Genomic DNA, 44,934 nt, shown 5'->3' with positions numbered 1-44,934 from the left:
GCTCGACCGCGCGGGCTCAAACGGGCATGTTTATGCAGGTTCATCCGGGGCTCCTGGGGGCTGGGTTGGCTTCGCAACCCCCATCTTCCAGAGATGCCCCGGATGAACAACCTACCGAGAGATCACACCTAGCCGTCATTCCAGCGCAAGCTGGAATCCATTGCCCCAGGGATGACCCTCCTTCCGTATGTCGGAAGGCAAAGGCAAAGTGGGTCCCCGCTTTCGCTGGGACGACGGTGAGTGCGTCGACGTCAGGGACGGTAGGCGGGAGAGGGTTCCTGCACCTTGCCTGGAGCCTTTGCGATGATCCGCGGGCGTAGCCATGCGGCGAAGTCGGCTTCGCCGAGACTGCCTTCCGATAGGCCCAGATACAGCGGATAGAGCTCGTGGTCTTCCGCCGACAACGTGGCGCCATTGAGCCCGAGGAAGACTTCGCAGGCCACGGCCGCCATGCGTTTGTTGCCGTCCACGAAGGGATGGTTGCGCGCCAGGCCGAAGGCCGTGGCGGCCGCCAGATCGGCCAGATCCGGCGCGGGTTGCCCGTCGGTATGCAGCTGCCTGGGACGCGCGAGCGCCGATTCCAGCAAGCCCTCGTCGCGGATGCCGGTCGCGCCGCCATGCTCGGCCAATTGCCGGTCATGGATGGCCAAGGCCAAGGCCCGGCTGATCCAGACGATCATCCGGGCTGCTTCATTGGGCCAGCTTGTGAAGCAAGGTGCGGCGGCTGCGCATCACCTGCTCGGCCACCTCCATCTGCTCGGCGAGGGTGGGGTCGTAGACCGTCAGGCGGATGCCGTCCGGGGTTTCGAGCGCGTGGAGTTCATCGCCTTTTTCCAGGCGGAGGCGTGCCAGGAGATCCTTGGGCAGGATGACGCCGGCAGAGTTGCCGACCGTGGTGATCTTGAGCTTCATGGTCGCCTCCTTGGCGTTATAACCATGGTTATATTGAGGCGTATGGGGCTGGGAGGCAAGCCGCACGTCTTTCTCGCCATGTGAGACCTGAAGGTGTACAAATGTACACCATGAGCCCCGTCGACCTGCCTCCCCAACGTGCCGCCGTCCTGGCCTTCCTGCGCCGGGAGCTGGCGGCCGGACGCGCGCCCCGTCTGGCGGCCATTGCCGGGGCCTTCGGCTTCGCTTCGCGCAATGCCGCGCAGCAGCATGTGCAGGCGCTGGTCGCCGACGGACTGCTGGAGCAGTCGCCCGGCCAGAAGCGTGGCCTGCGCCTGCCGGGCGGCATGGCGGACCTGCTGCCGCTGCCCGTATTGGGGCGGGTGGCCGCGGGCCAGCCGATCGGGGCCGATATCGGCCTGGACGAGCAGCTGTGGCTGGACCGCCGGCTGTTCTCGCCGCAGCCGGATTACCTGCTGAAGGTGCAGGGCGATTCGATGATCGACGACGGCATCGTCGATGGGGACCTGGTCGGCGTGCACCGCACGCCGGAGGCGCGCGACGGACAGACCGTCGTGGCCCGCATCGATGGCGAGCTGACCATCAAGCGCCTGCAGCGCGAACGTCGCCGCATCCGCCTGCTGCCGCGCAATCCCGCGCACGCGCCCATCGAGGTGCAATCGGGGCAGGACTTCGCCATCGAAGGCGTGTACTGCGGCCTGGTGCGCCGGGGTTGAGATGGGTGCCGTCGTCGCCCTCGATACGCTGCTGGCCGCGCGCACGCTATGGCACGCGGGCCGCAGTGCGGCGATCGCCGCCGATGGCGAACCCACCGGGCATACCGCGCTGGACGCGCTGCTGCCGCAAGGCGGCTGGCCCCGCCGCGCCTTGACCGAACTGCTGCTGCCCGCCGACGGCGTGGGCGAACTGGCGCTGCTGTTGCCGACGCTGGCGCGTCTGACCCAGGCCGGCAGCGCCGTGGCGGTGATCGCGCCGCCGTACATTCCGTATGCGCCGGCCTGGCAGGCCGCCGGCGTGGATCTGGCGCTGCTGGAAATCGTGGAAGCCGCGCCACGCGATGCATTGTGGGCCTTCGAACAATGCCTGCGCAGTGGCGCCTGTGCGGCCGTGCTGGGCTGGCCAGCGCACGCCGACGGGCCGGCGCTGCGCCGGCTGCAGGTGGCGGCCGACAGTGGCGAATGCCTGGGCTTCGCGCTGCGCGATCGTCGCCATGCGGCCAATCCCTCTGCGGCCGCGCTGCGTGTGGAAGCCACCCGCGATGCGCAGGGCGGTACGCAATGGCGGGTGCGCAAATGCCGCGGTGGTCCGGCGCCTGCGCAACCCTTCGCGCTGGTCGCGCATTGAGGCCTATCGATGCTCTGGGCCTGTGTACTGCTGCCGCAGCTGGCGCTGGATGCCGTCCTCCGGCGTCTGCCTGATCCCGACGCACCGCTGGCGCTGGTCGGCGGCACCGCGCAGTTGCGCACCCTGCAGGCAGTGAATGCGTCGGCCGCGCAGGCGGGCCTGCGGGCGGGCATGCGCCTGACCGCCGCGCACGCGCTGCTGCCGGAGTTCGCGATGGTCGAATACGACCCCTCGGCCGAAGCGCGCTGGCAGCGCTTCCTCGCCGCCTGGGCGTACCGCCACAGTTCGCTGGTCAGCGCGCAGTGGCCGGGCTGCCTGGTGCTGGAGGTGCGCGCCAGCTTCCGCCTGCTGGGGCCCTGGCCGCGTATCGAGGCGCGGTTACGCGAGGAACTCGGTCTGCTGGGTTTCCAGCATCGTCTCGCGCTGGCGCCCACGCCGCGCGCGGCGCATGTGTTCGCCGGCCTGCGCGATGGCCTGGCGGTGATGCAGCCGGCAGCGATGATGGAGATGCTGGACCGCGTACCGGTGCGCCGTGCGCGCCTGCCGGACGACGCCGGCGAACGCCTGCACCGCATGGGCATCCGCGACCTGCGCACGCTGCGCGGCCTGCCGCGCGACAGCCTGCGGCGCCGCTTCGGCCTGCCGGTGCTGGAGCACCTGGACCGGTTGTACGGCCAGGCCGACGATCCGCTGGCGTACTACACGCCGCCGGACCACTTCGATGCACGCATCGAACTCGGCTACGAGGTCGAGAGCCACATGGCGCTGCTGTTCCCGCTGCGCCGGCTGATCGGCGACCTGTGCACCTACCTGTCCATCCGCGACGGCGGCGTGCAGCGCTTCGTGCTGCGCCTTGAACACGAAAAAGGCCACACCGATGTCGAGATAGGGCTGCTGGCCGCCGAGCGCGAGCCGGCCATGCTGTTCGAACTGACCCGCAACCGTCTGGAGCGCGTGCAGATCGCGCAACCGGTGGTGGGCGTGCGTCTGCTCGCGCGCGAACTGCCGCCGTTCGTGCCGGCCGCGCGCGATCTGTTCGATACGCGACCGCAACAGCAACTGCCGTGGCCGCAATTGCGCGAACGCCTGCGCGCGCGCCTGGGCGACGAAGCGGTACATCGCGTGGCCCCGGCCGGCGATCCACGCCCGGAACGCGCATGGCGACGTGTGCAGGGCGATGGCGGGCGCATCGAACAGGCGCCCCTGCGTCCGCCCCGCCCGACCTGGCTGCTGCCGCAACCGGTGCCGCTGCGCGATCCGCATCCGCGCATCGTGTCCGGGCCGGAGCGGCTGGAAAGCGGCTGGTGGGATGGTGAGGACGCGCGCCGCGATTACTACGTGCTCGAGACTTCGCAAGGCCAACGCGCCTGGGCCTTCACGCCGCCGGGCGAGCAGGGCGGCTGGATGCTGCATGGGTGGTTCGCGTGAGCTGGGACGATGCGGTGGACGGCGTCGACCGCGACACGCCCGGCGGTCGCCCGCCCCGCGCTTGGGAGGTGGCGCAGCGGTTGCGCCGGCATGCCGCGGCCAACGACGACGGCCCACAGGAAGATGCCTGGCCGGCCTATGCGGAACTGCATTGCCTGTCGGATTTCTCGTTCCTGCGCGGCGCGGCCAGTGCGGAGGAATTGTTCGAGCGCGCACGCGATCTCGGTTATGAAGCGCTCGCGATCACCGACGAATGCTCGCTGGCCGGCATCGTGCGCGGTTGGGAGGCGTCGCGCGCGACGGAGGTGCCCCTCGTCGTCGGCAGCGAGTTCACCCTGGCGTGTGGACTGAAGTGCGTGCTGCTGGTGGAAACCACGGCCGGCTACACGCGGCTGTGCGAACTGATCACCACCGCCCGGCGCGCCGTCGACAAGAAGGGCTACCGGCTCATGCGGCAGGACGTGGAGCGCCTCTTGTCCGACGTCGATCCTGCCGTCTGCGGCCTGTTCGCGCTCTGGCTGCCGGCACGCGAGATCGACGAAACGCAGGGGCGATGGCTGCAGTCGGTGTTCGGCGATCGCGCGCACATGGCGGTCGAACTGCACCGTGAGCAGGACGATGCCGCTCGACTCGCGCGCCTGCTCGAGTCCGCCGCGCGCCTTGCCATGGTGCCGGTGGCGGCCGGCGACGTGCACATGGACGTGCGGCGCCGTCGCGCGCTGCAGGACACGATGACGGCGATCCGCCATGCCACACCGCTGGCCGAATGCGGCGAGCACCTCTTCCGCAACGGCGAACGCCACCTGCGCACGCGACGGGCGCTGGGCAACATCTATCCGCGTGCCCTGATCGATGCCACGGTGGTGCTGGCGCAGCGTTGCAGGTTCGACCTCAAGCGCGACATCCACTACCGCTATCCGGCCGAACTGGTGCCGGCGGGCCACACGCCCACCACATGGCTGCGCGAACTCACGGAACGCGGCATGCGCGAGCGCTGGCCGGAGGGCGTGCCGGATTCAGTAGTGGATCAGATCGACGGCGAACTCGCGCTGATCGAAGAGCTCCAGTACGAGGCGTTCTTCCTCACGGTGTGGGACATCGTGCGGTTTGCCAGGGAACAGAACATCCTCTGCCAGGGACGTGGTTCGTCGGCGAATTCCGCGGTCTGCTTCGCACTGGGCATCACTGTGGTCAATCCTGCCGAAAGCCGCCTGCTGATGGCCCGATTCCTGTCGAAGGATCGCGGCGAACCGCCGGACATCGACGTCGACTTCGAGCATGAACGCCGCGAGGAAGTGCTGCAGTACGTCTACAACAAATACGGACGTCGCCGCGCCGCGCTCGCGGCCACGGTGATCCGCTACCGCGGCAAGAGCGCCGTGCGCGACGTGGCCAAGGCGTTCGGCTTGCCCCCGGACCAGATCGCGCTGCTGGCCGACTGCTACGGCTGGGGCAACGGCGAGGCGCCCATGGAACAGCGCCTGCGCGAGGCGGGCTTCGACCCGGAGAATCCGCTGATCCGGCGCGTGCTGGCGGTGACCGACCAGCTGCGCGACCACCCGCGTCACCTGTCGCAGCACGTGGGAGGCTTCGTGATCGGCGATGCGCCGCTGTCCACGGTAGTGCCGGTCGAGAACGCGTCGATGGACGAGCGCACCATCATCCAGTGGGACAAGGACGACCTGGAGACGATGGGGTTGCTCAAGGTCGACTGCCTGGCGCTGGGCATGCTGACCTGCATCAGGAAGGCGGTAGACCTGATAGACAAGCACCGGGGATTCCGTCTGGATCTTGCGCGCCTGCCGAACGATGACGAGGCGACCTTCCAGATGATCCAGGCCGCCGACACCGTCGGCGTGTTCCAGATCGAATCGCGCGCGCAGATGAGCATGCTGCCGCGGTTGAAGCCGAAGGAGTACTACGACCTGGTGGTGGAAGTGGCCATCGTGCGCCCCGGCCCGATCCAGGGTGGCATGGTGCATCCCTACCTGCGCCGCCGGCAGGGCAAGGATCCGGTGACGTATCCGTCGGAAGGGGTGAAGGAGATCCTCGGGAAAACGCTCGGCATCCCGTTGTTCCAGGAACAGGTGATGGAACTGGTGATACATGCCGGCTATACGCCTTCGCAGGCCGATGGGCTTCGCCGCTCGATGGCAGCCTGGAAGCGCGGCGGTGACATGGAGCCGCATCGCCTGCGCATCCGCGAACTGATGCTGAAGAAACACTACTCCCCGGAGTTCATCGACCAGATCTTCGAGCAGATCAAGGGCTTCGGTTCCTATGGCTTCCCGCAGAGCCATGCGGCCTCGTTCGCCAAGCTGGTCTACATCAGCTGCTGGCTGAAACGGCATGAGCCGGCCGCCTTCGCCTGCGCGCTGCTCAATGCGCAGCCGATGGGCTTCTACTCGCCCAGCCAGATCGTGCAGGACGCGCGACGCGGGCAGGGCGGGCGTGTGTCCATCGATGTCCTGCCCGTCGATGTCGCCGTCAGCGACTGGGACAATACGCTGGAAGGCGGGCATGTGCGCCGCGGGGTCGACGACGGCGGACAACCCTCGTTGCGGCTCGGCTTCCGGCAGGTGGGCGGACTGTCGGAGGATGCCGGCAAGGCGATCATGGCCGCGCGCGCGCAACGCCCCTTCGCCGATGTCCGTGATCTCTGCCAGCGTGCCAGGCTCGACGAGAAGGCGCGCACCGCCCTGGCCGAAGCGGGCGCGTTGCAGTCGCTGGCCAGACACCGCCATGCCGCGCGCTGGGCGGTCGCCGGCATCGAGCGGCAGCGCCCGCTGCTGCCCGGCAGCCCGGACGAGGAGGCGATCGTCCTGCCTGCGCCGACGGTGGGGGAGGACGTGACCTCGGATTACCGCATGACCGGGCTGACGCTGGGCGCGCATCCGCTGTCGTTGCTGCGCGAACGCCTGCGGCGGCAACGGGTGGTCGACTCACGACAACTGCGCGGGTTGCCGCATGGGCGGGGCGCATTCGCGGCCGGCATCGTCACCCAGCGGCAACGGCCGGCGACGGCGAAGGGCACCATCTTCGTCACCCTGGAGGACGAGCACGGCATGGTCAACGTGGTGGTGTGGTCGCACGTGGCGCTGCGCGACCGCAAGGCCCTGCTGGGCGCGCGCCTGATGGCGGTACGCGGCCGTTGGGAACAGGTGGACGGCGTCTCCCACCTGATCGCACGCCGGCTGGAGGATTTCAGTCACCTGCTGGGCGAGATCCAGCCCGGCTCCCGTGACTTCCACTGACCAGCCATGCGTGCACTGACGGCCTACACCGACGACCTGTTCGCTCCGGCGATGCACCAGCTGGTGGATGATGCGCAGGGCGGCATCCGCTACTGGCCCGATGTCATCGATCCTGCAACGGCGCAGCGCTGGTTCGACCTGCTGCACGCAGGCGCAGCCTGGACGCACCTGCAGCGTCCGATGTACGACCGCATCGTCGACGTGCCCAGGCTGCTGGCGAACTATGCCGTGGACGCATTGCCGGACGATCTGCCGCTGGCGCAGTTGCTGGCCTGCGTGAGGGCGAGGGCGCCTGCGCCCTACACGCGCATCGGCATGAACCTCTACCGCGACGGCCACGACAGCGTCGCCATGCACGGCGACAAGCTGCATACCGTGGCGGCCGGCCATCCGATCACCCTGGTGTCGCTGGGCGCGCCGCGACGGATGCTGATCCGTGCCCGCGAAAGCCGCCGCGAGACCCTGGCAGTGGATCTGGCGCCGGGCAGCGTGCTGTCGATGAGCCATGCCTCGCAGAGTACGCATGAACACGGCATCCCGAAGACCCGTCGTGCGCAGGGGCCGCGGATCAGTGTGGTGTTCCGGGTGAGGCCGGCCTGAGGGGAGGCCTGTAGGAGCGACGTGAGTCGCGACCGCGGAGGATCGTGGTCAGGAACGTGTCTCAAGCACGCTCAAATTCAGCGTCACGGCTCATCAGGCGCGCGGTCGCGACTTACGTCGCTCCTACAGAAAGCCAAAAAAACGCCGCGAGGGCATCGCGGCGTGAGGGGAAGGACTGCATGAAAAGGAGGAGGGCGGTCAGCCCATCAGCTTGAACAGCGACAGCGACTGCATCTGCATGAAGACCGTCTGCGCGGCCTGCAGCGCGGTGTTCTCCATCTGGTAGCGGCCGATGGCCTCGGCCCAGTCCAGGTCGCGCAGGGTGGACAGCGTGCCCTGCAGGGTGACGTTGTTGGCTTCGCGCAGCGCCGCCGCATCGTCGATGGCCGACAGCTGTGCGCCGCCGCTGGCGCGCGCGTCGATCATTTTGCTCTGTGCGGTGGCGACGTCGCGCATCGCGGCCTGCAGGTCGTTCTGCATGGCGGCGCGCTGCGCATCGGTGGGGGGGTTGGTGTCCAGCGTGGTGATCAATCCCTGCACGGTGGCGAAGATGTCGCGCGAGCCGGCCGGGCCGAGGGTGAAGCTGTCGCCGTTGGCCGGCTGTCCTTCGATCCGCATCTGCACGCCGGCGAAGGCGATGCTCTCGCCCTTGGCGTAGGTGCCGGTGGTGACGACGGTACCTCCGGCGTCGGTCACCTGGTAGGTGTCGCCCGCGCCGAAGCTCAGGGTGTAGGTGCCTCCGTCCCAGGCCGTGGAATCGGTCACGCCGAAGCCCATCAGCAGGCCGGTACCGGTATTGCCCGCGGCCGGCTGGCCGTCGATGCGGCCGTCACCGGTGCGCAGGCGCAGGAACACCTCGCTGCCCGGCAGCGTGTCGGCGACGAACATGTCCGGCGCCACTTCCACCTGCCGCTGGGTCTGGTCGCCGCTGTAGATCACGCTGCCGCCGGCGATCGCGAACGGCGCGCTGCCGTCGCTGGTGCCGCCGAACAGGTAGCGTCCGGCGCCGTCGGTGCTGTTGGCCAGGTCCAGCAGGCCGGCGTAGATCGCCTTCAGTTCGGTGCTGATCGCCTTGCGGCTGTCTTCGCCCATCGCGGCGTTGTTGGCCTGGATGACCAGTTCGTTGACGCGCGCCATCGCATCGCCGACCTGGGTCAACGCGTTCTCCTGCAGGCCCAATCGGTTCTGCACGGCGCTGGCGTTCATGCCGAAGCGTTCCAGTTCGGCCACGGCGCGGTCCAGTCCGACGGCAGTACCGGCGGCGACGGGATCGTCCTTCGCGGTGACCAGGCGCTGGCCGCTGGCCAGCTGTTGCTGCGTGTGCGCCAGCTTCGCCTGCTTGGCCAGCATCGTCGTGATCGACTGCTGGTACATCATGCCGGTGGAGATGCGGTAGTTCATCGGCGGGTCGCGGCCAGGAGGGATTGGAAGAGCGTGTCGGCGGTGGCGATGATCTGCGATGCCGCCTGGTAGGCCTGCTGCAGGCGCATCAGGTCGGCGGCTTCCTCGTCCAGGTTGACGCCGGACACCGCATCGCGCGCGGCCTGCGCCTGGTCGTGGATCACCTGCTGGGCCTGCGCGGAGTAGTCGGCCTGGCGCGCCGCAGAACCGACCTGGGTGGTCAGGCCGCCGATGGCGCCGTTGAGCGTCAGCGTGCCGCCATTGAGCACGCGCGCATCGTCGAGGTTGGACAGTAGCTTGGCGTTGCCGTTGTCGCTGGAATTCGCGCCGGTCGGGCCCACGCTGAAGGTGTCGCCGGCGGCGGGCGCGCCATCCAGCACCACGCTCCAGCCGTTGTAGGCGATGGTCTGGCCCGGCGTGTAGGCGAACGGACCGGTGCCGTTGATCGTGTACTGGGTGGCGTCGATGAATTCGATGTCGGCCGGCGCCAGCAGACCGGCGTTGGCAGCGTCGGTGACCTTGAGGCCGCTGAGCTTGCCGCTGCCGGTATTGGCCAGGTCGGTCGTCGCCTTCACCGGCGTGGCCGCCGCGATGCGGCCGGGATCGGTGATCGCCACGCCCAGGTTGCCGGCGGCGCCGGCGGTGGGCTGCAGCAGGAAGCGGTCATTGGCCGCCGGCGTGCCGGAGGCGAGCACCACCTCGATGCCGTTCACCACCAGCGGATCGGCGGCGGTGCCGGTGCCTGTCATCGGGATGCTGGCGCCGGTGTCGGGGTGGGTGGCTACCCAGGCCGCGCCGTCGAAGCGCAGCAGCACGTTCTGCGCGTTCAGGCCGCCTACGCTGCCCACGGACGTCGTCAGGCTGGCGTTGCCGGTGTTGTTGGCATTGGAGGAAAGGCGGGGCGCGGGCAGGGTGAAGAAGTCCGCACCCATCTGGCCGTACTGGTCCATGCCTGCGCGGTGGCCTTCGTTGAAGGTCTGCGCCAGCGACGTGGCGATGCGGCCGAGTTCGGCCATCGCCGGGTCCAGCACCGTGGTGCGGAACTCCACCAGACCGCCGATCTGGCCGCCCAGCGCGCGCTTGTCGAGCGTCACGCGCTGACCGTTGGTTTCCAGCGCCACCTGCAGCCGTTCCGGACGGTACGGGTCGGGCACGGTCACCAGCGTGCTGGCGGTGGCACCGACCACCAGAGGCTGGCCGCCGGCCCTGAACACGTTGACCAGGCCGCCGTCCTGGGTGGCCGCATTGCCGCCGGTGAAGGCGACCAGTTCGCTGATCAGTTGGTCGCGCCGGTCCAGCAGGTCGCCGGATGGGCTGCTGCTGCCACCGATCTGTCCGTTGAGCTGGGCGATCTCCTTGGCCAGCCGGTTCACCTCGTCGGTCGCCGCCGTCAGGCCCGCGTTCACCTCGATATCCAGGCCGTCCAGATGCTGGTCGATCTGGCGGAAACGGGTGACCAGCGCGTTCGCCTGCGCGAGCACGCTTTCGCGATCGGCCGAGCCCGCCGCATTGGACGACAGCGCGTTGACCGAATCGAAGAAGCTGGACCACGGCGCGCTGATGCCGGTGGCCTTCTCGGAGAACAGCTGGTCCAGGCGCGAAGACAGCGTGGACAGCTGCTGCAGCCGTGCCAGCTCGCCGCCGCTGTCGAGCAGGCGCGAGGTCGCCAGCGAATCGGCCATCCGGCGCACGTCGACGATCTGCACGCCGTTGCCCTGGTAGCCGTAGCCGAAATAGGTGGCGTCGCGGGCTTCGAACTCCACGCGCTGGCGCGAATAGCCCGGCGTGTTGATGTTGGCGACGTTGTGGCCGACGGTCGACAGCGCCCGCTGGAAAGCGATCAGGGCGCTGCTGCCGGTAGCGAGAAGGTTCGACATGCGTTATCCCCTGGTCAGCGCCGCAGCGCGTTGCCGATCGCGTTGCCCACGGCATTGCCGACCGGCCCGGCCACCGTGGTGCCGATGGCCGACAGCACCTTGCCCAGGGTGGGTCCGTTGGCGATGGAGGCGATCTTGTTGGCGTAGGTCGGGTCGGTGGCGTAGCCGGCGCGTTGCAGGCCGCGCGCGCAGCCGGCGATGTCCTTGCCGGCCGCCAGCGCCTGTTGGTAGCGCGGGTTGCTCTTCAGCAGCCGCACGTAGTCGGCGAAGCTCTCGGCGGGAGAAGCGTAGGCCCGGAAATCCGCGGTCTCGGTGCGCTTCACGCCGTCGACGTATTCGTGGGTGGCCGTGCGGGCGCGCTCGCCCTTCCAGCCGGTGGCCTTGATGCCGAACAGGTTGTGCGCGCTGCCGCCTTCGCCGGTCTTGATCTGGCGCTTGCCCCAGCCGGTCTCCAGCGCCGCCTGCGCGACCAGCGCGCGCGGATCGACGCCGAGTTCCTTCGCGGCCTTCTGCGCGTGGCCCCAGATCTCGGCGACGAAGCGTTCGGGCGTGTTGCGGGCGTACTTGGTCGGATCGGCCGAGGCGACCTGTTCGACCTCGTCGCACGCCGCGTCGGGGCGCACGGTGATGGTGTCCAGCGTGATCGTGTCCGGCACACCGGACGACGCATGCGTGCTGCTGCCGATGCCGCGGCCGGCGATCGCGTCGAGCATGGAATCGGCATCGGTGCCCGGCAGCAGCCGCTTGTACGCCGACAGCGCGGTGGTGGCGGGCACCGCGGGCGTGGCCGCGTCAGTGGCGCCCAGCTGGCGCGCGATCATCGGGGCCAGGCCCAGGCCGCGGCCCTGCGACATCGCCGTGGCGATCTGCTGGTCGTACATGTCGCGGAAGATCTGGTTCTCGCCCGGGAACAGGGAGTCGCCGAAGCCCGCTTCGCGCATGCACTTGATCATCATCTGCGCGAACTGGCCCTCGAGCTTGCGCGCGACCTCGTGGATGCGCGCGTTGTCCGGCTTGCCGCCGGCGTCGGCCAGCGGCAGCGAGGGGTTCAGCGTTCCGATGGGCATGCTGGCCATGTCAGATCACCTCGAGCTCCGCGCGCAAGGCGCCGGCCTGCTTCAGGGCTTCCAGGATCGCGATCAGGTCGCCGGGCGCAGCGCCGACTTCGTTCACCGCGCGGACGATCTCGTCCAGCGAGGTGCCGCCCTCGAACTTGAACATGCGGTTGCCTTCCTGGCTGACCGACACGCTGGACTGCGGCGTCACCACCGTCTGGCCGCCACGCGAGAATTCGTTCGGCTGGCTGACGTTGGCCGATTCGGTGATCGTCACCGTCAGCGAGCCGTGCGTGACCGCGGCCGGCATCACCTGCACCTGCGCGCCGATCACGACCGTGCCGGTGCGGGCGTTGACGATGACCTTGGCCGGCGCACTGCCGGGCGTCAATTCCAGGTTTTCCACCTGGGCGAGGAAATTCACGCGGCGCGACACGTCGGCCGGCGCGCGCACGGCGACGGTCACAGCGTCGACGGCGTAGGCGCTGCCGCTGCCGAAGCTCTGGTCCAGCGCCGCGACCATGCGCGAGACGGTGGTGAAGTCGGCGCGGTGCAGGTTCAGCGTGATGGTGCCTTCGCCGCTGTCCAGCGCATTCGGGATCGCGCGCTCGACGGTCGCGCCGTTGGGAATGCGGCCCACGCTGGGCACGTTGACCGACACGCGCGAGCCGTCCTTGCCCTGCGCGCCGAAACCGCCCACCACCAGGTTGCCCTGGGCGATGGCGTAGACCTCACCGTCTGCGCCGCGCAGCGGCGCCATCAGCAGGCTGCCGCCGCGCAGCGAGGTGGCGTTGCCGATAGAGGACACGGTGATGTCGATCGGCTGGCCCGGCTTGGCGAAGGCGGGCAGGTCGGCGTGGATGGCCACGGCGGCGACGTTCTTCAGCTGCGGATTGACGTTGGCCGGAACGTTGACGCCCAGCTCGCCCAGCATGTTCTTCAGGCTCTGCACCGTGAAGGGCGCCTGGCTGGTGCGGTCGCCGGTGCCGTCCAGGCCCACGACCAGGCCGTAGCCGACCAGCGGGTTGCTGCGCACGCCGCCGACCTGGGCCAGGTCCTTGATGCGCTCGGCGCGTGCGGCCGGCGCCAGGCAGATCAGTACCAGGCCGATCCAGGCCAGCAGGCCCAGCAGCGTGTAGGTGTCGATGCGGCGCGGCTTCTTCGCCGGCGCATCGCTGGAACGTTCGGGGTTCTGCGGGTGCATGGCGGCGCTCAGTTCGGGAAGATCGGCGAGTTGAAGAAGCGGCCCAGCCAGCCCATCGAGTTGGACTGCGCGATCGCGCCACGGCCGCCGTAGGCGATGCGCGCGTCGGCGACCTTGCCGGAGGAGATCGTGTTGTCCGGGTTGATGTCGGCCGGGCGGACGATGCCCTGGATCTGCACCAGTTCGTCGCCCTGGTTCAGGCGCATGTTCTTCTGCCCCTGCACGACCAGGTTGCCGTTGGGCAGGCGCTGGATCACGGTGACCGTCACGCTGCCCTGCAGCCGGTTGCTTTGTGCACTATTGCCCGCGCCGCTGAAACCGCGGTCGCCGTTGACTGATGCGCTGAGGATGTCGCGTCCGTTCAAGGTGACCGGCGCACCGGCGATGTTCGGCGCGGCCAGGCTGACTTCGCTCTTCTTGTCCACCGAGGTGGTGGCCGAGGTCTGCGCGGCCGTGTTCTCCACCAGGTTGATCGTCAGCAGGTCGCCCACGTCGCGCGCACGGCGGTCGGCGTACAGGTTCAGGCCCGGGCCGCCGCGGTAGATGGAACCGGCGGTGGGGGGGGGCTGCACGGCGACCCCCGGCTGGATGGGGTGCATCGGCGCGGACGGGCGCACGTCGCCGTAGTAGCGCGCGCAGCCCGGCAGCAGGAGCAGGGCACAGGCGAGGGAAGTGGCGGACGTGGTGCGCTTCATGGCGAATCCCGGGATGCGTGGATCAGACGTTGTTGTTGAGGTAGCCCAACATCGAGTCGGTGGTGGAGATGGCCTTGGCGTTCATTTCGTAGGCGCGCTGGGTTTCGATCATGCTGACCAGCTCCTCCACCACGTTGACGTTGGAGCCTTCCAGCGAGCCCTGCACCAGGCTGCCCAGGCCGTTGAGACCGGGCGTGCCGTTCTGCGCCGGGCCGGAGGCGGTGGTCTCGACGTAGAGGTTCTCGCCCTTGGCCTGCAGGCCGGACGGATTGACGAAGTCGGTCAGCGGCAGCGAACCGATTTCCAGCGCCTGTGCCTGGCCGGCCATGGTCACGCTGACGGTGCCGTCGTTGCCGATGGTCATCGACTGCGCGCCCTCGGGCACCTGGATGCCGGGCTGCACGGGATAACCGCTGTTGGTGACCAGCTCGCCCTGTGCGTTGATCTGGAACGAGCCGTCGCGCGGGTAGGCCGGCGAGCCGTCGGGCAGCAGCACTTCGAAGAAGCCGCGGCCGTTCACCATCACGTCCAGCGAGCGTCCGGTCTGCTGCGGGTTGCCCTGCTGGAAGTCCTTGGAGGTCGACACAACGCGCACGCCGGTGCCGAGCTGCAGGCCGGACGGCAACTGGGTCTGGGAGGAGGTGGAGCCACCGGGCTGGCGGACCTGTTGGTACAGCAGGTCTTCGAAGCTGGCGCGGTCGCGCTTGAACCCGGTGGTGTTGGTGTTGGCCAGGTTGTTGGAGACCACGGACATGCGCGTCTGTTGCGCGTCCAGTCCGGTCTTGGCGACCCAGAGGGCCTGGTTCATGGCGTGGTTCCTCGCGGAGTGGAAAGTTGGAATCGCGCGATGCGGTTCCTCGCCTCCTCTCAGGCAAGTCCTGTGCCGGAATGGGTGTCGTGGTTTTGGCGCTGGGATCCACGCCGACGTGGGACGGGGGTAACAGCCGCGACGGAGGCGTGGCGGAAAACCGGCGGTGCTTGGTTTTAGCCCCTCTCCCATCGGGAGAGGGGTTGGGGTGAGGGGTAACGAAGCCACCGCCTGTGCGGACAATGGACCTATCCAAAGGCACGCTGCGACTCTTGACTTTCTGGGCCTGACGGGGTGATTCCCTGACTCGCCAGCATGGTGCCGCTGGCCGCGGGGGCGTCCCTTTCTTTGCTCGTGCAAAGAAAGGGACCAAAGAAACACGCCCCAGGCGGCACGCCCTCCGCGCTGCGCGCGCAGGGTCCGCGAGCGGTCCGGGAATTTCCGTAAGGCACATCCATGTGCCATACGGAAACGCCGTCATCCATGACGGCGCCCTGCGGGTTTTACCCGGCCCACTCGCCGTGCCTAGATGGGGCCCCGGAAGAGCAAGGGCAAAGGCGGCAAGATGGCTTCTGCTCTTGGGCCCCTGAGGTTCGGCAGTCACGGCGGGTAAAACCCCGCAGGGGCGGCGCACAGGACGTGCGCCGTTTTCGGCCGGGGCAGGATGCCCCGGCCGAAAATCCCCACCGGGACTGCGCACCCGCCGCGCAGCGGCGGGCGGACCGCCGGGGGGTGTTTCTTTTGCCTACTTTTCTTTGCACAAGCAAAGAAAAGTAGGGCCTCCGTGGCGAGCGGCGCCATGCTTGAACCTTGTGAACGGATTCGACGAGAAAACGTCTTGCGCTCAAAGATCATGAGCGCATCGCGCCCATGATGGGTGTTGATGTTTTCGGAGTAGCCAGGACATACGGGCTTCGTTGCCCCTCACCCCAACCCCTCTCCCGCGGGGAGAGGGGCTTCCAAAGCAGGGGCCTCAAGCATCAGCCGCCGAGGCGCAGCAGCTGGTTGGAGGATTGCGCCATCTCGTCGCCGCTGCGGATCACCTTCACCTGCATCTCGAACTGCCGCTGCAACTGGATCATCTGCACCAGTGCGCCGGCCGCGTCCACGTTGCTGCCTTCCAGCACACCGACCGTCAGACTGTTGCCGGTGGCGGGCGCCAGGGCCGGAGCCTGCGGATCGGAGGGGCGCATCAGGCCGTCGCCGCCGCGTGCCAGCTGGGACTGTGCCGCTTCCACGATGCGCATGCGGCCGACCACGGCCATCGTCTGCGGGCCTTCGCCCTGCGGGATGATCGACACCGTGCCGTCGGCGCCGACATCGATGGACTGCGCCGGCGGCACCGCGATCGGATTGCCGTTGTCGTCCAGCACCGCACGGCCACCGGCGGTGACCAGCTGGCCGTTCGGGGTGACGCTCAGCTCGCCGTTGCGTGTGTAGGCCGTGCCACCGTCCGCGGCCTGTACGGCCAGCCAGCGGTTCGGCTGCAGCGAGATGTCCAGCGAACGCCCGGTGACCATCTGCGAACCGGTACGGCCGTCGAAGCCGGGATCGATCAGCACCGCGTCCACGCGCGAGGGAAAGCCCTGGCCCTGGATCTTGAAGGCTTCCGTGCCGGCCAGTGCGGCCTTGAATCCCTTGGTGTCCACATTGGCCAAGTTGTGCGACACGGTGCCCTGCGCTTGCAGCGAAGCGCGGGCGCCGGTCATGGCGACGTAGAGAGCTTTGTCCATGGGGAAGGGCCAGAAGTGAGTAGAGAGGAGTGAGAAGTGAGGAGAAGCGGAGGAGTGCGTTCAGCGAGTGCAGGAGGTTCCACTCACTCCTCACTCCTCTCCGCTCACTCCTCGCCTCACCTGATGTTGATCACGGCCTGGGTGATCTGGTCCTGCGTGGACAGGGCCTGCGAATTCGCCTGGAAGTTGCGCTGCGCCACGATCATGTTGACCAACTGCTCGGTCAGGTCGACCGTCGAGGCTTCCAGCGCGCCGGAAGCCACCTGGCCGAAGTCCGACGTGCCCGGCGCGCCGATGCGCGGTTCGCCGGAGGCATAGCTGTGCGTCCAGGTGTTGTTGCCCTGCGACACCAGTCCCTGCGGATTGCTGAAGTTGGCCAGCGCGACCTGCCCCAGCGCCTGGTCTTCACCGTTGGAATAGCGCGCGTAGACCACGCCGGTCTCGGACACACTGAACTCGTTGAGCTTGCCGGTGGCGTAGCCGTCCTGGTTCTGGATGCGCTTGGCGAACTGTTCGCCGTACTGGGTGGTGCCGCTGATGTCGAGGGTCATGTTCAGTACGCCCGCGCCGGTGCTGGGCGTGAACGGCGACAGGGTCACCAGGCCGTTGGCCGGCGCGGTCAGGGTGCCGTTGTTGTCGAACTGCACCGTGGTCGGCGCGCCCATCGACGTCCCGTCCACGTACGTGTGCATCTGCCATTCGTTCGGGTTGGGCGTCTTCACGTAGTAGACCGTCTGCTGGTGGGCCACGCCCAGCGAGTCGTACACGGTGACTGAGGTGGTTTCGTTGTAGCTGGCGCTGTCGGTGGGGGAGAACGGCGCGATGGTCGGCTGGGCGGCGTTGCCCGGCAGGGTGACGCCCAGCTCGACGCGCGTGGTGGGCGAGGGCGGGCTGTCGGTGGTCAGCAGGCGCAGGTCGGTCAGGTTGCCGGTGTCGAAGCCGATGCCGTCGGCGCGCGGCGGGAACACCTGCAGGCGGTAGCCCTCCGGCGTGGTGACGTAGCCGTTGGGATCGCGCTGGAAGTTGCCGGCACGGGTGTAGACGTTGGTGCCGTTGTTGCTGACGGTGAAGAAGCCTTCCTTGTCCTCCGCCATGTCCAGGTAGCGCCCGGTCTGGTTGATGTCGCCCTGGGAGAACTGCTGGGCCACATTGGTCAGGCGCACGCCGGCGCCGATGCCGTTGCGCAGCAGGCCGTAACCCGTGGACGAGAACACCTCGGCGAATTCCGCGCGCGACTCCTTGAAGCCGGTGGTGTTGACGTTGGCGATGTTGTGCGAAGTGACGTTGAGGTCGGCATTAGCCGCCCTCATGCCGGACAGCGAGCTGTTGAATGCCATGGAAGACTCCTTGCGTTATGCGGTGGGAGCGGAGGTCAGGATGCCGACTTGCCGATGCGCAGCACGTAGTCGAGCGGTGCGGTGCCCAGGCCGGGCAGGTTGAGGTACAGGCCATCGGAGCCGATGGTCACGCTGTCGACCGTGGCGTCGACGTAGGTATTGAGCGCGGTGGCGGTACCGTCGCTGGCGGTATGGGTGGCCTTGATCGAGTACCTGCCTTCGGGCGCGCGCTCGCCGTTGGCCTTCACGCCGTCCCAGGCGAACGCGGTCTCGCCCTTGGCGTCGGCTTCGACTTCGATCGTGTCCACCACCACGCCGCTGGCGTCGGTGATCTCGAAAGTGACCTTGCCGGCCCCGGGCGACATCACTAGGCCCGTGGCATTGCCGGAGGCGGGCAGGGCAAGGGATTCGGAAGGCACCACCACCGAGTGTCCGACCAGCGAGGCGCCCTTCAGCACCTGGTCGCCGGTGAGCGAGGCGGTGAACCCGTTGACCGTGGTGTTGAGGTCGCTGATGCCCTGCACGGTGGAGAACTGCGCCAGCTGGGCGACGAACTCGCTGTTGGACAGCGGCTTCAGCGGGTCCTGGTTGGCCAGCTGCTCGGTCATCAGCCGCATGAAGTCGGCCTGCCCCAGCGTGTCGGCCTTCTTGGCCGTGGTCGCCGCGCCGGTGGTGCCGGTATTGAGGGCGGCGAAGGGATCGCCGTTGACGGTGGTCATGTGCGTGTTCGCTCGGTGGCAGGCCGTCAGCGGCCCATGGTCAGGGTGGCCAGGGCCAGTTCCTTGGCGGTGTTCAGCACTTCCACGCCGGCCTGGTAGCCGCGCGAAGCGGAGATCAGGTTGACCATCTGCGCGACCGGATCGACATCCGGTGCGTAGACGTAACCGTCGCCATCGGCCATCGGGTGACCCGGTTCGTAGCGCTTGATCGGCGGCGCTTCGCTCTGGGTGATTTCCTTCACCTGCACCGAGGTCAGCGAACCGTCCGCATTGAACGGACGCGCCTGGAAGATCGGTTCGATCGGCTTGTAGACCGCCTCGGGCGAGGAGGCAATAGAGTCGGCGTTGGACAGGTTGCTGGCGATGGTGTTCAGGCGCACGGACTGCGCCTGCAGCGCGGAGCCGGCGACGTCGAAGATGGGCAGGTTGCTCATGGCGCGGCCCCTTACTGGCCGGTGATGGCGGTGAGCATGGTGCGCACCTTGGATTCGATGAAGCTCAGCGAAGCGCGGTATTCCAGCGCGGCACGGCCGTAGGCGGCGCGCTCGGTGTCGGCATCGACGGTGTTGCCGTCCAGGCTGGGCTGCACGCCGGCGCGCTCGAACAGGCGAGGGCTGGCGTCGAGCAGGGTGAGGTGCTGCTCGTGGGTGGTCTGCAGGGGCGCGGCCCTGGCGGCGGCCTGCTCCAGGGCGGCCTGGAAATCGAGGTCCTTGGCCTTGAAGTTTGGCGTGTCGGCGTTGGACAGGTTGCTGGCGATCAGCTGCATGCGCTGCTCGCGCAGCGGCAGCGCCGCGGCATGGACACCCAGGTAGTTGGAGATGGGATTGGACATGGCACCGCTCCGGCAGACCGTTGCCGGGGATGCTGCAAGGCGTGTGCCAGAACCGGGCGAGCATCCACCCAGGCAGGGATGGGGATACCCGTGCCGTCATCCCGGCGGAACGCCGGGATCCATCTTGATCCTGCCCTTTACCCCTTCTCTCTTCTAGGGGAAGAGCACATGGGTCCCAGCATTCGCTGGGACGACGATCAGGCTGCCATTTGCGCCGCGGCCACCTGGTTCAGCCGGAACAGCACATGCTCGGCCAGCTCGTGCGGGCTGTACTTGGCCACGAAGGCATTGGCACCGACGCGCTCGACCATGGCGTTGTTGAACACGCCCGACAGCGAGGTGTGCAGCAGCACGTACAGGCCGGCCAGGCCCGGATGGCGCCGGATTTCCGTCGTCAGGGTGTAGCCGTCCATGGCGGGCATCTCGATGTCGGAGATGACCATGGCGTAGCGCTCGGCCGGGGTCTCGCCGGCGGCGGGCACCTGCAAGAGGTGGTCCAGGGCCTGGCGGCCGTCGGAGAGCAGGGTGGCGGTGACGCCCAGCTGCTCCAGCACGCTGCGGATCTGCGAGCGCGCCACGCGGGAATCGTCCACCACCAGCACCTGCATCGGCGGCGCGTCGGCCGGCAGGGCCATTTCCGGCGCAAGGGTGGCGTCCATGCGCGACTGGCAGATGTCGGCCAGCACGCTTTCCACGTCGATCACCTGGATCAGTTCGCCCTGGAAGCGCGTCACGGCGGGCAGGTAGCTGTTTTCCGCGCCCAGCTCCGGCGGCGGGTGGATGTCCTCCACCGCGATGTTGACGATGCGCTCCACGCCGCTGACCAGGAAGCCCTGCACGGAGCGGTTGAACTCGGTGACCACCAGGTAGTTGGGGGCGTTCTCGGGGTTCGGGTCGCGCTCGGGGTGGCGGATGCTCAGGCCCAGGTCCAGCACCGGCACCGAGCGTCCGCGCACGTCTGCCACGCCGACGAATTCGCTGGGCAGCCCGGGCAGCTGGAACAGGCCGGGCCGGCGCAGGACTTCCTGCACCTTGAAGACGTTGACGCCAAAAAGCTGACGCCCGCCCAGGCGGAACAGCAGCAGGGCGAGGCGGTTGTGGCCGGCCAGGCGGGTGCGCTGGTCGATGCGGTTGAGCAGGTCCTGGGTCATGTCCAGCATATCGGCCGGCTGGATGAGGCCTTGAGGCGTGGCACCACCGCAGAAGTGGTTTCGTGACCGGTCCTAGGAATGGAGAGCTGGTGCCGCTGGCCGCGGGGGCGTCCCTTGACTAGCCATTCGGCTGTTGAGAAGCACTTCTTTGCTCGTGCAAAGAAAGGAACCAAAGAAACACGCCCCACGCGGCACGCCCTGCGCTTCGCTCCGGGTCCGCGAGCGGGCCGGGAATTTCCGTAAGGCACATCCCTGTGCCATACGGAAACGCCGTCATCCATGACGGCGCCCTTCGGGTTTTACCCGGCCCACTCGCCGTGCCTAATGGGGACCGTGAAGAGCCAGGTCAAAGGCGTGCACGCCGAATCTGTCCGTGTCGGCTTTCGGGGCCCCTTTAGGTCCGGCAGTCACGGCGGGTAAAACCCGCAGGGCGGCGCACATGGATGTGCGCCGTTTTCGGCCAGGGCAGGATGCCCTGTCCGAAAATTCCCGTCGTGAATGCGAACCCGCCGCGTGCGGCGGGCGGACCGCCGGGGGGTGTTTCTTTTGCCTACTTTTCTTTGCACAAGCAAAGAAAAGTAGGGCCGCCGCGGCGAGCGGCACCAAGCGTGGCCAGCAACGAGCTAGCGCCGAAAGCCATGACGGACAGGCTCCGTTTCTGGCACACCGCTTGCAGCTCCTCCGCCGATGAACCGACGGAGCCCGCCCATGCTGCTGCGCCTCACCACCGCCCTGATCGGCGGCCTGACCGCATGCGCCGTCATGGCCGCGGACTTCCAGCCGGTCGACACCATCAAGGCCGCGGCCCTCGGTGCGCTGCCAGTGGGCGCCGACGCTGAAGCGACGCTCGATCCCGCCCTGCGCCTGCCGCGTTGCAGTGCGGCACTGGTCGCGCGCGTGCAGGGCAGCAACAGCGTGGAGGTCGGCTGTCCCGATGGCTGGCGCCTGTTCGTGCCGGTGCGCGTGCGTCGCAGCCAGACGGTGCTGGTGCTGAGCCGTGGCATCGCACCGGGCGAAACGATCGCCGCCGACGCCTTCGTTCCGGAAACCCGTGATGCCTCGCGCATCGTCGGCGCGGCCGTGGCCGATCCCGCACAGGCCGTGGGCCGTGTTGCGCGCCGCACGTTGTCGGCCGGTGCCGTGCTGTCGGCGACCGACCTGGTGGCCCAGCGCCTGATCCGCCGGGGCGACAACGTCGCGCTGGTATCCCGTCGCGGCGGGGTGGAGGTGCGCGTGGTCGGCAAGGCGCTGGGTGATGCCGGCGAGAGCGAACGGGTGACCGTGGAAAACCTCTCGTCCCGCCGCGTGGTGCAGGGCGTGGTGGGGCCGGGGGGTGATGTCTGGGTCAGCCGATGAAAAAAAGTTGCAATCGCCCCTCAAGTTGTCCCCCGGGGGGCCGATACCGACGCTGGGTCGAAGAACCGGCGACAATCCGGCCTTCTGCGGAAATGTGGAATCCGTCACTAAAGTTGGCGTGGCCACGGCCGATAACCTCGATGAACCCTGTTACAGGTGAACCAACATGAGCCAGAAAATCGAAGGCACTCCCCCTGCCGCCGTACGCACCACGGGCCCCGTAGGCGGCCGTGTCGCGCCGGCGGGTGCCGAACGTTCGCGGCCGGTGGAAGCCAGCGCCGGCGGCGACAGCCTGCGCCTGACCGGTGAGGCCACCAGCCTGCAGGCGATGCAGCGCGAACTGTCCACCGCGCCGGCCATCGACCACGCCCGCGTGCAGGCCGTGCGCGAAGCGCTGCAGGCCGGTACCTACAAGATCAACGCCGAAGCCATCGCCGACGGCATGCTCGGCCTGGAAGGCCAGCTCGCCGGTTGACCACGATGACGCACGCCCCCCTCCAGCGACTGTCCGCGGCCCTGGAAGAGGAGCGTCGCGCCATCGTGGAGCACGACGTGGAAGGCCTGGTGCGTTGCACCCAGGAAAAGCTGGACGCGTTGCGCGCGCTGGAAGCGGCCGCCGCGGGCTACGGCTTCCCCGACGAACTGCAGGGGCGCCTGACCGAACTGGCTGAAATGAACCATGCCAACGGCATCCTGCTGGCGCGCCGCCGACGGGAAGTGAACTGGGCGCTGCGCCACCTCGGCCGCACCGAAAGCAGTGGCGCCTACGACGCGCAGGGACAGACGTCCACGTTGTCCGCGCCGCGCCCGCTCGCGGTCGCCTGAGCCCGGTGCCCGATCCACAAACTGCGACATCGCGCCTTGCCGCTGCCACGGGGGCGCCGGATACTGGCGCCCCGTCGCCGCCGTCCGATGCGTCCGTGGCCACTGCTCCCTCCCCGAACCTGCCCTCCAGCGCCTGCGCCGCGGACGATATCCCGACCTTCGCCGACCTCAAGGCGTTGGCCGAACTGATGGATGACGGGTATCTGCTGTGCCGTGGCGATGCGCGCCCCCTGCATGCGAACGCCGCCGCGCTGGCGTTGGTGAACGACGAACACGATGCGCTGGCTGCGCTTGCCCGGCTGCTGCCGGCGGATGCGATCGCCACGGCGCGCGCCGATGGCCGCTGGAACGGGGACCTGAGCCTGGACGACGGCCTGGTGCTGCAGGTGCGCGTCTATTTCCACGACAATCCCGGCGGCGGACACTGCCTGGTGGTCTTCCACGACGTCAGCGAAGCGCATGCGCGCCAGCAGGAGCTGCAGCGCCGCCACGCGCAGCTGCGGCAGACCCTGGTGCGCCTGGCCGGTGCGCAGGAACAGCTGGTGCAGTCGGAGAAGATGGCCTCCATCGGCCAGCTCGCGGCCGGCGTCGCGCACGAGATCAACAACCCCATCGGCTACGTGCACTCCAACCTGGGCTCGCTGCAGGAATACCTGCACAGCCTGTTCTCGCTGATCGAGGTCTACGAGCGCGCGCTGCGCCTGCCGGACCCGAAGGCGATGCTGCCCGAGATCGAGGAGATGCGCGCGCGCTACGACATCGACTTCATCACCGGCGATCTGCCGCAGCTGATGGCGGAGTCGCGCGAGGGCATCGAGCGGGTCACCGCGATCGTGCGCAACCTCAAGGACTTCTCCTACTCCGGCCGCGACGACAGCTGGAAATCCGCCGACCTGCATGCCGGCCTGGATTCCACCATCAACATCGTCTGGAACGAGCTGAAGTACAAGGTCACGCTGGAACGGCACTACGGCAAGCTACCGCTGGTGCAGTGCCGGCCGTCGGAATTGAATCAGGTGTTCATGAACATCCTGCTCAACGCCAGCCATGCCATCGACGAGCGCGGCACCATCACCGTCAGCACGGGCGTGGAAGGCGACGAGGTCTGGGTCGAGATCCAGGACAGCGGTCACGGCATCCCCGAGGAGATCCTGCAGCGCATCTTCGATCCGTTCTTCACCACCAAGCCGGTAGGCAGCGGCACCGGGTTGGGGCTGTCGATCTCCTACGGCATCGTGAAGAAGCACAACGGCCGCATCGAGGCGCGCAACATCCCCGGCGCGGGGGCCTGCTTCCGCATCATGCTGCCGATCCGCCAGCCGAGTGCCGACGCCGCGTGAGCCGTCAACACGCATCCCTGTAGGAGCGACGTAAGTCGCGACCGGAAGAACGCGGTGGCGGTGAGCGTCGAGCAGGCGATCAACCGCCGGTGGATGGTATCGCCGAATGGATTGTTTGATTTCCGCGGTCGCGACTTACGTCGCTCCTACAGGGGCGGTGCGTCGAAGAACGCCAGCTTCTTTGCCTTGGGCAACCGCTTGAGTTGTGCTTCCGCCCGTGACGCCGCGCTCCGGTCCGGATAGGCGCGACTCGCCACGACGCGTACCGGCGGATTCGCCCGCGTGTACTTCGCGCCGGTACCCGCAAGATGCGCGGCATAGCGTGCCTCCAGGCGATTGGTGATGCCGGCGTAGTACGCGCCGTTGCGGCACTCCAGCAGGTACACGCACCACGGCGCCGCCTCAGGCTTGAGCGCGGTGGTGGGGCTGGTTCTCATAGGCGGTGAAGGCCTGGCGGATGTGCTCGCGCAGGTCGTCGTCGTTCCACGGCTTGGTGAGGAAGCGGTAGATTTCGCCGCGATTGATGGCCTCGGTCACGGTGGCCAGGTCGGTGTAGCCCGACAGCACCAGGCGCACGGTGTCCGGGTACAGCATGCGCACGCGGCCGAGGAACTCGGTGCCGCTCATGTCCGACATGCGCTGGTCGGACAGGATGACCTGCACGTCGTTGGTGGCCAGCAGTTCGAACGCGTCGGTGACGTTGCTGGCGGCCAGGATGCGGTAGCCGTCGCGGCGGAACAGGCGCACCAGCGAGCGCAGGATGTTCTCTTCATCGTCGAGCAGCAGCAGGGTGCGGTCGGGCTTGGTGGCCGCGAACGCGTCCGCACGCAGGTAGCGGCGGCGCAACACGGCGCCCGCGTCCTCGGCGTTCATCGGCTCGCCGAACAGGTGGCCCTGGAACATGTCGCACTGGTTGCGGCGCAGGAAGCCCAGCTGCGTGTCGGTTTCCACGCCATGCGCGATGACCTTCATGCCCAGCTGGTGCCCCATGGCGATGATGGCGCAGGTGATGGCCACCTCGCGGTTGCCCGAGGGCACGCCCTTCACGAAGTTGCGATCGATCTTGATCTTGTCCACCGAGAAGCGGACCAGCGAATCCAGGTTGGAATCGCCCATGCCGAAGTCGTCCAGGGTCAGCCGGACGCCCTCGCGGTGCAGCTGGGCAAGAGTGCGGTGAACCAGGTTCATGTCCTTGGCCAGCGCGTTCTGGCGCACCTCCAGCACCACCATCTGCGGCGGTATGCCGGCTTCCTGCATCGCCTCCAGCACTTCGGCCACGAAGCTGGGCCGCAGCAGCTGAAGCGTCGAGACATTGACCGCGATCTCGAAGTCGTCGAAACCCCAGTCCCGCCAGATGCGCGCCTGCTTGAAGGCGTTGCGCAGCACCCAGTCGCCGATCTGCACGATCACGCCCAGCTTCTCGGCCACATGCATGAAGCGCTCGGGCACCAGCAGGCCCAGAGCGGGCGAGTACCAGCGCAGCAGCGTCTCCATGCCGACCACGCGGCCGTCATGCGCGTTGATCTGCGGCTGGTAGAACAGGCGCAGTTCGTTGTGCTGGATTGCGTTGACGATCTGCCGGGCGATGATGCTGTCGCTGCGCGCGGTGATCGCGGCGCCGCGGCGGTACAGGCGCACCAGGTTCATGCCCTCGTGCTTGGCCTGTTCCATCGCGCTTTCCGCGCACTGCAGCAGGCCCGATGCCGTATCCGCGTGTTCCGGGCACAGGGCGATGCCCAGCGTGCCGGTCAGGAACAGCGTGTAGGGCAGCACCGTCATCGGCAGTTCGATCTGCTCGCGCAGCGCGTCGCCGAAACGTTCGGGCGGCAGGGTGCCGGGCAGGCGCGGCACGGCCACGATGAATTCGTCGCTGCCATGCCGCCAGGCGCGCGCCTCGGGGCCCAGCGCCTGCCGCAGGCGGTCGCTGAGGATGGCCAGCGCCTCGTCGCCGACTTCCACACCCATGTTCTCGTTGATCGAGCGGAAGTGGTCGATGTCCAGGTACAGCAGCATCAGCGGCGTCCCGCCCGCGTTGGCGGCGTCGACCATCCGCTGCAGGTCGGGTTCGCCGGCACCCAGGCGGGGCAGGCGGGGCAGGTGGGCGTGCTCGGTGTTCAAGCGGGATCGGGTGACGTCGCGGGTTTCGGCCCATAGGGTAGGCGAAGTCGCCAGTGGCTGCCCCCCTCGTCGTCGAGCCGCCCCCCGGCGGCGCTGGCCAGCGCCCGCCACAACGCGGCGTCGGGCAGGTCGCCGGGGATGTGGCGGGCGCTCAGCACGAAGGCGGCGTCATCGTCCGTCAGCGTCACCTGCGCGCCGCCGTCCGCGCGCGTGGCCGCCTGCCGGAGGAGGGCTTGGCCGATGCGGAACGCCACCAGGGCGAGGTCCGCCTGCGGTGCGCGGGGCAGCGGCGGCAGCGAGACCGAAAGCGTGCCCGGGGCGAAGTGGCGCTCGACCTCGGCGCGCAGCGCCGCGTCCAGGCCGATGGCGTCCAGCTGGGGCGGGTGCAGGTGGGCGTGCAGGTCGCGCAGGATCGCCACCGTCTCATCGCTGGTACGGATGATCTCGTGCAGGTCCTCCGCACGCAGGTCGGCGTCGTCTTCCGACTGCACCAGGTGCGCGCCCATCCGGATGGCCGACAGGGCCTGTCCCACCTGGTTGTGCAGGGCGCGTCCCACCCGCGCGCGCTCCTCCTCCTGCAGGCGGAACAGCTGGAGCAGCAGCGCGGAAGGAGACGGCATGGGCGTCGGCCGGTGCGGAGGGCGATCGCCGCAGTATGCCAGCCGCGCCTCGCGGCGGACCACGCTGCGGGCGGCACAAACGCCAAGGGGCGGTCGCAACGCGATCGCCCCTTGGCGGTGTGTCAGCCACCGATCGACGGCGAGATCAGAACAGTTCCACCGTGCCGGCGCCCATGTTCTGCTGCGCCACCGGTTTGTGGGGCGGCCGCTCCCATTCCGTGCGCTGGTCGCGCAGGCGGTTGCCGATCAGGCGCAGGGCGCTGAGCAGTTCATTGTCGGTGGCACCGCCCGAGCGGTGCAGCAGTTCCTGCAGGGCGACGGCTTCCTTGTTGATGGTGGCCAGGCGGTCCAGATGCGTCACCGCGCTACCCAGCGACTGGGTGGCGATGTCCTCGAACTGCAGCGAGCGGACGGCATCGGCCACGCTGGCGTCGATGGCATGGCCGCACATCGACACTTCACGCATGCCGTCGCCCAGCGAAGCATTGATGGCCGCCACCTGGCTGAGCATGCCGGCGGCTTCGGCGCGAGCCTCGCGGGAGCGGTCCAGATCGCGCGAGGCCATGTTGGAAACGGTGTCGCGGACCTTGGCGATCGATTCCTTCGAACTGTGCGCCAGCTTGCGGATCTGCTCGTTGAAGGCGGTGGAACGCTCGGACAGGTTGCGCACCTCGTCGGCGACCACCGCGAAGCCGCGACCGGCCTCGCCGGCACGGGCCGCTTCGATGGCGGCGTTCAGCGCCAGCAGATTGGTCTGGTCGGCGATCGACTTCACGTCCTCCAGCAACGAGAAGATGCCGTCCAAGTGCTGGGCCATGTCGTCGATGTGGTGCACGGTGGTGCCGCTCTGGCCGGCCACCTGCTCCAGCGCTTCCACCAGTTGCTCCATGCGTTGGCTGGCGTTCTGGGCGAAGCGCGCCACGTCCACGCCGGCGCGGTCGCCGTCGCCGTTGCGGTCGATGATGCGGGCGATGGCCGCGCTCTGTTCGCGCGACTTGCGGTTCATCGCGTCGAAGCTGCCCCCCAGGCTGCCGACGGCCTCGCGGATCAGTTCCCGGGCGCGATCGATCTCGTGGCGCGAGCCCTCGATCTCGTTGTTGACGAAGCGGCGCAGCTCGCTCAACAGCGCATCCTGTTCGCGCACGACGCTGGCATGCTCCGGCGAGATCTGGTGCGAATTGACGACCGACAGCCAGGCGAAGATCAGCCAGGCCAGGGTCAGCGATGTCAGCAAGGCCCACTGCAGGGCATTGGGCCAGTCGAGACCGACCGACAGCGGGAACAGCAGGGTCAGGATGAGGGGTGCCGCCAGACGAACCAGGATGCGCGAGTACATGGGTGCTCTCTGATGAAGCTCACTGTGGAGTATCGGCCGTGCGGAACGGCTCTTTAGGCGGGAATTCGCGTGGTTTTGCGATGGCGTGCGATCTGTGACCGGTGTTGCTGCCCGTGTAGGAGCGACGTGAGTCGCGACCGCGACAGGGAAACAACGGCTGGCGTTGCTGGAGCGGTGCGGCTGACCGTCACCGCGTCCTGCTTGTGTCTCGGGGCACGACGGTGGCAGGCGTGCGGTCGCGACTCACGTCGCTCCTACAGCAGGCCCGCAGTGGGGATTCCGGCGGCTCAGGCGATCGCCGCCGCCAGGTCCAGCAGCCGCTGGGCGATGCGTTCCAGCGGCACGGTTTCCTTGGCCGCGCCCAGCCGCATGGCCGCGCCGGGCATGCCCCAGACCACGCTGGTGGCTTCGTCCTGCACCAGGGTGGGCGCACCGGCCTGGCTCATCTCCAGCAGGCCGCGGGCGCCGTCGTCGCCCATGCCGGTCAGGATGGCGCCGACCGCGTTGCCGCCCGCGCTCTGGGCGACGGACCGGAACAACACGTCCACGGCCGGCTTGTGGCGGTTCACCGCCGGGCCGTCGTCGATGCGGCAGCGCCAGCGGGCGCCGTCGCGGATCACCCGCATGTGCTGGCCGCCGGGCGGGAGATAGGCGTGGCCGGGCAGGATGGCTTCGCCATCGGTCGCCTCGCGCACGGCCATGGCCGAATGGCGGTCCAGGCGTTCGGCGAAGGCGCGGCTGAAGCCGGCCGGGATGTGCTGGGTCAGGACGATGGCGGGCGCGTCGGCCGGCATCTGCTCCAGCACCACGCGCAGGGCCTCGGTGCCGCCCGCGGAGGCGCCGATGGCGATCAGGCGGTCGGTGGTGCGGAAGCGCAGCGCCGGCGGCGCCGGCAGCGTCGTATCCAGTCCGGTGCGCGGTGCGCTTGGCCGGGCCAGCGGGCGCACGCGCGCCTTGGCCGCGGTCTTGACCTTGGCGATGATCTCGTCGGCGTAGGCCTGCAGGCCGCTGGCGACGTCCAGCTTGGGCTTGGAGACGAAGTCCACCGCGCCCAGCGCCAGCGCCTGCAGCGTGGTGTCGGCGCCGCGCTCGGTCAGCGAGGAGATCATCACCACCGGCATCGGACGCAGGCGCATGACGTTTTCCAGGAAGGCCAGCCCGTCCATGCGCGGCATTTCCACGTCCAGCGTCATCACGTCCGGGTTCAGGCGCTTGATCTTGTCGCGCGCCAGCAGCGGGTCGGCGGCGGAACCGACGACCTCGATGCCGGGGTCGCGCGACAGGATTTCGGTCAGGATCTGGCGCACCACCGCCGAGTCGTCGACGATCAGCACGCGGCAAGGGGTCATGCTCATCAGAACAGCTCCACGCCCCCGGTGACCGGGGCCTTGGACAGGCGGGCCCGGGCAGCGGACTCGGCGGCCAGCACTTCGGCATCATGCGCATGCGGCAGGCGCGGGACGACGGCGCGCCCCGTCTGCGGGAAATACCAGACCTTGCGCGGATGGATGCCGCGCAGGTCCTCGGCCATCACCGGGATACGCTCGGCATCCAGATAGCGGCGCACGAATTCGGCATTGCGCGTGCCTACCGGATTGCTGGTGAACCCCTTCAGTACGTTGGCGCCGCCGAACACCTTGGCTTCCAGCCGGTTGCGTGCCGCACCGCGCTTGAGCAGGTCGTTGATCAGCAGTTCCATCGCGTAACTGCCGTAGCGCGCCGGCGCACCGTCGCCCACGTTGCCGTCGGGGAGCAGGAAGTGGTTCATCCCGCCCAGCTTGAGCAACGGGTCGCGGATGCACGCGGCCACGCAGGAACCCAGCACGGTGACCAGCGCGGTGTCGTTGTCGACCACCAGGTACTGGGTGGGCAGCAGCTTGGCCGCTTCGGTCTTGAAGCGGGCATCGTGGTACCGCATCACGCGGCCATCGGCGAAGGCGGCAGCGGCGGCACTCATGCGGCCGTCCCGGCACGCTGGTACAGCGTGCGCCCGCAGGGCTGGATGATGTCCGCTGCGTGCAGGTAGTTCTCCGAGTGCCCGGTGTACAGCATGCCGTCGTCGGCCAGGTGCGGGACCAAGCGCGTCAGGATGGCCCGCTGCGTGGGCTTGTCGAAGTAGATCATCACGTTGCGGCAGAACATCGCCACGAACGGGCCGGGTACCTCGTAGCGCGGCGCCAGCAGGTTCAGCGGCCGGAACTCGATCAGTTGGCGCAATGCCGGATGCACGCGGCACTTGCCCTCATTGGGGCCGCTGCCGCGTTGGAAATAGCGGCGCTTCACCGCATCGTCCAGGCCGGCGATGCGTTCGATCGGATAGACGCCACGTTCGCCGGTCGCCAGCACCTGTGTGTCCACGTCGGTGGCCAGGATGCGTATCGGGGGCGTCAGCGTGCCGTAAGCCTCGCAGGCGGTGATGGCGATGGAATACGGTTCCTCGCCGGGGGAGGCGGCACACGACCAGATCTTGAGCGGGCCGTCGTTGCGGCGTTTGGCCAGTTCTTCCTGCAGGCGCTCGAAATGGTGAGGCTCGCGGAAGAACGACGTGAGGTTGGTGGTCAGCGCATTGGTGAAGGCCTGCCACTCGTCGCCACCGTCGCGCTCCAACCGGTCCAGGTAGTCCTTGAAGCTGCGCAGTCCGAGCGCGCGCAGGCGCCTGGACAGGCGGCCGTAGACCATGTCGCGCTTGCCGTCCGCCAGCGCGATGCCGGCGCGTTGCCGGATCAGGTCGGCGACGCGGCGGAAGTCGCGATCGTCGAACTCGAAGTCGCGCGTGCCCGGTGCGGGGACGTCGTCACGGCCGGCAGAAGGGGTCCGTCGGATCGTGGCGGCGGTCGGAACCGGAGAGCGGGTGCTGACGGACATGGATGTCTCGAACGGACGGGATGCTGGCGGGCTTCCGTCACCGGCGCCCCGTCGACGAGACGGAACACCGGTGACAGGTCAGGCAATGCAAACGGCGTGCCTCAGAACTCCTGCCAGTCGTCGCCTTCGGCCAGCGCGGGCTCCAGGGCGGCCGGGGCGGCGGGGCGTGCCGCCGGCTTCGCCGGAACAGAGGCGGCGGGGGCGGGACGGGCGGGCTGCCTGGCGGCCGCCACGGGCGCGGCGTGCGCATGCAGCTTGAACACCGAGACCGATTCGCTGAGGACCTGGGCCTGCTCCTCCATGGAACGTGCGGCGGCCGAGGCTTCTTCCACCAGCGCGGCGTTCTGCTGGGTGGTCTCGTCCATCTGGGTGATGGTCTGGTTGACCTGCTCGATGCCGGCCGATTGCTCCTGCGAGGCGGCACTGATCTCGGCCATGATGTCGGTCACGCGCTGCACGCTGGCGACGATCTCGCCCATCGTGGCGCCCGCCTGGTTCACGAGCTTGGAGCCATCGGCGACCTTGTCGACGGAGGTCTCGATCAGGCCCTTGATCTCCTTGGCCGCGTTGGCCGAGCGCTGGGCGAGGGTACGCACCTCAGACGCCACCACCGCGAAGCCGCGGCCCTGTTCGCCGGCACGCGCGGCTTCCACCGCGGCGTTGAGCGCCAGGATGTTGGTCTGGAAGGCGATGCCGTCGATGACCGAGATGATGTCGGCGATCTTCTTGGACGACTGCTCGATGTCGCGCATCGTCGTGACGACCTTGCCGACGACCTCACCGCCCTGCGAAGCGACGCCCGCAGCGCCTTGAGCCAGCTGGTTGGCCTGGCGGGCCGATTCGGCGTTCTGCCGTACGGTGGAGGTCAGTTCCTCCATGGACGCGGCGGTCTCTTCCAGGTTGGCGGCCTGCTGCTCGGTACGGCGCGACAGGTCGCTGTTGCCGGACGCGATCTCGCCGGCGGCGGTGTTGATGGAGGTGGAGGCGTCCTGGATGCGGCCGACGATGTCGGTCAGCTGGGCCACCGTCGCATTGGCGTCGTCGCGCATGCGGGCGAACACGCCGTGGAAGTCGCCTTCCATGCGCGCGGTCAGGTCGCCGCGGGCGATGGCCTGCAGCAGTTCCGAGACTTCTGCCAGATTGCCGTCGGTCGTTTCCATCAACTGGTTCAGACCGTCGATCATGTCGCGGAAATCGTACTGGTACTTGTCCACATCGCCGCGCTGGCTGAAGTCGCCCGACGAGGCCGCCATCGCCAGGCGCTTGATCTCGCCGTTGATGGCCGACAGGTTGGCCTTGGTGGCGTCCATCGTCTCGGTCAGGTTGGCCTTCTCGCCCGGCAGCTTGGGCATGTCCAGGCTCAGGTCGCCGACCGAGTAGCGCTGCATGATCTTCAGTGCATCACCGATGGCCTGCAGGTGCGAGGCGACCAGGGCATTGGTGTCACGCACCATGCGGCCGTACTCGCCGGGGAACGCGCTGTCGTCCATGCGGTAGCTGATCTGGCCTTCGTCGTGGCGCGCGGCCATCTCGCTCTGCGCGGCGATGACCGACTGCACCTGGGTCTGCATGCGCTGCATCGCGGTGAGCAGCTGGCCCACTTCGTCCTGGCGGCTGGTGTCGATCTTGCCGTCCAGCTTGCCCGCGGACACGTCGTTGGCCACACGCACGGCTTCGCCGACGGCATTGGCGATGGCACGGGCGAAGAACCAGGCGAGCGCTAGGCCGCCGACGATGCCGGCCAGCAGCATGATCACCATCAGCGTGCTGGACGCCTTGAACGTGCTGCGTGCACCGCTACTGGCTGCGTTGGCCTGGCGGTCCACCACGGTGATCAGCGCGGTGACCGCGTCGGTCGCCTTGCGGTGCTGGTCCCGGGTGGTGCCGATGAAGGCGTCAACGGCGTCGTCGGGCAGGCCGAGGTCCAGCATCTCCTGCACGTCGGCATAAGACTGCTTGGTAGCTTTCCATTCCTTGACGAGCGTGTCGTAGGCCTTGCGCTCTTCCGCATCGACGATCAGGCTCTGGTAGTCCTTGATCGCCTGGTCGATGCGCTTCTCCGAGTCCGCTGCCAGGTTCTTCGCCTCGGCCTTGACGCTGTCGCTCGCCCGGACGTGCTGCCGGTAGGAGGTGCTGCGAAGCTCGGTGATCATGCTGCGCAGTTCGCCGGCCGCCTTCACCGATGGCAGCACGTTGCCCGTGACCTGCATCGTCGAGTCGTTGAGCGAGTTCAGGCCGACGAAGGCGGCGATGCCCTGGACCAGCATCAGGGCCAGCACGACGCCGAAGGCCAGCATCATCTTCGTCGTCAGTTTGAAGTTCTTGATCCGCTGCATGGGAGTGTTCTTCCTTTACCGGGGCGCGCGCCGCGCCGCTCTCGGGTGTGTCCGGGGCCTGGCAGGGCGCCTGTGCGCCCTGCCGGTGGAGCGCCTCAGCGGATCGTGGCCAGCTTCAGGTTGGAGGGCGAATTCACCACGATTTCGGCGCGCGAGCTGTCGCGCTGGATGGTGCCGATCACGCACACATCCTTGCCTTCCAGCTCTTCCGGCGCCGGCTTGAACTTGGCGCGGGCATCGCCCGGAATGCGTGCGGTGAAGGTGTGGCGCGGGAAGCTGCCGCCCATGTACAGGAAGGTCGGCGTGCCCTCGGCGTTCTCGGCGAAACGGGCCTTGCCCACCTTGCCGCAGACGGTGCCGGCCTTGCCGGTGAAGCGGGTGGCCATGTCCGCCGGGATCGCGTTGTCGACCTGCGACTGGCTGTTGGCCGGCGAGGCGGGCATCAGCAGGGCGGCGCCGACGACGGCGATGGACAGGGTCAGGGCGGATGCGATTTTCATTCCAGTGGCTCCGGGTTTGCAGGGAGGGGTAAAGGCTCACTGCCTGAAATCGGCTTCACCTAACAAAACTTGAGGGGATGTCGCCGCCCCGTCGCGTGTATGCGTCCGAATGGGCGGTCGGTCACACTTCGCCGCCCCGCGCGCCGTTTCAGGCCACGTGCACAGGCGCGGGGCCGGCCTCGACCGCGGCGGTATAGCGGTGCTCGGCCAACCAGTGCTCGAGCGGGGCAGGCAGTAGCGGCGGCGAGAACAGGTAGCCCTGCAGCACGGGGAAGCGCTGTTCGGTCAGGAATCGGTGCTGCGACTCGGTTTCCACGCCTTCGGCGACGACTTTCATGCCCAGGCTCTCGCCGATGCGCAGTACCGAGGAGGTCAGCGTGCGCGCGATGGCGCTGGTGTCGATGTCGCGCACGAAGCTCTGGTCCAGCTTCAGCTCGCTGATCGGAAGCCGATGCAGGTGGCTGAGGCTGGAGTAGCCGGTGCCGAAGTCGTCCAACGACAGGCGCACGCCCAGCACGTAGATGGCTTCGATGTTCTCCAGCACGTCCGGATCCGGGTCCAGCATCACGCTCTCGGTGATTTCCAGCGTCAGGTCGTCCGGCGACAGGCCGTGTTCGTCGAGCAGGCCGGCGATCTGCAGCGACAGTGCCGGTTCGCGGAAATTGATCGCGGAGATGTTCACCGACACGCGCGGGATGTCGATACCGCGGCGACGCCAGTCGGCCATCTGCTTGCAGGCCTGGCGCAGCACCCACAGGCTGAGTTCGGCGATCAGGCCGCATTCCTCGGCCACCGGCACGAAGCGCGAGGGCGGGATCACCCCCAGGTCGGCGTGGTGCCAGCGCAACAGCGCTTCCACTCCGTACAGCTGCCGCTCGTCCCCGCCCCCGACCTGCGGCTGGTACTGCAGCTGCAGCTGATCCAGGCGCAGGGCATCGCGCAGGGCGGTTTCCAGCGAGACGCGCTCCTGCGCCAGGCGGTTCATGTCCACGCTGAAGAAGCGGAAGTTGCCGCCGCCGTCGCTCTTGGCCCGATACATGGCCATGTCCGCGTGGCGGACCAGCAGGTCGATGTCGCGACCGTCGTCGGGGAACATCGCCACGCCGATGCTGGCGCTGGGATGAAGGGTCATCAGGCCCGCGGTAGTGGGCTTGGAGATCGCGCCGAGAAGGCGCTCGGCCACGCTACCTGCCTGCTCGGCGCTGCACATCGGAAGCACCGCCACGAATTCGTCGCCGGCCTGGCGGCCGACGATGTTGACGCCGCCCAGTTCCTCGCTCAGGCGCGCGGCGACATCGCGCAGCAGGCCATCGCCGGCGGCATGGCCCTGTGCGTCGTTCACCCGCTTGAAGCGGTCCAGGTCGATGAACAGCACGGCGGCCGTGCCGTTCGCCTGCGCGACGTTGGCCAGGGCCTGTTCGGCTTTCGCGCTGAACATGATGCGATTGGGCAGCCCCGTCAGTGTGTCGTAGAAAGCCAGCTGGTGGACGCGTTCGTTGGTCTGCTCGCGTTCCAGGGTCAGCGAGCACAGGTGCAGGCAAGTGTCGGCCAAGCGTTCATGAAGTTCGTCAGGCCCGCGGTTCTCGCGGTAATAGAAGGACAGGGTGCCGAGGACGCGCCCGCTGCTTGACTTGATGGGGTGGGTCCAGCAGGCGCGCAGGCCCAGCGGAGTCGTGAGGTGGCGCGTGTTCGCGCACAGCGGATCGCTGGCGATGTCCTTGACGAGCACGGCGCGGCCACGCCAGGCGGCGGCACCGCAGACGCCGGCGCGCGGTCCGATGGACATGCCGTCGATCTTGCGCGCCCAGGCTTCGGGCAGGCTGGGCGAGGCGAGCGCACGCATCAAGCCCTCGCTATCCACGGTGATGATGGAGACGGTCAGCTCCGGCGCGATGTGCTCTACCTCGCGGCAGATCAGGGTCATCACGTCGGTAACGGCCCACTCGTGCACCAGCGCGTCCAGCACCTTGTTGTGCAGTACCTGGTGCATCTTTGTGCGGGTGATATCGCTCAGCACGCTGACCAGGCCCAGCAACGCGCCATCCTCGTCATGCACGGGGTTGATCGCGGCGGACAGCCAGAGTGGCCGGCCGGACTTGGTGTACAGCAGTACCTCGGTCTGCAGGCCTTCGCCGGCTGAGATGGCGCGGTTGATCCTTGCGTCCAGCGAGGGGTCGGTGTGAGGGCCGGACAGCAGTTGCGCGGGCCGGATGCCGCGCAGTTCCTCCAGCCGGTAGCCCAGCATGCGGGTGAAACCGCTGTTGACGTAGACGACTTCGCGGTCGATCGCGCTGATGAAGATAGCGTTGTCGCTGCTGTCCACCACGATGGACAGCTGGCGCAGGCGTGCCAGCTGACGCTGCTGTTCGCTGGTATCGCGGACGAAAGCGGTGTGGAAGGCGTGTGCGCCAACCTCCATCCTGGACATCGATACCGAACAGGCGATCTCGCTGCCATCCGGGCGCCGCAACATCGCATCGCGGTGGCTGCCGGTCAGTGCTGCGAGGTTCGCTTCAGGGGAGGAGGCGGCCTGGGGGGCGACCAACAGGCGCGTGAACGGCTGGCCATGCACGTCCTCGCGGCGACAGCCCCACAGGGCTTCTGCTGCCGGATTGAACAGCACCACGCGATACCGGGCATCGACGACGAAGGCGGCATCGACAGACTGCTCCAGCACCTGCCAGAGACTGTCCTGCGAGGGCGCCGTCGTCGCCCGTGCGTCGTGTCCGGGCGCCAGCGAGGTCAGCGTGCGTCCGAGCATGCAGTGTCCTTGCGGTGCGGGGGCGTCCGACAGCAGGCGTCGTCGTGGGTGGGGAGTGCGACGGTCATCGGATGCCAGGGGTGATGGGGCTTCTGGTCACATATCGACCAGGATCCGGATTACTTGAACACGGTCACGGGAGGGGCGCGATGTCGCGCCCACCGTCTCAGAATTCCTGCCAGTCGCCTTCGGTGAAGGCGGGCTCGGGCTTGCGCACGGCTGGTTTGCGGACGCTGGCAGCCGGTGCGGCCGGTGCCTTCGCCGGCCGCAGCGCAGACGCCTTCGATCGCACGAGACCGCCGGTCTTGGCCCGGGCCTCCAGCTTGAACACGGCGACGGACTCGGCCAGTGCGTGCGCCTGTTCTTCCATGCTGCGCGCGGCGGCGGTGGCTTCCTCCACCAGCGCGGCGTTCTGCTGGGTGGTCTCGTCCATCTGCACGATGGTCTGGTTGACCTGCTCGATGCCGGCCGACTGCTCCTGCGAGGCGGCACTGATCTCGGCCATGATGTCGGTCACGCGCTGCACGCTGGCCACGATCTCGCCCATCGTCGCGCCGGCCTGGTTCACCAGCGCCGAGCCGTCGGCCACCTTGCTCACCGAGTTTTCGATCAGGTCCTTGATCTCCTTGGCCGCATTCGCGCTGCGCTGGGCCAGCGTGCGAACTTCCGACGCCACGACCGCGAAGCCGCGGCCCTGTTCGCCGGCGCGCGCGGCTTCCACCGCGGCGTTGAGCGCCAGGATGTTGGTCTGGAAGGCGATGCCGTCGATGACGGAGATGATCTCGGCGATCTTCTTGGACGACTGTTCGATGTCGGTCATGGTGGTGACGACCTTGCCGACGACCTCACCGCCCTGCGAGGCAACACCCGCGGCGCCGATGGCCAGCTGGTTGGCCTGGCGCGCGCTTTCCGCGTTCTGGCGCACGGTGGAGGTCAGTTCCTCCATGGAGGCGGCGGTTTCTTCCAGGTTGGCGGCCTGCTGCTCGGTACGGCGCGACAGGTCGCTGTTGCCCGACGCGATTTCGCCGGCGGCGGTGTTGATGGAGGTGGAGGCGTCCTGGATGCGGCCGACGATATCGGTCAGCTGGGCCACCGTCGCATTGGCGTCGTCGCGCATGCGGGCGAACACGCCGTGGAAGTCGCCTTCCATGCGCGCGGTCAGGTCACCGCGGGACAGGCACTGCAGTACGCCCGACACGGCGTCCACGCTCCCCGCGATCGTCGCCAGCAGGCCGTTCAGCTGCTGCGACAGCGCCAGCAGGAAGCCCTGCTTGCCGGTTTCGGCGATGCGTCCGCTCAGGTCGCCCTGTACCGCGGCCTGGACGATGCGGGTGACTTCCTGCTCGACCATCACCTCGGCGGTTCGGTCGGCCCACTCCACCACATAGCCGATGCGCTGGCCTTCGCCGTCGGTCACCGGGTTGATGATCAGCTGCATGACGCGGCCGCCGACATGGATCTGGGCGCGGTGCGTGCCCTGCAACTGCGACAGGATGCGCGACTGGTGCTCAGGCTTCTTGTGGAAGACGTCGATGCTGCTGCCCACCATGGTGCGCACGTCGAAGGCCGGCAGGTCGCGCCGCAGGTCCTGTTCGGCGTCGGCCAGCATCCTCATCAGGGGCTGGTTGGCGTAGACGATGGTGCGGTCGGCGTCGGCGATCATGACGTTCGTGGTCACGTCCTCCAGCGCGGTGCGGATGCGCAGGCTCTCGCGTGCGATGGCCTGGTCGCGCTCGATGCGCTCGCGCAGGTGGCCCTGCATGCTGCGCAGCGCCTTCATCAGCGTGCCGACCTCGTCGTCGCGGCCCACGCCGATCTCGCTGTCCAGCTTGCCGCCTGCGATGTCGTCGGCCACGCGCGCCGCGCCTGCCAGCGGAACGCTGACCTGGCGACGCAGCAGCCAGAACACCGCACCGCACAGCAGCGCCGCGCCCAATGCGCCCACGGCGACCACGGTCCACAGCACTGCACGGGCTTCGCGCATCAGGACCGCGCGCGGCACCACCACGCCCAGGGCGAAACGCTCCGCCGCCGTGCCGATCTGCAGCGGCACGTAGGCTTCGACCATCGCTTCGCCGGATGCGTCCTCCACCTCGCGGAACACGGGCTTGTCCGCGGCGATCTGCTTCAGCAGGCCGGCTGCGTCGGGATCGGCGAACGGCTTGCCGAGCAGGGTCGCGTCGTGGTCGCCGATCACCACGCCGGCGGGGGTCAGCAGGCGGACGAAGCCGGCCTCCATCGGGGTGAGCTTGGCGATGCGTTCCTGCAGCGATTGCAGGGCGAAGTCCACGGTCATCACGCCGACGTATTCATCACCGTCCAGGATGGGCGTGGACAGCGTCGTCATCAGCACGTCCTTGCCGGCGATCTTGTAGACGTAGGGCTCGGCGACGACCGCGCGCTTCAGCTCGCGCGGGCGCAGGTACCAATCGCCCGCACCGGGCACCTCGTAATCGCGCAGGGCCTCCAGCAGCGGCGCGCCGTCGCTCCAGGCCCAATAGCTCATGAAGCGGCCGGTGTCGTCGTGGCCCTCGGCCGCCACATGCGCCGCGTCCTGGCCGTCGAAGGCGTCGGGTTCCCACAGGGTGCCCACGCCGACCCATTCGGGGTGCGCCTCCAGCTGGCGCCTGATGACGGCGCTGGCGGCCGCGCGGCTGACGCCGTCGCCGGCGCGCTGGGCCAGCAGCGCATGCGCCAGGGCCTCGTTACCGTCGAAGGCGCGCCCGAGTTCACCCGAAATGCGCTGCGCCTCCAGGCTGGCCAGCCCTTCCATCGTGGCGCGCGCGCCCGTCAGCAGGGCCTGGCTGCTGCGCAGGTAGCTGGCCGCGGCGGCAACGCCGAACGCCAGCAGCGCGACGAGCGCGACGCCGTACATCACCCGTGTGGCGATGCTGCGGGAAGAGGAGTGGGAAAGAGCGGATGACATGGCGGCCTCGTGCAGGTTGAGCGATACGGCGATAGCGCCTGCAGGAAGGGAGGCCGCTGGCGGCGGTCACGCCCGTGTTGCAGGAGTCATGCGGGATATCGGCGGGCGTGCGGCGAGGTTGAGTGCGGAAACGTGTGACATGAAGGGCTGCGACACGAAAACCGACGTGCATCACGCGGCGCCGCGCTCGCGGGCGCTGCGCTGGCGTTCCAGCCGGAAGATGTAACGCTGGATCAGCGCGTCGGCGCCGCGGGGCAGGTCGGTGAACTGGCAGCCGGCGCGCCAGCTTTCCGTTCCGTTCTGGTTGAGCTGGCTGTGCAGGCTCTTCACCATCAGGCGCAGGCTCAGGGGGCCGCCGTCGGGCAGGTACAGCAGGCAGTCCGGGAACTCGCGGTAAGGCCGCAGCGTGGGATTCTCCGCCTGGACCGCCAGGGCGATACCGCCGCCGCTGATGTCGAGCACGCGGTAGCGCTCGTAGGTGGTCTCGCCATCGGGATGGTGCTGGGGGATGGCGCATTCCAGCGGTTGAGTGACCGGCACCTGCAGCCGGTAGTACTCGCGTCGCTGCAGGCGCAGCAGGGTCTCGGGCAGGTCGGCGCGGAAGGCGACCTGTCCTTCGTGGTGCAGGCGTACCAACCCTTGCAGGCGGAACTGCACGTGGATGCGGTCCAGCCGGGACACGCAGGTGACGTGGGTCGCGTCCTCGATGCTGCGGTTGATGGTCTCGCTGGCGCTGCCGTCGATCAGGACCGCGTCGTCATCGTCCAGGACTTCGACGATGGAGGTCGGAAAGGTGTGGTTGCGCGGCATGGCGCAGCCGCTCACCAGGGCGCGCCGCTCGATGAGGGCCTGGAGGATGCGCCGGATCTCGTGTCCGTTGCGCACCAGGTACTTCTCCTCATCCTCGTACCGGATCGGCTCGGCCAGGGGGGAGTCGGTGGGCTCGGTCATACGGTCGGCGAGGGGCAGCAGGCCCGGCGGAAGGCGTCACAGACCGTATCGGCGTGCGTCGCATGATCTTTAGCGACGGCACGCCGGCGGTCTGTTTCAGCGTTTGGCGTAGCCGATCCAGGCGAACAGCGGACGACCGAGCGACAGGCATGCCAGCGACAGCAGGACCACGGCGCCCACATGCCATAGCAGCACCATCAGCGCGGTTTCGCCGCCGTGGTAAAGGCTCACGCCGGCGGCCGACAGGGCTGCGGCGCTCAAGGCCACCAGCATCGCGGTCTGTGCGGGGCGGACAACGCCAGCATGGCGCACCATGACCAGCATCAGCAGGCTCAGCGGGATGCTGGTCATGGTGATCGCCACCGTGCACTCGGAACTGACCAGCTCCACCAGGAACGCGTCTGAACCTAGTCGTGCAAGGTCGTGCAGGCAGCCCCAGCCCAGGCCGCCGAGCCACAGCAGCAGGGCGGGCAGCGGCAACCACATCCATCGCAGCGAGCGTCCCGGCACGCTGATCTGGAACACCGCGTAGGCGGCCGTCAATCCGGTCAGGAGGCTGGCAATCCACTCGAGCAGTACCGGCGGTCTGGACAGGTCCGCGGCCAGGCCGTCGCGCACGCCGTAGACCCATACGATCATGCCGATCAGGACGGTCGCCAGCGCCGACCAGGCCAGCGTCCTGCGCAGCGGCGAGGTCAGCGGGCGCACCGGTTCGGCGCGCGCGGCCAGCTGATCGATCAGGTGTCGGGTCTCAGTCACGGTCTTCCCCTTTGCCCAGCGCATGCTGGAGCGATTTCAGCGCCCGGTGGCAGGCGACCTTCAGGGCGCTCACGCTCTGGCGGCTCTCGACCGAGGCTTCGTTCAACGACATATCTTTCAAGTGCACCAGTTCGATGGCCTGCTGCTGGCGGGGCGAAAGCTGTGCCACGGCCGCGCGCACGTCGCGCGCCGCCTGCCGACGGGCGGCGGCCTCCTCCGGGCCCGCGGTCGCATCGTCCACGCGGTCGAGCGGTTCGTCGGTGAGGACTTCGTGTTCGATCCGCCGCGCGAGCCGGCGCAGCACATCGATGCAGCGGCGTGTGGCGATGGTACCGAGCCAAGGCTTGAAGGGACGCCCTGGCTCATAGGTGTGACGGACGCCGTGCACGATCAGCAGGATGTCGTGCACCGCGTCCTCGGCATCTTCGCGGGCGCCCAGATAGCGGCGGGCGATGGCGCGCAGGTAGGGAACGATGGCGCTGAGCAATGCATGGTAGGCAGCGGTGTCGCCCGCCTGCGCGCGCGCCATCCAGACACCCCACGCGTCCTGATCGTCCACGGGCGCACCGGACATCCCATCGGGAACGTGCTCACGTTGCAGAGGCATGGCCGCGGCTGTGTCCGGCACGGGGAAGGGAAGGAGGGTGGCCATCATGCGACGCCCCTGCAAGGCTGCCAAGTCACCGGCGCCGCGTGCCGGCGCGCGCCAGCAGGGCGTCCAGCGACACCGTCCCGGGCCCACGTGCCATGAGATACAGCAATGCCACCGCCCACATGCCGTGGGTCGGAAAGGCATCGGGGTAGACGAACACCTGGATGACCAGGGTCATGCCCAGCAGCGCCAGCGCCGAGAGCCGGCTGGCGAGGCCGACCAGCAGCAGGAAGGGGAACACGTGTTCGGCGACGGCGGCCATGCGGGCGGCGACCTCGGGTGCAAGCAGGGGTAGCGCGTATTCGCTGCGGAAGAGTTCCAGTGCGTTGTCCGACAGGCGCGGAATGCCCAGTTCGAGCGCACCGCGGAGCGGATCGACCACCAGTCCTTCGATCTTGGTCTGTCCCGACTGCCAGAAGGTCATGGCCACGGATACGCGGGCCAGCACGGCGATCAGATCGTGCGGGATGCGTCCGAAACACGCGGTCATGCGGTTCGCGTACCGCATCGGCAGGGGCGTAGAGGGGTGGGAAGACGTAGGGACAGGGGTCGTCCGACTGTTCACATCAGGTCTCCGGAAGAGGGTCGAGTGCCACGACGAGGCCGTGCACCACCAGGACGGTGAACAGCGCACCGTCGTCCAACAGGGGCACCGCGTACCGCGCCCGCTGGAACGCATGTCCCAGCGTGAGGCCATCGCGGAGGGCATCCAGCAGTTCAAGCGCGCCGGCGGGCAGGCACTGCACCACGACGTCCAGTCCGGGCCGTGCGACCAGTGTGTCCTCGGCGCGCGTGGCATCCACGTCCTCCAGCGCCGCGTCGGACGGATGCGTCAGGCCCTGGTGCGCCTGCCAGAGCGTGCACGCGGCATGCGGCGAACGGAACCACGCGCACGCGGGATGCAGCGCCACGCGCGTGCGATGGAGCGGCGACGGGGACGCCAACAGCGCGTGGTAGGTCGCGTGCGGAAGCGGGGCCGCATCGGCGGCGTGGTAGGCCTGGATCCGCAGGGCTTCGATCCGCGCGACGTCCGCCAGGTACGGAACGCTGGCAGCCGGCGCGAATGCGGCGATGAAGTCCGGCATGCCCCGTGCGTAATCGGTGAGCACCGGCGAACGAGGGGGATCGGCCAGCACACGCTCACGCGCCATCGCGCGGAAGAAGGACTCGCCCACGAGTGCCTGGCTGACCGGGAATGCGTCTGCCAGCGCGTCGACCAAGCTCACGATGAAGGTGTTGCGATGGATGGCAATCCGCCGCTCGGCCTCGCCGCCGCCATGCGCGAAGTCTCCGCCGGCCACCGGCAGGGCGGGTGCCCGCAGTGCGGCCGAGAGGCTGCTTTGGACGCGGTCGTGTGTGCTCACGCTGCGGCCTTCGCGCGCGCCGCGGCGTCGATCGAGGTCTGCGCTCGCGTGGCCTGTTCGCGCAGCAGGTCGTATGACGGAACGTGGGTATCCCATTCGATCAGCGTCGGCACGGGCCCGGTCCGCGCCAGCACCGACTGGAACAGCGCCCAGACGGCCTCGTCCACCGGCGCGCCGTGGTCGTCGATCAACAGGGGGTCCCCGTCACTTCCCTCATCCCGGGCGTGGCCGGCCAGATGGATCTCGTGCACGGCATGCAGCGGCATCGCCTGCAGGTAGGCCTCGGGGTCGTGGCGATGGTTGTGGCAAGAGACATGGATGTTGTTCACGTCCAGCAACAGGCCGCAGCCCGTGCGCTGCACGATGGCCGCGATGAACTCGGGTTCGCTGTACGTGCCGTGCGCGAACGCGAGATAGGTACTGGGGTTCTCCAGCAGCATGCGCAGCCCCAACCGTTCCTGCACCTGGTCAACATGCCGGCACACGCGTGCCAGGCTGGCCGGGTCGTAGCGAAGCGGCAGCAGGTCGTTGAAGAAGCGGCCGTCGTGGGTCGACCACGCCAGGTGCTCGGAGAACGCCGCCGGACGGTAGCGTGCGACCAGCGTCTCCAGGCGGGCGAGGTGGAGGGGATCGAGCGGGCCTGCGCCGCCCAGTGACAGACCGACGCCGTGCAGGGAGAGCGGCAGGCGCTCGCGCAGCACCGACAGCATGTGGTGCGGGGCGCCGCCTGCGCCCATGTAGTTTTCCGCATGCACCTCGATGAAGGCAGGTGGACGCGGATCGCCCATCAGGTCCGTGAAGTGCACGGGCTTGAACCCGATGCCTGCCTGCGCGGGCAGGCAGGCATCGTCCGTCGAGCAACCGGCATCGGGGGCATGGCCGCGAACGTTCACGGTCGCGAGCCGATCAGCCGCCCTTGGCGGGCTTGGTGGGCTTGGGCTCGAACTCGGTCAGCTGACCGAAGCCGGTGGGCGAGGTCTTGGAGGCCGTCTTGGTGCAGGTGCCGGCGGGCACGTACTTCCACGCATTGGCCTGGTGGTCGCTCTTGGAGGTTCCGGCGCAGGTGGTTCCGGGACCTGCAGCGCAGTCGTTCTTGCCCGCCATGGCAATGCCGAAGCAGCGCTCCTTGGTGGCGCCCTTCTCGGCGGCCGCCGCGGGGGAGGAGCCTGCGGCCAGGACCGATCCGAGGGCGGCGGCCAGGGCGAGGGCGGGTACGGCGGACGAGCGGCTGATCGACATGGGACGTCTCCTGTAGGTGGGATGGAGGGGCTGGCACCGCGCCGGCCGCTCTCACAGGAAGACTTCGTAGCGAGGGAGGAAAAGGTTACGTCTCTCGGATCGTGGGTGCGGATGCGCCACCCAGACCGGCTCGCCGCGGATCGTCGCGGTGCGTGTCATCGCGCCCACCCTGAACGCATGCGGCCCGGTTTGACCGGGCCGTGGGTGAACTGCGTGTCGCAACGACGGGGTTCAGAACTCCTGCCAGTCACCCTCGGCGACGGCCGGCTCAGGTTTGCGCGCGGCGGGCTGGCGAGCCATGGCCTTGGGTACGGTCACCTTGGGGACCACCGATTCGGCGATGACGCGACGGACCGGAGCACTCGTCGTCGCGTGCAGATTGAACACGGCGACGGACTCGGCCAGCGCATGCGCCTGTTCTTCCATGCTGCGTGCGGCGGCGGTGGCTTCCTCCACCAGTGCGGCGTTCTGCTGGGTGGTCTCGTCCATCTGCACGATGGTCTGGTTGACCTGCTCGATGCCGGCCGACTGCTCCTGCGAGGCGGCACTGATCTCGGCCATGATGTCGGTCACGCGCTGCACGCTGGCCACGATCTCGCCCATCGTCGCGCCGGCCTGGTTCACCAGCGCCGAGCC

42 protein-coding genes are annotated in these 44,934 nt (G+C 68.4%); 9 read left to right on the top strand and 33 right to left on the bottom strand.

The features are described 5' to 3' along the window. Positions 1-251: 251 nt before the first annotated feature. Together CSC76_RS12540 and CSC76_RS12535 are read right to left on the bottom strand one after the other, a co-directional pair. Complete coding sequence (locus tag CSC76_RS12540) at positions 252-680, bottom strand: type II toxin-antitoxin system death-on-curing family toxin (RefSeq protein ID WP_162110344.1); 429 nt, start codon at positions 678-680, stop codon at positions 252-254. A 10-nt stretch (positions 681-690) separates the two neighbouring features. Further along, positions 691-912: an AbrB/MazE/SpoVT family DNA-binding domain-containing protein gene (locus CSC76_RS12535; RefSeq protein WP_162110343.1), complete on the bottom strand. Its 222-nt coding sequence runs from the start codon at positions 910-912 to the stop codon at positions 691-693. Between the two features lie 101 nt (positions 913-1,013). On the opposite strand from CSC76_RS12535, the gene lexA reads away from it, so the two are divergent. The 5 genes from lexA to CSC76_RS12510 are packed head-to-tail and all read left to right on the top strand — an operon-like array spanning position 1,014 to position 7,538. Next, positions 1,014-1,628, top strand: coding sequence for a transcriptional repressor LexA (gene lexA / locus CSC76_RS12530; RefSeq protein WP_425500871.1), 615 nt, complete (start codon positions 1,014-1,016; stop codon positions 1,626-1,628). Position 1,629: 1 nt separating this feature from the next. Then, positions 1,630-2,256, top strand: a complete 627-nt coding sequence (imuA, locus tag CSC76_RS12525) for a translesion DNA synthesis-associated protein ImuA (protein WP_162110341.1) — start codon at positions 1,630-1,632, stop codon at positions 2,254-2,256. A 9-nt stretch (positions 2,257-2,265) separates the two neighbouring features. After that, the gene (locus tag CSC76_RS12520; protein WP_162110340.1) at positions 2,266-3,684 is read left to right on the top strand and encodes a Y-family DNA polymerase; all 1,419 of its coding nucleotides are present in this window, start codon (positions 2,266-2,268) and stop codon (positions 3,682-3,684) included. Continuing rightward, the gene (locus CSC76_RS12515; protein ID WP_162110339.1) at positions 3,681-6,938 is read left to right on the top strand and encodes an error-prone DNA polymerase; all 3,258 of its coding nucleotides are present in this window, start codon (positions 3,681-3,683) and stop codon (positions 6,936-6,938) included. Before CSC76_RS12520 ends, CSC76_RS12515 begins: the two co-directional genes overlap by 4 nt. 6 nt (positions 6,939-6,944) lie before the next feature. Next, a complete protein-coding gene (locus CSC76_RS12510; protein ID WP_162110338.1) occupies positions 6,945-7,538 on the top strand; it encodes an alpha-ketoglutarate-dependent dioxygenase AlkB in 594 nt (197 codons plus the stop codon). A gap of 198 nt (positions 7,539-7,736) precedes the next feature. Here the strand turns inward: CSC76_RS12510 and flgL are convergent, their stop codons facing one another. The 12 genes from flgL to CSC76_RS12450 all read right to left on the bottom strand — a co-directional run bounded on the left by flgL (position 7,737) and on the right by CSC76_RS12450 (position 20,350). Continuing rightward, positions 7,737-8,939: a flagellar hook-associated protein FlgL gene (flgL, locus tag CSC76_RS12505; RefSeq protein WP_162110337.1), complete on the bottom strand. Its 1,203-nt coding sequence runs from the start codon at positions 8,937-8,939 to the stop codon at positions 7,737-7,739. Beyond that, on the bottom strand, positions 8,936-10,816 hold the full coding sequence (gene flgK, locus CSC76_RS12500; protein WP_162110336.1) for a flagellar hook-associated protein FlgK: 1,881 nt from the start codon (positions 10,814-10,816) through the stop codon (positions 8,936-8,938). The genes flgL and flgK overlap by 4 nt, the downstream gene beginning before the upstream one ends. A gap of 14 nt (positions 10,817-10,830) precedes the next feature. Then, a complete protein-coding gene (gene flgJ / locus CSC76_RS12495; protein ID WP_162110349.1) occupies positions 10,831-11,883 on the bottom strand; it encodes a flagellar assembly peptidoglycan hydrolase FlgJ in 1,053 nt (350 codons plus the stop codon). Positions 11,884-11,893: 10 nt separating this feature from the next. Next, positions 11,894-13,075: a flagellar basal body P-ring protein FlgI gene (locus CSC76_RS12490; RefSeq protein ID WP_162110335.1), complete on the bottom strand. Its 1,182-nt coding sequence runs from the start codon at positions 13,073-13,075 to the stop codon at positions 11,894-11,896. Positions 13,076-13,083: 8 nt separating this feature from the next. After that, positions 13,084-13,770 (bottom strand): flagellar basal body L-ring protein FlgH, encoded by a 687-nt coding sequence (flgH, locus tag CSC76_RS12485; protein ID WP_162110334.1) that lies wholly within the window; start codon positions 13,768-13,770, stop codon positions 13,084-13,086. A 22-nt stretch (positions 13,771-13,792) separates the two neighbouring features. Then, a complete protein-coding gene (flgG, locus tag CSC76_RS12480; RefSeq protein WP_162110333.1) occupies positions 13,793-14,578 on the bottom strand; it encodes a flagellar basal-body rod protein FlgG in 786 nt (261 codons plus the stop codon). 980 nt (positions 14,579-15,558) lie between these two features. Further along, a complete protein-coding gene (locus CSC76_RS12475; protein ID WP_162110332.1) occupies positions 15,559-16,311 on the bottom strand; it encodes a flagellar basal body rod protein FlgF in 753 nt (250 codons plus the stop codon). Positions 16,312-16,427: 116 nt separating this feature from the next. Then, positions 16,428-17,648: a flagellar hook protein FlgE gene (flgE, locus tag CSC76_RS12470; RefSeq protein ID WP_162110331.1), complete on the bottom strand. Its 1,221-nt coding sequence runs from the start codon at positions 17,646-17,648 to the stop codon at positions 16,428-16,430. A 35-nt stretch (positions 17,649-17,683) separates the two neighbouring features. Further along, positions 17,684-18,367 (bottom strand): flagellar hook capping FlgD N-terminal domain-containing protein, encoded by a 684-nt coding sequence (locus tag CSC76_RS12465; protein WP_162110330.1) that lies wholly within the window; start codon positions 18,365-18,367, stop codon positions 17,684-17,686. Between the two features lie 26 nt (positions 18,368-18,393). Next, complete coding sequence (gene flgC, locus CSC76_RS12460) at positions 18,394-18,801, bottom strand: flagellar basal body rod protein FlgC (RefSeq protein ID WP_162110329.1); 408 nt, start codon at positions 18,799-18,801, stop codon at positions 18,394-18,396. 11 nt (positions 18,802-18,812) lie between these two features. Then, complete coding sequence (gene flgB / locus CSC76_RS12455) at positions 18,813-19,199, bottom strand: flagellar basal body rod protein FlgB (RefSeq protein WP_162110328.1); 387 nt, start codon at positions 19,197-19,199, stop codon at positions 18,813-18,815. 197 nt (positions 19,200-19,396) lie between these two features. Further along, the gene (locus tag CSC76_RS12450) at positions 19,397-20,350 is read right to left on the bottom strand and encodes a chemotaxis protein (RefSeq protein ID WP_162110327.1); all 954 of its coding nucleotides are present in this window, start codon (positions 20,348-20,350) and stop codon (positions 19,397-19,399) included. A 714-nt stretch (positions 20,351-21,064) separates the two neighbouring features. Here CSC76_RS12450 and flgA point away from each other — a divergent pair. The 4 genes from flgA to CSC76_RS12430 all read left to right on the top strand — a co-directional run bounded on the left by flgA (position 21,065) and on the right by CSC76_RS12430 (position 23,871). Next, positions 21,065-21,706, top strand: coding sequence for a flagellar basal body P-ring formation chaperone FlgA (flgA, locus tag CSC76_RS12445; RefSeq protein WP_379605247.1), 642 nt, complete (start codon positions 21,065-21,067; stop codon positions 21,704-21,706). 166 nt (positions 21,707-21,872) lie between these two features. After that, positions 21,873-22,181, top strand: a complete 309-nt coding sequence (gene flgM, locus CSC76_RS12440) for a flagellar biosynthesis anti-sigma factor FlgM (protein ID WP_162110325.1) — start codon at positions 21,873-21,875, stop codon at positions 22,179-22,181. A gap of 5 nt (positions 22,182-22,186) precedes the next feature. Then, on the top strand, positions 22,187-22,531 hold the full coding sequence (locus CSC76_RS12435; RefSeq protein ID WP_162110324.1) for a flagellar protein FlgN: 345 nt from the start codon (positions 22,187-22,189) through the stop codon (positions 22,529-22,531). Between the two features lie 188 nt (positions 22,532-22,719). Then, complete coding sequence (locus tag CSC76_RS12430) at positions 22,720-23,871, top strand: ATP-binding protein (RefSeq protein WP_162110348.1); 1,152 nt, start codon at positions 22,720-22,722, stop codon at positions 23,869-23,871. Between the two features lie 146 nt (positions 23,872-24,017). Here CSC76_RS12430 and CSC76_RS12425 read toward each other — a convergent pair whose 3' ends face one another. The 19 genes from CSC76_RS12425 to CSC76_RS12335 form a co-directional block, all read right to left on the bottom strand. Beyond that, positions 24,018-24,308, bottom strand: coding sequence for a GIY-YIG nuclease family protein (locus tag CSC76_RS12425; RefSeq protein ID WP_162110323.1), 291 nt, complete (start codon positions 24,306-24,308; stop codon positions 24,018-24,020). Further along, positions 24,274-25,989, bottom strand: coding sequence for an EAL domain-containing protein (locus tag CSC76_RS12420; RefSeq protein ID WP_425500869.1), 1,716 nt, complete (start codon positions 25,987-25,989; stop codon positions 24,274-24,276). The genes CSC76_RS12425 and CSC76_RS12420 overlap by 35 nt, the downstream gene beginning before the upstream one ends. Then, positions 25,986-26,609 carry a sensor histidine kinase gene (locus CSC76_RS12415; RefSeq protein ID WP_162110322.1) on the bottom strand — a complete coding sequence of 208 codons (624 nt, stop codon included), beginning with the start codon at positions 26,607-26,609 and terminating at the stop codon, positions 25,986-25,988. Before CSC76_RS12415 ends, CSC76_RS12420 begins: the two co-directional genes overlap by 4 nt. 145 nt (positions 26,610-26,754) lie before the next feature. Next, a complete protein-coding gene (locus CSC76_RS12410) occupies positions 26,755-27,945 on the bottom strand; it encodes a methyl-accepting chemotaxis protein (RefSeq protein ID WP_162110321.1) in 1,191 nt (396 codons plus the stop codon). 287 nt (positions 27,946-28,232) lie between these two features. After that, on the bottom strand, positions 28,233-29,300 hold the full coding sequence (locus CSC76_RS12405; RefSeq protein ID WP_379605244.1) for a protein-glutamate methylesterase/protein-glutamine glutaminase: 1,068 nt from the start codon (positions 29,298-29,300) through the stop codon (positions 28,233-28,235). After that, complete coding sequence (gene cheD, locus CSC76_RS12400; RefSeq protein ID WP_162110320.1) at positions 29,300-29,902, bottom strand: chemoreceptor glutamine deamidase CheD; 603 nt, start codon at positions 29,900-29,902, stop codon at positions 29,300-29,302. The genes CSC76_RS12405 and cheD overlap by 1 nt, the downstream gene beginning before the upstream one ends. Further along, on the bottom strand, positions 29,899-30,810 hold the full coding sequence (locus CSC76_RS12395; protein WP_162110319.1) for a CheR family methyltransferase: 912 nt from the start codon (positions 30,808-30,810) through the stop codon (positions 29,899-29,901). Before CSC76_RS12395 ends, cheD begins: the two co-directional genes overlap by 4 nt. A 101-nt stretch (positions 30,811-30,911) precedes the next feature. After that, positions 30,912-33,146 (bottom strand): methyl-accepting chemotaxis protein, encoded by a 2,235-nt coding sequence (locus tag CSC76_RS19280; RefSeq protein WP_162110318.1) that lies wholly within the window; start codon positions 33,144-33,146, stop codon positions 30,912-30,914. 95 nt (positions 33,147-33,241) lie between these two features. Further along, entirely contained in the window at positions 33,242-33,646 is a 405-nt protein-coding gene (locus tag CSC76_RS12385) for a hypothetical protein (RefSeq protein ID WP_162110317.1), read from the bottom strand. A gap of 148 nt (positions 33,647-33,794) precedes the next feature. Then, positions 33,795-36,407, bottom strand: coding sequence for an EAL domain-containing protein (locus CSC76_RS12380; protein WP_162110316.1), 2,613 nt, complete (start codon positions 36,405-36,407; stop codon positions 33,795-33,797). 166 nt (positions 36,408-36,573) lie between these two features. Next, positions 36,574-39,333 carry a methyl-accepting chemotaxis protein gene (locus CSC76_RS19275; RefSeq protein ID WP_162110315.1) on the bottom strand — a complete coding sequence of 920 codons (2,760 nt, stop codon included), beginning with the start codon at positions 39,331-39,333 and terminating at the stop codon, positions 36,574-36,576. 171 nt (positions 39,334-39,504) lie between these two features. Beyond that, entirely contained in the window at positions 39,505-40,284 is a 780-nt protein-coding gene (locus tag CSC76_RS12370) for a flagellar brake protein (RefSeq protein ID WP_162110314.1), read from the bottom strand. Positions 40,285-40,380: 96 nt separating this feature from the next. Further along, a complete protein-coding gene (locus tag CSC76_RS12365; protein ID WP_162110313.1) occupies positions 40,381-41,043 on the bottom strand; it encodes a DUF1109 domain-containing protein in 663 nt (220 codons plus the stop codon). After that, positions 41,036-41,698 carry an RNA polymerase sigma factor gene (locus tag CSC76_RS12360; RefSeq protein ID WP_162110312.1) on the bottom strand — a complete coding sequence of 221 codons (663 nt, stop codon included), beginning with the start codon at positions 41,696-41,698 and terminating at the stop codon, positions 41,036-41,038. The genes CSC76_RS12365 and CSC76_RS12360 overlap by 8 nt, the downstream gene beginning before the upstream one ends. A 25-nt stretch (positions 41,699-41,723) precedes the next feature. Next, positions 41,724-42,185, bottom strand: a complete 462-nt coding sequence (locus tag CSC76_RS12355) for a DoxX family protein (RefSeq protein WP_202923527.1) — start codon at positions 42,183-42,185, stop codon at positions 41,724-41,726. Between the two features lie 76 nt (positions 42,186-42,261). After that, a complete protein-coding gene (locus CSC76_RS12350; protein ID WP_162110310.1) occupies positions 42,262-43,059 on the bottom strand; it encodes an HvfC/BufC N-terminal domain-containing protein in 798 nt (265 codons plus the stop codon). Continuing rightward, positions 43,056-43,952: an MNIO family bufferin maturase gene (gene bufB / locus CSC76_RS12345; protein ID WP_238394964.1), complete on the bottom strand. Its 897-nt coding sequence runs from the start codon at positions 43,950-43,952 to the stop codon at positions 43,056-43,058. The genes CSC76_RS12350 and bufB overlap by 4 nt, the downstream gene beginning before the upstream one ends. A gap of 13 nt (positions 43,953-43,965) precedes the next feature. Beyond that, positions 43,966-44,298 carry a BufA1 family periplasmic bufferin-type metallophore gene (locus tag CSC76_RS12340; protein ID WP_162110309.1) on the bottom strand — a complete coding sequence of 111 codons (333 nt, stop codon included), beginning with the start codon at positions 44,296-44,298 and terminating at the stop codon, positions 43,966-43,968. Positions 44,299-44,529: 231 nt separating this feature from the next. Continuing rightward, positions 44,530-44,934 (bottom strand): methyl-accepting chemotaxis protein (locus CSC76_RS12335; RefSeq protein ID WP_238394963.1); only part of this gene is annotated, 405 nt, incomplete at its 5' end.

It is taken from the genome of Pseudoxanthomonas mexicana (genome assembly GCF_010093385.1).
GTDB lineage: Bacteria > Pseudomonadota > Gammaproteobacteria > Xanthomonadales > Xanthomonadaceae > Pseudoxanthomonas_A > Pseudoxanthomonas_A mexicana.
Note: the sequence above shows the minus strand (reverse complement) of the source record. Positions and strands in the feature narration are given on the sequence as shown.

What these genes read in the sequence shown, in the direction of transcription:
- CSC76_RS12535 (WP_162110343.1), bottom strand. Translation starts at nt 912, where the DNA reads ATGAAGCTCAAGATCACCACGGTCGGCAACTCTGCCGGCGTCATCCTG.
- flgK (WP_162110336.1), bottom strand. Translation starts at nt 10,816, where the DNA reads ATGTCGAACCTTCTCGCTACCGGCAGCAGCGCCCTGATCGCTTTCCAG.
- CSC76_RS12405 (WP_379605244.1), bottom strand. Translation starts at nt 29,300, where the DNA reads ATGAGCATGACCCCTTGCCGCGTGCTGATCGTCGACGACTCGGCGGTG.
- CSC76_RS12450 (WP_162110327.1), bottom strand. Translation starts at nt 20,350, where the DNA reads ATGACCCAGGACCTGCTCAACCGCATCGACCAGCGCACCCGCCTGGCC.
- CSC76_RS12355 (WP_202923527.1), bottom strand. Translation starts at nt 42,185, where the DNA reads ATGACCGCGTGTTTCGGACGCATCCCGCACGATCTGATCGCCGTGCTG.
- CSC76_RS12540 (WP_162110344.1), bottom strand. Translation starts at nt 680, where the DNA reads ATGATCGTCTGGATCAGCCGGGCCTTGGCCTTGGCCATCCATGACCGG.
- CSC76_RS12385 (WP_162110317.1), bottom strand. Translation starts at nt 33,646, where the DNA reads ATGAAAATCGCATCCGCCCTGACCCTGTCCATCGCCGTCGTCGGCGCC.
- CSC76_RS12380 (WP_162110316.1), bottom strand. Translation starts at nt 36,407, where the DNA reads ATGCTCGGACGCACGCTGACCTCGCTGGCGCCCGGACACGACGCACGG.
- cheD (WP_162110320.1), bottom strand. Translation starts at nt 29,902, where the DNA reads ATGAGTGCCGCCGCTGCCGCCTTCGCCGATGGCCGCGTGATGCGGTAC.
- CSC76_RS12370 (WP_162110314.1), bottom strand. Translation starts at nt 40,284, where the DNA reads ATGACCGAGCCCACCGACTCCCCCCTGGCCGAGCCGATCCGGTACGAG.
- CSC76_RS12475 (WP_162110332.1), bottom strand. Translation starts at nt 16,311, where the DNA reads ATGGACAAAGCTCTCTACGTCGCCATGACCGGCGCCCGCGCTTCGCTG.
- CSC76_RS12395 (WP_162110319.1), bottom strand. Translation starts at nt 30,810, where the DNA reads ATGTCCGTCAGCACCCGCTCTCCGGTTCCGACCGCCGCCACGATCCGA.
- CSC76_RS12510 (WP_162110338.1), top strand. Translation starts at nt 6,945, where the DNA reads ATGCGTGCACTGACGGCCTACACCGACGACCTGTTCGCTCCGGCGATG.
- flgE (WP_162110331.1), bottom strand. Translation starts at nt 17,648, where the DNA reads ATGGCATTCAACAGCTCGCTGTCCGGCATGAGGGCGGCTAATGCCGAC.
- flgL (WP_162110337.1), bottom strand. Translation starts at nt 8,939, where the DNA reads ATGAACTACCGCATCTCCACCGGCATGATGTACCAGCAGTCGATCACG.
- flgG (WP_162110333.1), bottom strand. Translation starts at nt 14,578, where the DNA reads ATGAACCAGGCCCTCTGGGTCGCCAAGACCGGACTGGACGCGCAACAG.
- CSC76_RS12430 (WP_162110348.1), top strand. Translation starts at nt 22,720, where the DNA reads ATGGATGACGGGTATCTGCTGTGCCGTGGCGATGCGCGCCCCCTGCAT.
- imuA (WP_162110341.1), top strand. Translation starts at nt 1,630, where the DNA reads ATGGGTGCCGTCGTCGCCCTCGATACGCTGCTGGCCGCGCGCACGCTA.
- CSC76_RS12435 (WP_162110324.1), top strand. Translation starts at nt 22,187, where the DNA reads ATGACGCACGCCCCCCTCCAGCGACTGTCCGCGGCCCTGGAAGAGGAG.
- CSC76_RS12360 (WP_162110312.1), bottom strand. Translation starts at nt 41,698, where the DNA reads ATGATGGCCACCCTCCTTCCCTTCCCCGTGCCGGACACAGCCGCGGCC.
- flgB (WP_162110328.1), bottom strand. Translation starts at nt 19,199, where the DNA reads ATGTCCAATCCCATCTCCAACTACCTGGGTGTCCATGCCGCGGCGCTG.
- CSC76_RS19280 (WP_162110318.1), bottom strand. Translation starts at nt 33,146, where the DNA reads ATGCAGCGGATCAAGAACTTCAAACTGACGACGAAGATGATGCTGGCC.
- flgM (WP_162110325.1), top strand. Translation starts at nt 21,873, where the DNA reads ATGAGCCAGAAAATCGAAGGCACTCCCCCTGCCGCCGTACGCACCACG.
- CSC76_RS12490 (WP_162110335.1), bottom strand. Translation starts at nt 13,075, where the DNA reads ATGCACCCGCAGAACCCCGAACGTTCCAGCGATGCGCCGGCGAAGAAG.
- CSC76_RS12425 (WP_162110323.1), bottom strand. Translation starts at nt 24,308, where the DNA reads ATGAGAACCAGCCCCACCACCGCGCTCAAGCCTGAGGCGGCGCCGTGG.
- CSC76_RS12415 (WP_162110322.1), bottom strand. Translation starts at nt 26,609, where the DNA reads ATGCCGTCTCCTTCCGCGCTGCTGCTCCAGCTGTTCCGCCTGCAGGAG.
- CSC76_RS19275 (WP_162110315.1), bottom strand. Translation starts at nt 39,333, where the DNA reads ATGTCATCCGCTCTTTCCCACTCCTCTTCCCGCAGCATCGCCACACGG.
- CSC76_RS12410 (WP_162110321.1), bottom strand. Translation starts at nt 27,945, where the DNA reads ATGTACTCGCGCATCCTGGTTCGTCTGGCGGCACCCCTCATCCTGACC.
- flgH (WP_162110334.1), bottom strand. Translation starts at nt 13,770, where the DNA reads ATGAAGCGCACCACGTCCGCCACTTCCCTCGCCTGTGCCCTGCTCCTG.
- lexA (WP_425500871.1), top strand. Translation starts at nt 1,014, where the DNA reads ATGTACACCATGAGCCCCGTCGACCTGCCTCCCCAACGTGCCGCCGTC.
- CSC76_RS12520 (WP_162110340.1), top strand. Translation starts at nt 2,266, where the DNA reads ATGCTCTGGGCCTGTGTACTGCTGCCGCAGCTGGCGCTGGATGCCGTC.
- CSC76_RS12465 (WP_162110330.1), bottom strand. Translation starts at nt 18,367, where the DNA reads ATGACCACCGTCAACGGCGATCCCTTCGCCGCCCTCAATACCGGCACC.
- flgJ (WP_162110349.1), bottom strand. Translation starts at nt 11,883, where the DNA reads ATGCCCATCGGAACGCTGAACCCCTCGCTGCCGCTGGCCGACGCCGGC.
- flgC (WP_162110329.1), bottom strand. Translation starts at nt 18,801, where the DNA reads ATGAGCAACCTGCCCATCTTCGACGTCGCCGGCTCCGCGCTGCAGGCG.
- CSC76_RS12340 (WP_162110309.1), bottom strand. Translation starts at nt 44,298, where the DNA reads ATGTCGATCAGCCGCTCGTCCGCCGTACCCGCCCTCGCCCTGGCCGCC.